Here is a 55,572-nt window from a genome sequence, read left to right on the forward strand (position 1 = left end):
TAGCCGAGGGCGTCGAGCAGCTCGCACGTCATGCGCACGGCATCCTCGAGCGTGAACTCGAGGTGGAAGTCCTGGGTCATGTCGAAATAGGCCGCCAGCTCTTCGCCGCGCACCAGTTCCATCACCATGTAGGCGACGCCGTCTTCCTCGCCGAAATCGTACAGGCCGACGATGTGCGGATGGTTCAGCCGCGCCACGGCCTGCGCCTCGCGGATGAAGCGGGCCGAATAGGACGCGTGCAGCTCCGGATCGGCATCGCAGGCGGTGGAGATGACCTTGATCGCGACGCTGCGGTCCAGGCGCGGATCGAGGCCTTCGTAGACCTCGCCCATGGCGCCGCGTCCGAGCACGCGCACGATCCGGTATCTGCCTAACTGCGTCGGTTGGTTCATGGGCGCAAGTGTAAATCAAATTGGTTTGCAGACAATGAAAATCGGCGCCACAGGTTTATACTTGATGTATGAACGACACCCGCTGCACCTGGGCCAACATGGCCAACCCACGCTACATCGCTTATCACGACCATGAGTGGGGCGTACCCTGCCACGACGAGACGACGCTGTTCGAAATGCTGAACCTCGAAGGCGCGCAGGCCGGACTGTCGTGGGAAACGATCCTGAACAAACGCGACAACTACCGCCTCGCCTTCGACGGCTGGGACGCGGACAAGATCGCCCGCTACGACGATGCCAAGGTCGCGGAACTGCTGGCGAATCCCGGCATCGTGCGCAACCGCCTGAAGGTCGCGGCCGCCATCAACAATGCGCAAGCTTACCTGCGCCTGCGCGAACAGGGATCGACGTTGAGCGACTACCTGTGGGCCTTCGTGGACGGCAAGCCCATCGTCAACGACTGGCCCGACGGCAGCCGCCCGGCGCGCACGGAACTGTCCGACCGCATCTCGAAAGACCTGGCCAAGCGCGGCTTCAAGTTCGTCGGCTCGACCATCGTGTATGCCTACATGCAGGGCATCGGCATGGTCGACGATCACGACCGCGCCTGCCTGTGCCGCCGCCGGAGGTGATGTCATGGACTATCGCGCCTGCTGGTGCACCCGGGCCCGCTATACCGTCTTCGATTCGCATTACGGCGACGGCGCCGCGGTTCGCGTCCTGACGGACGTCTGGCGCACCGATCCGCACCGTTCTCCCAATCTTCACATCATCGCCCTGTGCGACCACCTGATGCCGGGCTTCCACCGCATGCTGCAGGCGGAGCCGGGCGTCACGCTGGACCTGATCAGCGCACCGCTGACGGACGCGCTGGCCCAGCTGACGGCGCGCGTCGACATGTTCCGCCTGCACGACATCGAACACGCAGGCACGGACTTCGCGCGCCACGTCGCGCGCGTGGCCGCGCAGGACGCCTGCCTGCAGGCGCAAGGCCTCACGCAAGACCAGGCCGCCGCGTTGACGGCGCAAGGCTTTGTATTCGACGCGGACGGCCGCCATGCCCGTTTCGCCAGCCGCAAACCGCGTCCGCCCGCACCGCCGGCGCCCGAACGCCGCGCCATCGTGCTCGGTGCCGGCATCGCCGGTTCCGCGGCGGCCGAGCGCCTGTGCGCGCGCGGCTGGCAGGTGACGGTCGTCGACCGCCAGCCGCAGCCCGCGATGGAAGCGTCGGGCAACCGCGCCGGCATCTTCATGCCGCTGCTGTCGAAGGACGACAACGTACCCACGCGCCTGACGCGCGCCGCCTACCTGTACGCGCTGCGCCACTGGGAGCGCCTGGGCGGCATCGGCCGCGCGATCGAGGGCGACAAGTGCGGCGTGCTGCAGCTGGCGCGCGACGCCGGCCACGCGGACGTGCAGCGCGCCATCGCCGCCGATACGTCGCTGCCGCCCGATTTCGCCGAGTGGCTGGAACGCCCGGAGGCGGAAGCGCTGCTCGGCGGCCTGCCGGCGCCGGACGGCGGCTGGCTGTTCCGCGGCGCCGGCTGGGCGCGGCCCGGCAGCGTGTGCGCGGCGATGCTGGATGCGTGCGGCGGGCGCCTGGAGCGCAAATTCGGCGTGGGCGACGTGCGCATCGAACGCGACGGCGAGCAGTGGCACCTGACGAACGAGCACGGCATCGTGGTCGCACGGGCGCCGAACCTGATCCTCGCCAACGGCGCCGGCGCCGCGCAGGTGCCGCAGGCCGCGCCGCTGCCATTGACGATGCTGCGCGGGCAGGTGTCGCACGTGCCGGCCGACATGGTGCCGAAACTGCCCGTCGTGTTGTGCCGCGAGGCGTATCTGACGCCGCCGTCCGGGGGCGTGTGCAGCGCGGGCGCGACCTACGACGCCGATCCGAATCCCGCGCTGTCGCCCGCGAGCCACGCGGAAAACCTGGAACGCCTGCGCGGCCTGTTGTCGGATCCCCATGCGGCGGAGGATGCGCCGCTGGCGGGGCGCGTGGGCTTTCGCTGCGTGGCGCCGGACCGCCTGCCGCTCGTCGGCCGCCTGCCGGATTTCGACGCCGCCGGCACCACCGAGCGCCTGCGCGACGTGCCGCGCCATCCGGGGCTGTATGGACTGCTCGGCTATGCGTCGCGCGGCCTGATCTGGGCCGGTTTTGCGGCCGAGCTGTTGGCCGCCCAGATCGAAGGCGAGCCGCTGCCATTGGAGTCCAGCCTGGTCGACGCCCTCGATCCGGCCCGCTTCGTGTTGCGCGCACGCCGCGCCCCGCGGGGTCCGCAGCCAGAAAATTGATTTCTTTCGGGCAACCGAAAGTTTCAAAGGTATAATGTGTGCCAAGCAACATTTCACACATGATCCAGCCATGGACGACACCCCCGACGCGCCCGAGCTCTCGCTGTTTCTCGCCTCGACCGCGCATGACATGAAGAATTCGATCAGCGTCCTGTCCGGGACGCTGGAGCGGCTTCTTGTCGACGCATCTCCGCAGACGGAATCGGCGTACCCGCAGATGGCGCACATGCTGTACCAGACGAAGCGCCTGAACGACAACCTGATGCAGCTACTCGCGCTGTACAAGCAGGTGGGCACGCCCGCGTACCCGTTCGACGTGCAGCCGCTCGAGCTGGGTCAGCTGGTCGACCAGGTGGTGGCGCTGGAGCGCGTGCTGCTGAAGTCGCGCGGCCTGAAGCTGGAACTCGATTACGACGCGGACCTCGTCTGGCATTTCGACGAAGACCTGATCGTGGGCGTGCTGTCGCATGCGATCAACAACGCCATCCACTACACGTGCGACACGGTGCGGCTCGCGATTCGCGTCACCGACGACAACTGGCTCGAACTGCGCGTGGAAGACAACGGTCCCGGTTATCCGCCGGCGCTGCTGAAGGCCGGCGCGATCGCCACCCGTGAAACGGCGGGCGGCATGAACTTCCTGACCAACAGCGCGGGCCTGGGCCTGTATTTTTCCAGCGAAGTCGCGCGCATGCACCAGCACCGCGAGCGGCGCGGCCTGCTCCGCCTGGAAAACGGCGGCCGCTACGGCGGCGGCTGCTTCATCCTGAACCTGCCATGAACGCTTCCGCCAAGGCCGTCAACGAGATCGACTGGGCCGACAAGAACTACCTCGTCGTCGACGACTTCGTCGGCGTGCGCCAGCTGCTGCGCGAAGCCCTGCGCAGCCTGGGCGCGAAGAACATCGACCAGGCGTCGTCCGGCGGCGAGGCGATGGGCCTGCTGGCGCGCATCCGCTACGACGTCGTCCTGTGCGACTACAACCTGGGCGACGGCAAGAACGGCCAGCAGGTGCTGGAGGAAGCGCGCGTGCGCAACCTCGTCAATCCGAGCACCGTGTGGCTGATGGTGTCGGCCGAAAAGAGCGTGGAGTCCGTGATGGGCGCGGCCGAGCACCAGCCGGACGCCTACCTGATCAAGCCGATCACGGAAGGCGTGCTGCTCACGCGCCTGAACCGCGTGTGGCACAAGAAGCAGATCTTCCGCCTCATCGACCAGGCCTATGCCGAGAAGGACTACCTGCGCGCGGCGCGCCTGTGCGATGCCGCCATCGAAGGCCACAAGGCGCACGAGATCGACCTGCTGCGCATGAAGGCCAAGCTGATGGAAAAGAGCGGCGAACCGGTGAAGGCGCGCGAGGTGTACGAGCGCGTGCTGGAGCAGCGCGAATACCAGTGGGCGCGCGCCGGCATCGCCAAGATCCGCATGGCCAACGGCGAATTCGAACAGGCGCGGCAGGCGTTCCAGAGCGTGATCGCGGAGAACCGCTATTACATCGACGCGTACGACCAGCTCGCGCTGACTTATCAGAACCTGGGCAAGCTGGACGAGGCGTGCGCGATCCTCGAGCGGGCAGCGAAACTGTCGCCGAATTCCGTGCCGCGCCAGCGCAATCTCGGCAACGTGGCGCTCAAGGTGGGCAACGTGCAGATGGCCGAGCAGGCCTTCCGCAAGTGCATCCTGATCGGCGAATACTCCATCATGAAGACGCCCGACGCCTACCTCGGCCTCGCACGCGTGTGCGGCCAGAAGAACGATGCGAAGGAAGCGCTGCGGCTGCTGCTGCAGGTCCAGCGCGAGTTCGCCGCCGACCATCCGGACATCGCGCTGCGCTCCAAGATCACCGAAGGCCTCGTCTACCACGAGAGCGGCGACTACCGGCGCGCGCGCAAGGCCGGCGACGAGCTGGAAGCCCTGCTCAATGCGACCGAGGCCCGGCCCGACATCCCGACCTGCCTGGAACTGGCCACGCTGCTGTTCGCGGTGGGCGTGAAGGATGCGCCGGTGGAGCTGCTGTGCTACGTCATCCGCAACAACCACGACAACCCGCTGCTGCTCGACGAGGTGCAGAAAATCTTCGACAAGGCGCGCCTCGGCGACGAGGGCCTGGAGTTCATCCGCGTCTCCAAGAAGGAAGCGACGGACCTGATGAATCAGGGCGTGCTGCTGTGGAAGACGGGCAAGCTGAAGGATGCCGTCGAGTGGATGCGCCAGGCACGAAAAAAGGTGCCGAACAACCAGCGTATCCTGTTCAACGCGGCCCAGATCCTCGTCTCGCACATGCAGCAGCATGGCTACGACACCGCGTTATCGAGCGAGGCGTACGAGGTGCTGCACCACGTCGACCGCCTGCTGCCGGGGCAGCAGCGCTTCGCGCAGTTGATGGAGCAGTTGGCGCAGCTGCAGCCGGTGGCGGAGAGTGGCGTGGTCGACGAGGTGGTGTAGTTGTCGGGTGCGCGCTCCGTTACCAGCGAATGGACGCCGAAGATTCGTGCCGAATTGAGTCAGTTGGCACGTTTCTGTTGGCGTCCAACACGTCGGCACCCTGCCGACGTCGGCATGTCCGGCCTGATCTGGCGCCTGGCGGTCATATTGCTTGCATATCTGGTGTCGTTTGCGATCGTGCTTTCACCGATACTGCTTGGGCTGACCAAGCTGCTCGGCGTGACATCGACGCTGGATTGGTCGGGCGCCCGCATGGCGTTTGCGTCGGTGGTGGTCGCCCCGCTGCTCGAGGAACTGGTCTTTCGGGCTGGCCTGCGCAGTGCGACCGCGACACTCGCGGTGCAGCCTGTGCTGATACCCCTCTTCATCGGGAACTGGCAGGTCTCGCTCGTCCTGCTTGGCGTTGTTGCGGCTGTGATGTTCGTCGATCACGTTCGCCGGCGACACCTCGATGATGCGAGAAAATTTTCTCTACGCATGGCGCGAGGACGTGCCTTCCTGACTCGATATCGCCTGATCGTGTGGGGGAATGCGGTTGCGTTTGGCCTTGCTCACCTTGGCAATTTTACGATTGCGACCACCAATGGTTGGCTTGGGTGCCTGACAGTGTTCGTCGTCTCTTCGCAGATCATTACGGGAGTTGTCCTGAGTTACTTCCGCCTGCGTTATGGATTGTTCTCTGCAATGGGCTTCCACGCAATTTTCAATTCTAGTTGGTTGTTGTTTGACTGACGTGGCGTAATTCGCTACACGGTCTAGTGAAAATCATAATCCCGGCGGCACTGCCCGCCGTGTGAAAATTTGCCTTTGATTACAGCGGAGAGCGACGTGCGCATCGAACGGACCACCCACGCGGCGGTGACCCGCCGCGGCTTCCTCAAGTCCGCCGGCGGGCTCGTGCTCGGCTTTATGCTGCCTGTCCCCGGCCGCGCAGCCGCACCGGCACCGAACGCCTTCCTGCACATCGCGCCCGACGACACCGTCACCGTGATGGTCGACCGGCTCGAATTCGGCCAGGGCGTCCACACGGCGCTGCCGATGCTGGTCGCCGAGGAGCTCGACGCCGACTGGTCGCGCGTGCGCGCCGAACTGGCACCGGCGGGCGACGCCTACAAGGATCCGCTGTTCGGCATCCAGATGACCGGCAGTTCGATCTCGGTGGCGCATTCGTTCACGCATTACCGCGAGATCGGCGCGCGCGCCCGCGCGATGCTGGTCGCCGCCGCGGCCGAGCGGTGGCAGGTCGCGCCGGCGTCGTGCACCACGTCGGCGGGCACGGTCATCGGCCCCGGCGGCCGCAAGGCGCGCTACGGCGCGCTGGCCGATGCGGCCATGAAGCTGCCGGTGCCGGCGACCGTCCAACTGAAGGACGCGAACGATTTCCAGCGCATCGGTAAGCCGACCGGACGCCTGGATGCGCGCGCGAAATCGAGCGGCAAGCAGCAGTTCGGCATCGACTTTTCCCTGCCCGGCATGAAGGTGGCCGTGGTCGCGCGTCCGCCCGTGTTCGGCGCCCGGGTGCGCAGCCTCGATGCCGCCAGGGCCAGGGCCATCAAGGGCGTGGTGGACGTGGTCGAGGTGGCGGCCGGCAGCGGCGGGCGCGGCGTGGCCGTGATCGCGGACGGTTACTGGCAGGCGAAGCAGGGGCGCGATGCGCTCGTGATCGACTGGGACACCGGTGCGGTCGACAAGCTTGATTCGGGCCGCCAATTGCGCGATTACCGCGCGCTTGCCGCCACGCCGGCGCTGGCGGCTACGTCGATCTCGGCCGTCTACGAATTTCCTTACCTGGCACATGCGCCGATGGAACCGGTCAACTGCGTGGTCGACCTCCACGCAGATCGCTGCTCGGTGTGGGCGGGTGTGCAGTTCCAGACGTTCGACCAGACCGCCGTCGCCGCCGCCGCGGGGCTCAAGCTCACGCAGGTCTCGTTGCACACGATGATGTCGGGCGGCGGTTTCGGCCGCCGCGGCGTGACCACGTCGGACGACCTGGTCGAAGCGGTGAACGTCGCGAAGGCGTACGGACGCGGCCCCGTGAAAATCATCTGGAGCCGCGAGGACGACATCAAGGGCGGCTACTATCGCCCCGCGCACGTGCACAAGGTCGACATCGGGCTCGATGGGAACGGCGACGTCGTGGCGTGGAACCACGTCATCGTCGGCCAGGCGATCAGCACGGGCACGCCGTTCGAATCGGTGCTCATCAAGAACGGCGTGGATTCCACGACGACCGAGGGCATCGCCGAGGCGTATGCATTGCCGGTCAAGCTGACGGTGCATCATCCGAAGGCGAACGTGCCGGTGCTGTGGTGGCGCGGGTCGGCATCGAACCACACGGCGTTCGTCATGGAGACCCTGGTGGACGAAGTGGCGCACGCGGCCGGCGCCGATCCGGTCGCGTACCGGCGCAAGCTGCTGGGTGATAAACGCCCGCGCCACGTGGCGGCGCTCGACCTGGCCGTGCAGAAGTCCGGCTACGGCAAGAAGCAGTTGGCCGAGGGCCGTGCCTGGGGCGTGGCCGTGCACGGCATGTCCGGCAGTGTGGTGGCCTACGTGGTCGAGGCGTCGGTCGAGCAGGGCGTGCCGAAGCTGCACAAGGTCACGGCCGGGGTGCATTGCAACCTGGCCGTCAATCCGCTGTCGATCGAGGCGCAGGTGCAGGGCGCCGTGCTGGCAGCCCTCGGCACCACGTTGCCCGGCGCCGCCATCACGTTCAGGGACGGCGTCGTCGAGCAGGGGAATTTCAACGACTACACGGTGGCGCGCCTGCCCGACATGCCGCATGTGGACGTGTTCATCGTGCCGTCCACCGAGCCGCCCACCGGCATGGGCGAGCCGGGCTTGCCGCCGCTGGCGCCGGCCTTCGCCAACGCCATCTTCCAGCTCACGGGCAAGCGCTTGCGCAAGCTGCCGTTCGAGCTCGGCTGACGGCCGGGCAGGACGTCAGGTCTTGTCGGTCTTCGACCGGCTGGTCCGCGCCTTGCCGTTGCCGCCATTGCCGCCGTTCGGCGCAGGCGGCTGCACCTTCGGCGCGTCCTTGGGCGCTTCCGCTTTCGGCGCCCGGCCTGCCTCCTTCGCGGGCGCTGCCGGCGCTGCGGCGCTCGGCGTCATCGCGTTGGCGACCGCCTGCGTAAATTGTTCCTGCAACATGTTCCACCATGCGACGGCAGCCGGCATCGCCGCCGCCGCCGGGTTGCCCGGTGCGTCCGTCGCGCCGGCGGCCTGAGGCGCGGCCGTGCCCGGCTGAGCCGTGCCGCCGCTGCCCGCCGCGGCGGCATCCGGCGCCCTGGGAGCATCCGTCTTCGCGGCCGGCGTTGCCGGCTTGGCAGCGGCGCCCGACTGGCCCTGCGCACCGAAGAAGGGCGGGAACGGCATCGACGCCATTTTTTCCGCGCTGACGCCGGACTGGCGCATCGCTTCGGCCATCGAGGCGCCCATCGTCTTCAGCGTCATCAGCGTGCCGCGCTGCACTTCGAGGGCCTGGATGGTCCCGCGCAGCATGGACAGGTTCAGGTTCAGCCAGGACTCGACCGCCTTGAGGTCGGCGATGCGCTTGTCCAGGTCCTCGGTCGACATCGGCGGTGCGGCGATGCCAGCCATCCCCGACATGCCGGGTATGCCGGGCATACCGGTGCCGGGGATCTGCATGGATCCCCACAGGTTCTTGACGAATTCCAGCGTGTCCGTCACGCCAGGCATGGCGGGTGCGGAGGGTTTCAGCATGGTGGTCTCCCTGGTTGGTGGCCGCTAGCGTAACAGATAAATAAGAGCCGACATAGACATCGTTGGAAGCGCAGGCGGGCAGTGCGCGGGCGGACCGGCTACACTAGGCGGATGAGCCCTGCATACGCCACGACCCGACGCCGCCGGCAACTCGTGCTGGGCGCGCTCACGGTCCTGTTGCATGTGCTCGTGTTCGTCTGGTTCGCGCGCCAGATGGGCCACGTGCCCGACCCGTCCGCCCGCACGGGCTCCGCGTCCCTGACGGCCGAGCTGGTCGAGGCGCCGCAGCCGCGCCCACTGCCGCCCGTGCCGCCACCGCAGCCGGCGCTGGAGCAGCCGCCGTTGCCCGAGATCGATCCGGAGCCCGTGGTGCCCGCGGCGCCACCGCCCGGTCGGCCCGATGCGGCGTTGACGCCGGAATCGGACGGTCTCGCCGCTGCCGACGCCGCGGGACAGCAAACGGGGCAGGGTGGCGCCGCCGCCGGCGCGGACCCCGTACAATCCCCGGCACAGGACGCGGCACCCCAGGCGCCGGTCCGGCAGGAAGCGGCACCGAAGCCCCAGCCGGCCGCGCCGGAAGCGCGCCGTTACAAGGTCGACGTGCCGCCTTCGGCCGACATCACGCTCGACGTCGCGCGCACGGATGCGAACGGCACGAAGTGGAGCGGCGACGCGCAGCTGTCGTGGCGGGTGACGCCGTCCAGCTACCGCGTGAAGATCGAGGCCGGCATCCGCGTCGTGTTCGCGCACGTGAACCTGCTCACCCTCACGAGCGAGGGCACGGTTGGAGACGAAGGATTCGTCCCCACCTTGATGACGGAGAAGCGGCGCGGACGCGCCATGACGGCGACACATTTCAATCGCCAGGAGGGCACGCTGACGTTTTCGGCATCCGGCGCGAAGTATCCGCTCGTGCCGGGCGCGCAGGATAAAGCCAGCGTGCCGCTGCAGTTGGCGGCCATCGCGCGCGGTGATTCGAAACAATTGTCGGGAAATATAGACATCCTTGTCGGCGAAGACCGCGACGCAAGCGTTTTCACCTTTACGGTGGCCGGACAGGAACAGCTCGACACGCCGCTGGGGCGCATCGCCACATGGCATTTCGTGCGTCCACCGAAACCCGGCTCGTACAATTCGCGCCTGGAACTCTGGCTGGCGCCGGCCTATGGCTGGTATCCGGTACAGATCCGCAATGTCGAGGCGAGTGGGGCGGTGACGACCCAGACCGCGAGCAAAATCGTGATTCAACAAGCAGGAAGCTGATAATGAAAAATGTTTTGAAGATGGCAGGCGCAGGGGCAGTATTGATGACCGTGCTGGGCGGCCCTGCGGTCGCGGCGGAAGAACATCCCGCCATCAAGCGCCCGTTTGACCTGCCGCCGTCGGCCGACCTGACCTATTCCATCGGCGCGCGCCAGCGCGGCTTCAACCTGAGCGGCGATGCGACGCTCACCTGGCGCGTCAACGACAGCAAATACGCCATCAGCGCCGAGTCGCGCGTGGCGCTGTTGGGCAAGCTGACGGAAAACCGCAGCACGGGCATCGTCGACAACTGGGGCCTCGCACCGACGGAGTACTTCGACAAGCGCTTCCGCAAGGACCCGACGACGGCCACCTTCGACCGCGACGGCAAGACCATCACGTTCAGCGACGGCGACAAGACGTATCCGATCAAGGGCGGCGAGCAGGACCGCGTGTCCGTCTCGTGGCAGCTGGTGGCGGTCGCGCGCGCCGCGAAGGACAAATTCAAGCCGGGGTCGGAATGGCAGTTCTTCGTCATCGGCCCGCGCGACGCGGACCCGTGGACGTTCCGCGTCGTGGGCCGCGAGAAGGTGCAGGCCGGCGCGTCGCTGGGCGAAGTGGATGCCGTGCACGTGATGCGCGCGCCGCCGCCGGGTTCCAGAGACCAGTCGCTCGACATCTGGCTGGCGCCCGGCCACGAGTGGTATCCGGTCAAGCTGCGCTTCACCGACAACGATCGCGACTACGTCGAGCAGACGCTCGAACGCATCGTCAAGAAGTAGCCCAGTCCTTCACATAGGCCGGCGCCGGCTGGGCGCAGTACGCGTCCGGGACAGGCGTCCCGCGCGCCGCGCCGAGCGGCAGCACGCCGGCCCACGCGGCGATGTGCATGTCTTCCGCGTCGTCGTCGGGCGGGCCGGTGCGCACCTTGCACGCGGCCTCGGCGAGCGCGATGCGCATCACGGTCGTCGCCGCGAATTCCTTGTCGTTCCCCGGGCGGATCTCCGCCTGCCGGCCCGGCGCGAGGTGCTCCATGAAGTCGACCAGGGTCTGGCGCTTGGCGTCTTCCGCGACGATCTCGAAGCGGCCGTAGACCATCGCGCTGCGGTAGTTCATCGAATGATTGAACGCGGAGCGTGCCAGCACGAGGCCGTCCACGTGCGTGATCGTCACGCAGCAATCCTGCTCCGTCAGGCGCTGCAGCATGCGGCTGCCGTTCGACCCGTGGATGTACAGGTAGTCGCCGCTGCGCCAGCAGGCGGTGGGGATGCAATGCGTGCCGTGTGCGTCGGCGAAGGCGACGTGGCAAACATACGCGGCGTCGACGATGGCATGCAGCAGGGCGGGATCGTAGGACGCCTTGGATGCGCCGCGCTTGACCTGGGTGCGGGAGGAAGGAGCAGTGTTCATTGGCCTCGATAATGTGGGTGGAAGCCGCACTATAATGGCCGGGATGGCTCCAGCAACAGATCCAGGGCCGTGCAATTTCATGGAGCCACGATGGATTATTCCCTGCTGCTGGACGCCTTCGGCCGCGACCACGCCCGACATGCCTGGCCGCGCCAGCGCCTGCTGCACGAATGCCTGCGCGCCGCGATCCGCGACGGCACCCTGGCGGCCGGCACGCGCTTGCTCGCCACGCGAGCGCTCGCGCAGGAACTGGGCATCGCCCGCAACACGGTGCTGTACGCGTACGAGCAGCTGGCGTGCGAAGGCTTCGTCATCCCGGACCGGCGCGGCACCGTGGTCGCCGGCATCGCCCCCGCGCCGCGCCGGCGCAGCGCCGACGTGCCGCAGGCGGGCCTCGCGCGCCGCGCGCAGAACCTGCGCACCGTGAACGGCACCGCCAGTGTCGCGCTGCCGTTCACGCCCGGCGTGCCCGATTTGCGCGCCTTCCCGCTGGCGCAGTGGCGCCGCCTGCTGGACCGCGCCTGGCGCGGCCTGTCCTTTGATCAGCTGAACTACGGCGACCCGGCCGGCGAGTCCGCGCTGCGCACCGCGATCGCGGACTACCTGCGCGCGTCGCGCGGCGTCGTGTGCGAGCCGGGCCAGGTCTTCATCACGGACGGCACGCAGGCGAGCCTCGACCTGTGCGCCCACGCCTGTGCGGACGCAGGCGACATCGCCTGGATCGAGAATCCCGGCTACGGCGGCGCACTGGCCGCGTTCCGGGGTGCCGGTCTCGTCGTCGAGGGCATCGCCGTGGATGGGGAGGGCATGGCGCCGTCTCTTCACGACTGGAGCGTGCGCCGCCCGAAGCTGATCTACACGACGCCGTCGCACCAGTACCCCATCGGCGTGGTGACGTCGGCGGCGCGGCGCCTGGCGCTGATCGATGGCGCGCGTGCGGCCGGCGCGCTGATCGTCGAGGACGACTACGACAGCGAGTTCCGCCACGAAGGCCCGCCGCTGGCGGCGATGCAGGGTCTCGTGCCGGATGCGCCCGTGCTGTACTGCGGCACGTTCAGCAAGACGATGTTTCCGGCGCTGCGCATCGGGTTCGTCGTCGTGCCGGCCGGGCTGGCGCCGCAACTGGCCGTCATGCGCGCGCAGTCGGCAGCAGCGGGGCGGACGGCGGAGCAGCTGGCGCTGGCGGAATTTTTACGCAGCGGCGAGTTCGCGCTGCATTTGCGGCGGATGCGGCGGCTGTATCGGCAGCGGCGGGATGCGCTGGTCGAGGCGCTCGGGCGGCACGTGGGCAGTCACGCTGTCGTCGAAGGGGCTTCGGCCGGGATGCATCTGGCGCTGCGCCTGCCCGCCGATGGCATTGCGGACGTGGAGATCGTGCGGCGCGCGCGGGCGCAGGGAATCGTCGTGAATGCGTTGTCGGCGCATGCGGTGCCCGGTGGGGCGCCGGTCAACGGGCTGCTGCTCGGGTATGCGCAGGTGCCGGTGGAGCGGATGGATGCGCTGGTCGAGCGGCTGGCGGGCGTGATGCTGGACCGGCCTTAAGTCTCCATCCGACCCAAATCAGCCCTTCAATGAGCCTGTCAGACTTTTTGTGTGGCTGGATGTACTGACACTAACCAACGTTGTTGGTAAGAAGACGAGCAAGAATGCATCACTTGTTCAATCAACAACGGAGGCATCATGGCAGTGGACGCTTATCTTCAGATCGATGGTATCAAGGGCGAATCCCAAGACTCAGCCCACAAAGACTGGATTGCACCGAAGGCCGGGCATTTATGACCCAAGCGTCTCGGGCCGGAAATACGATAAGCTCTACGAGAATTTCAAATGAAAGACTCGCTGTTATTGCTCACTACAGGTGCCGGGGTCTCCCTGGTCGCCTGGGCGTTCTGGCACTACCTCGGGAATGATGCGCTCAGCACGTTAAACACCGTCGTTCTTGTTGGTGTCGTGGCAGATAACTTTCGACTTCGCCCTCAGTTGCGGGAAAGGGGGACGAAGGTTTGAGGATTCAGCCCGGATGCTGGTTCCGGGCTCGTTTTATAGAGAAAGCTTAGTCCTGCGGCCCCGGATCATCCGGATTGTCGTTTTCCCAATGCAGCACGATCTCCTTGGGCGCGCTGCCCACCTTGACGGTCCGTTTGAACGTCTTGCCCTCCGCCGCCGCGCTGATCCGATACGTGCCCGCCGGCAGTCTGGCAAAGAACATCGGCCCCGTATTCGCCGCGGTCACCAGGTTGGCGCCCTTGGCATCCGCGATATCGAGCTGGACGTCGGAGCGGTAGGCACCGCTCTGCTTGGTGGCGAAGGTCAGCAGCAGGTTGTAGTCGGTGCGCTGGGCCTTCATCGCGGCCTGCTCTTCATCGCCGACGCCGCCGTTGACGTAGGTGATGCCGTTCTGCTGCTTCGGGGTGAGGGGCGCCGCCAGGACGGCGGCCGGGGTCAGGCAGGCGGCCAGGAAGGTGGACACAACTACGGCCGCAAGTGTGCGTTGCATGGCATTCCTCCTCATGAAGATGATGTAAATATCACAACGTTCATTATCGCGCTGTCGGGATCAGAGGGGCGCGCGCCTGATGTTGTCATGTTCGCAAGTCAAGCGGCGCTTCGATTCCGTTGCATATTCACCAGTTGTGAACCGTACGCGGGCGTTCCGTATTAGTTGCCAAGCCTTAACTGTTATACTGACGCCCCCGTGCCCGTGGTCCAGAAGGCCGCGCGCGACAGCAGACTGGTAAGCCTTACGATGATCGACAACCTGGCAGCAACCGCCGCCGACTCCCAAATCCCAGCGCTCGATGAATCGGCAGCCGCCGCTGTCGATCCGCTGCAGACGCACTTCCAGGACGGAGTGGCGCCGGACGAGATCGAGCAGGTATATCACCTCAAGCGTGCGCAGCCCATGCTGCAGGCGTTCACCGCGCTGTTCCACGGCTCGCAGGACGGCGTCATCGTGCGCCTGCTCGTGCTGCGCGAGCTCGCGTCCGACGCGATGGACTCCGCCTTCTCGCGCGCCGACATCAACACGAAGTTCGCCTACCTGATCCCGGAAAGCCTGGAAACGGTGCTGGGCCGCCTGCGCACGCACGGCCTGCTCGCGTGGGACAACCCGGCCGCCGTCTACCGCATCACGCCGCTCGCGCGCAATGTGCTGGCCGCGCTCGACACCTTGCTCGCCCTCGGCAAGCCGGAAGAGGACGAGGCCGAGATGGGCTTCCTGCTGTCGCAGGTGGCGGGTGCGCAGGCCGTCGGTGGCATCACTGTCGACCAGTTGAAGCATTTGCTGGGCCGTCTCGTCGAACTGCACGAGGAATTCCGCGATGCGATCGCGTCCGGCTCCGAATTCCGCCTGCGCGCGTCGCAGGCGAAGTGGCACATGGCGTGCGACTGGGTCGAGAAGGGCTCCGTGATCCTGCGCGCCATCACGTCCGACGAGCGCGCCGACTCCGCCACGCACCGCGCCGCGCAGGCGATCGGCCGCGCCCAGTCGCAGCTCCTGAACATGCAGGGGATGTTCTCGCGCGCGCTGAACCAGATTGAGCGCCAGCGCGTGCACCTGGGCCAATCGGGCCTGTCGACGACCGACATCAAGCGCTGGCTGCTCGCGCACGACGACCTCGCGAGCCTGGCCGAGGACGCGATCGACCGCCCGGTCGTCCCGCTGTTCGCGACGCCGGCCGAGATGATCGACGTGGCCGAGACGGAACTCATGATGGAACGCGTCGCGCCCATGGCGCCGGGCGGCCTGCCGAACGGCGAGGACGCGGCCATGACGATCAACGACAACCCGGCGATGCAGGCGGAACTGGACGACTGGATCCGCCGCCTCGCCGATTTCGCCAACCTGGACAACTTCCCCATCATGGCGGAGGGGGCACCGAAGAGCGTGCCGATCCAGGAATCGCTGCTGCCGGCCAGCTTTGCCGTCGCATCGTACCGCGCCTCGCTGCTGCCGCTGCTGGGCGATCCGGCCGAGGCCAACCTGCAGGGCCCGACCGCCGAACTGGCGCGCCTGCCGGTGCGCTTCGATTCGGCCGACGAAATGATCGCGCTGGACGACCCGCATATCGCGGCCATCTCGCGCGCGACCCTCTCACTGAATCTCGATCTACCGAGCACCCCGGAAAGCAAGACGCAAGATGAATGACGACGCCCAAATCCTGATCGCGCGACTGCTCACGCACCAGACCCTGCGCCGCGACGACAAGATGGTCAAGCGCGCGCTGTCCGACGACCAGTTCCGCGCGGAGATCGACAAGCGCCTGCTCGAATGCGGCCTGAAGCTCCTCGACAACGTGTACGCCGACCACGTCACGCTGGCCCTGCACCGCAACGTCGAACCGAAGATCTTCGGCGCCAAGGACATCTGGCAGAACAATAACTTCGGCCTCACGCGCGACGGCGTGGCCCTGCTCGTGGTGCTGTGGGCGCAGATCATCCTGCCCAAGCGCCAGCGCCAGGAAACGCACCAGTCCATCGACGTCGACCAGTCCGACATGTTCGACAAGGACAACCCGATCCCGCGCGCGGAAGACACGTCGATCGGCATCTCGTACACGACGCTGCTCGCCGACTTCGGCGACAAGCTGGGCAAGAAGACCCGCATGGACATGAACCTGGGCCTGTTGTCGAAGCTCGGCTTCATCGAGCGCCGCGGCGACGTGATCCTGGAAGGTCCGCTGCTCGACCTCCTGATGGATACCGACGTGCTGAAGGAACGCATCATCAATGGCGCGCTGGCCGACGTGTTCAAGCGCGCGCCGGTGGCGGCCGCACCGCGCCGTCACGTCAGCGAAGCCGCGAACGACGAACCGGTCGACACCGAAACGCCACAAGCTTAAGAGACCCGCATGTTCCACATTAAATCCCTCGAGCTGGTCCACTGGGACTACTGGCAGCGCATCAAGAACATCCCGCTCGACGCCAAGATCATCACCATCGCCGGCCAGAACGGCTCCGGCAAGACGACGCTGCTCGATGCCCTGCGCACGCTGTTCGGCCTCGATTGCTCGATGGGCCGGACCTATAAACACTACGCGCGCCATTCGGGCCAGCAGAGTGCCTGGCTGCGCGCCGTCGTCGACAACAAGCCGTCCGGCCGCCAGCTGTCGAACCGCCCGTTCCGGCATAGCGGCTTCTTCAGCGACGACGAAGTCACGCTGTTCTGCCAGGTGCAGAAGAACGGCGGCGACTGGAAGCGCCAGTACCTCATGCGGCCGGGGAACATCCAGATCGAGGAAGTGACGGAAGCCACCGACTGGCTCGGCGTCGAGAACTACCGCAAGCGCCTCGCGTCGGCCGGCCTGTCGCCCGCGATGTCGAAGGTGCTCGCGCTGGAGCAGGGCGAGACCGATAAACTGTGCGAATACGCGCCGCGCCAGCTGCTGGACCTCGTGTTCCAGGTGTTCGGCGACAAGGAAGTGCTGGACGCGTACGACGAGGCGAAGCGCCACCAGCGCGACACCGAATCGGAGCTGAAGCGCTTCGAGGCCGAGCTGGAGACGTCGCGCATCAACCTCGAAGGCCTGCGCCTGCGCGTGGCGAACTACCACCAGTGGGAAGACCTGCAAAAGGAGCGCCGCGCCCTCGTCGAGGAAGTGCTGCCGAGCCTGGAATACCACGAGGCGCGCGAAAAGGCCGCGAACGTCAGCCGCGCGCTGCGCGAGGCGAAGAAGCCGCTGATGCAGGCCGACAGCCTGCTGACGGAGAAGCGCAACGCGCTCGCCGCGCAGCAGCGCGCGCTGACCGAAGCGCAGCAGCAGGAGGTGAAGCTCGAACAGGAAGCGAACGAGTTGGCCACCCGCCTGACGCAGGTGAACGCGAAATTGAAGCCGCTGGAAAGCCTGCTCGAACAGAAGGAACGCTTGAACAAGCTGGCGGCCGACGCCGGTGCCGACATCGCGGAAGTGGCGACGCAGCTGGAAGCGAAGGAAGCGGAACTCGCGAAGAAGAAGGCCGAACGCGAAGCGCTGGCCACGAAGATCGCGGGCGAGATGGCGACGATCAGCGCGCTGCAGGGCAAGACGACGATGCCGGAACCGGAAGCCCAGCGCCAGATGCGCCGCGCGCTGCGCGATGCGGGCATCCCGCACGCCATGCTGTCGGACATCGTCGAAGTGACGGATCCGAAGTGGCAGGGCGCCGTCGAGGGCGTGCTCGGTGGCTACGCATCCGTCGTGCTGCTGGAGCGTGCCAAGGATGCGCCGGCCGCCTATAAACTCGCGGAGAAGGAGCGCTATCGCCACTTCATCGTGCCGGACTGCGTCGACGCGCCGGTCGTCAAGGACGATACGCTGCTGTCCGTCGTGCGTTTCTCGTCGAAGGCGCCGTCCTGGCTGATCGACCAGCTGGAACGCATCGAGCGCGTGGATTCCGTCGACGACGGTTTCAAGAGCGACGCGGACGAGTGGATCACGCCGGAAGCCTACCACCGCGAACGCCGCGGCGGCCGCTCGCTGTTCGTCGAGCCGTCGCGCTACCGCTTCGGTGCGGCCGGCAAGACGCAGCGCCTGGAAGCCATCCAGAAATCCCTGCCGTCCCTGGAAGCGCAGGAAGACACGTTGACGCTCGCGATCAGCAAGCTGGCGGCGGAAGTGTCCGCGCTGCGAGTGCGCATCGCCGGCGTGGACGCCGCGAAGGAACTGTCGGCGCGCCAGGCCGAATTCGAGGAAGCCACGCGCGCGCTGGAACCGCTGAAGGCCGAGCGCCTGCAGGTCGGTGCGCGCCTGGGCGAGCTGCAGGTCCTGATCAAGAACGCGACCGTCACGCGCACGCGCGCCGACACCGTCTGGCAGAACGCCCGCATGGCGCTGTCGGAAGCGGAAGCGGGCATGCGCCTGAACAACCGCCGCGTGATCGAGCAGCGCAGCGAGCATGCGCGCGAGCTGCTGACGTTGCGCCGGTCGTGGCGCCACGTGCCGAAGTCGTGGCGCAGCGCGCAGCAGCGTGCCGCGCTCGTCGCGACGCACCAGAACGCGCACCAGGTCAAGCTGCGCATGAATTCCCTCGACGCGTCGCTCGCGCGCGCTGACTGGGAACAGGACCCGACCGTCATCGACCAGTACGCACGCCTGAACGACCAGCTGTCCGGCCGCCAGGTGGAGACGGAGGAACGCCGCTACCAGAACAACCGCGCGATCGAGGCGACGGACAATGCGCGCGGCGCTTACATCGAACGCCTGCGCTACACGATCAAGACCTATTCGAAGAACATCCGCGAACTGGGCGAGCTGGCGAACATCGACGTGTCGGTCGATCCGGTCCGGCTGGAGAACGACGACGTGCAACTGGCGCAAGCCGGCCTGCACGTGCGCTTCAAGTTCGACGGCAAGGGCCAGATCGGCATGAACGACGGCGAGGCGTCGGGCGGCCAGCAGGTCATGAAATCGCTCGTGCTGCTGATCGGCCTGCTGAAATCGGAAGAGGGTTCCGGCGGCTTCGTGTTCATCGACGAACCGTTCGCCCACCTGGACATCCGCAACATCCAGCTGGTCGGCGAGTTCCTGAAAAACACCGACGCGCAATACCTGATGACGACGCCGCTCACGCACAACACGGATGTCTACGATCCGTCCGACCTCACGCTCATCACGAGCAAGAAGAAGAAGGACACGCAGTGGGCGCAGCCGATCTTCGTGCTGCAGAGGCGGCGCGAGGGCGAAGAGGCGCAGGCGGCCTGAGCGCATTGTCATGATGGCTGCAGCGGCCGGCGTTCCTGGGGACGCCGGCCGTTTTTTCTAAGCCCCCGGCATCTGACTTGCGTCATCCAATGGTGAATCGCTGCATTTATTCAGGTCAGCGCGTTTTTTCTCCCGTAATCCAGAGGATTTTGTCAAAGACCCGATCACTAAACCAATCGTTCTTGGAATCCACCAGCGCCGATTTGCGGCTCGCCTCGGGAACCGTGGACCAGTGGACAACCTGAGGTAGATCTTTGATGGCGCCCTTGATCTGAGCCCGCAGCCTTTTGTATTCCGTATCCCACTCGGTGGCGAATAGCTTGTAGTCGCCGTCCACTTTCCTGGCTTTGCCCTCGTCTCGAAGCTTGATTAATGCGTTCAGCGCTACGACCGCGCGCTTGTCATAAATTCGGATATTTGTGTGGCCCCTAAACCAGAGAAACTTGGTCGCGGCGGAAAGCAGGACGGGTTGTGATTTTGTGGCGTCATCCGCCAGCGGGAAAATTCCCCCTAACTTTTGGGCCAGTAGATTAATCTCTTCGGAAGGCGATGCTTCATCATTGAGCTCCACTTTGCAAACAGAGTCCGCGACCTTTCTCCATAATCGCTCCACCTGTTTGGGGCCATGCTTTCGCGCCTCTTTGGTGGAAAAGTTGCGTATGACATTATATTTCGTCGCCAACTCACGGAACGCGATGGCTAGATCCTTTGGTCCCACGTCACTTCTCAGGATCGTGGCAAGGGGCTTGTCGGTTCTCTCCCATTGGTTGAGGTAAGCAAGGGAGGCTGGGCGGGGCAAGTTTCTATGCATACTCATCCGTTTAAAGTTGTCTGGTGTCAACATTATGCTCTAATGTTTTGATGGCTGGGCGGTACGTTGCTGCGACGTCGCGGCCCTTGTTTTGCTACCGGGACCGTAGCGTCATTGCGCTGCAGATTCAACCATCGGAGCCATCCATCGCGCCGTCGCGTTGCGACCGCCGCCAAGAAGTTCGCGTCTGGCATGCTCCGTGCCATTCCGAAAATTGGTGTGCTCCGCTTCCAGCGTGTCTACACGGAGAATATGGGCGAGTGAAGTGTTATTGAGACCTTGCGGTTCGGTCGCCATTTCCATACTCATCAGCGCCGTCGCACTCGTTAGTAGGTAGACGATGTCGATATCGAAAAGGCAGTGGCAGCGCTCACGCGAATGTCCTCAGGTCGAAGACGGAGAGCGCGAACCTGCACCGTTGTCCGACTGCACAAGGACGCGAAACAGCTCTTCGGCTGTGTGGGCTCGCGGCCCCGTGTGAACAATGTGCGAACGCAAAGATAGGCAGGCCCCTTCCGCAATGATTCGCCAGTATTCACGCCGCCGCGCCGCGCGCTTGCGGTGCCTGGAGGGTATCGCCGCCAGCGGCTTGGCCTCGAACGGCAGGGCGATGCACCACGCGCGGCCCGGCATATCGGTGCCGCCGAGGCTGCGCCAGAAGCCGTCGTAGGCGGTCGCGAAATGCCTGGCATCGGACGGCAACCAGGCGCAGTGCCAGGCCGACTTGACGGCCACCACGTGGTCCATGCCCAGCGCTTGCGCGATGCCCTGCAGGGCGGCGCAGCAGAAAAAGCCGGGCGTCGTGACCAGCGGGGAGTCTGGTGGGAAGGCGCGCCGGAACGCATCGACGGCGTCGGCCTCGTCGGCACGGTGCCCCTGGTTGCGGGCGATGAACGGCAGGATGCCGGCCGCGCCGAGCCCGGCCAGGCCGGCGAAGTGCTCGTCGACCCAGCTGAACGACAGGCGGTGGACACGTCTGCCGTTCGCCAGCAAGGTCAGGGTGAGATCGCCTTCCGCGTTCAGGCGCTGCGCCATGCCGAGGCGGATCTCGACCTTGCTGCCGTCCGCCTCGTGCTGCCACAGTACGAGGCCGCCGTCGCGGTAGACGGCGTGCTTGTAGGCGGCGTCGAACGTGGCCTCCTCGAAGCGGTAATGCGTCAGCACGCAACGCACGCGCTGGCGCAGCGACAATCCCCTGGCGAGATAGTTGCGGTGACTCAGGTGGTGGAAGACGTCGTCGTGCACCTGCGTCACGTAGTTGCGGTAGACGTCCATCGCCAGCAATTCCACGTGGGCACGGCGGAACAGCAGCACACGCAGGCTGCGCATGATGCAGGCTGCCCAGGACGCGAACGGGTAATGGCGCCGGGCCAGCCAGTGGCGGGTGAGGAGGGCGAAGACCATGTGTGCTCCAGGCAAACGACTGGAGCCATGACACGGTCGTCAATACATTAAGTGGCCCCTGCGGCCATTCTCCGCAGGGCTATGCATGACGCATTGGGCTGCATCAAGCGAATCAAGTGCCGCCGATTTCCTTGCGCATGCGCTGGCGCCAGCGCATCAGTGCCGCGGAGAACGTGGCGAAATAGGCGGCCGTCAAGCCCAGGCACAGCATCGTGATGGGGCTGTCCGTGAAGCGCGGATTCGGGCGGTTGCTGCCCTGGTTCATGTAGATCTCGATGCCGAGGTAGACCACGCGCGCCACCAGCACCATGGCGACGAGGATGCCCATGCGCGACGGCGGCGTGAAGAAATAGCCTTCGGGCGTGTCTTCGAAGCGGGTGCGGCGCAGGCCGTAGCTGCCCAGCGCGATGCCGCCGATGGCGCCGGCGGCCAGCGCGGCCAGCTGGAACGGGCGGTCGCCGAGTTCCGATGCCGGGATGAGGATCATGACGACGAAGACGAACAGGCCCGTGTAGTGGCGCGACAGGATCGAGCGCTGCCGGGTCATCTGGTGTTTCAGGCGCGAATGGATGCGCCAGATCAGCAGGGGAACGAGGGCGATGAGGGCGAGGGTGGTAAGACTCATGCGTTAAAGCTCAAGGTGAGACGGGGGCGGTGCGCTTGCGCCAGGACAGCAGGCCGAACGCGTAGCTCATGTAATAGCCGGCCAGCACGCCGAAGATGACGAGGGTCAGCGGGCTCGACACGAACTCGTGGTGGGCAAGCGAGCCCAGCGCGAAAAACTCGTACGCGCGCCAGACCATGCGGGCCATGAACAGCAGGGCCACCGCGAGGCCGATCGGCGCGTGCGGGGTGAAAAAGAAATCGTCGCCGACCTGTTCGAAGCGCGTCCTGCCGATCGCGATGCGGCCCAGCACGGCGCCGACCGGCAGCCCGGCCGCGAGGCCCGCGAGGGCGAACGGGTTCGTCTTGATGCTGACGGCGGTCAGGATCAGCAGCAGGATCGGGAAGAACACGAGCGTCGTGCGGTGACGCCACGTCTTCGAACGCTGGCGGGTCGTCAGGCGCTTGATGCGGCTGACCATGCGCCACAGCACGAAGGGCGCGAGCACGGCGGCAACGACGGGAGTCGGCAACATGGGATTCCTCGGAATTTTCTGTCGAATCCGCCATTGTAATCCAGGCGCGCGTCGGCAAACCGCTGCCCATGGTAATGTTTTGGCATCGTTAGCAGGAGCCAGACATGATTCCAGACCTGAGCGCGCCGCGTCGTACCGTCCCGCACCACGGGCAGCACGCGCACCGGGCGCCCGATCCCGCACCCATAGAGGAACCGCCGCCCGACCCGTTCGAGCCCGCCGACCCGCACCAGCCGCCCATCCGCACGCCGCAGAACGACGAGCCGCCGGTCGACCCCAACCCGAGCGTGACCCTGCACTAGGCCAGCAGCGCCGCGTGTTCCTGCAGCAGGTCGGCCAGCAGGTCCGCCATCAACGTCACGCGCGGCGAGCGGCGCACGTCCGGATGTACCGCCAGCCACAGCGGTCGGCTCAGCACGTGGCCGTGGTCGGGGTGCAAGAGCAGCAGCGGGTCGTCGCGGCCGAGGAAATGCGGCAGCACGGCGACGCCGAGGCCGGCGCGGCATGCGGCCACCATCGCGGCCGCATCGTTGGTCCAGAACGAGTACGCGCGTCCGGCCGCGAATTTCGCGAGCCAGGCCTGCTGCGGCGTATCCTTCATCGCTTCGCCGTACCCAATGAACTCCCATTCCTCGTGCGGACGCTCGAACCAGCCGGGCGCCGCATACAGCCCATAGCCCATCTGCGCCAGCGGCCGCGCGGCCAGTCCCGGCTGCTCCGGACGCGCCATGCGCAGCGCGAGGTCGGCCTCTCTCCGGTACAGGTCGGCCTGGCGGATCTCGCCGATGATTTCCAGCGTGAGCGCGGGCCAGCGCGCGCGCAACGCACCCAGGTGCGGCACGAGGAAGCTGCTCGCGAACGTGGGCGGCGCGGACAGCCGCACGACGCCGCGCAGGGCGGACGCACCCGCGCCGGCGCGCGCGAACGCCATCGCCTCGTCTTCCACCCGGCGCGCCTGCGCCAATAATTCCTCGCCTTCCACGGTCAGCGCCCAGTGCTTCGGCAACCGGTCGAACAGGCGCACTCCCAGGCGCGCCTCGAGCATGCCGATGCGGCGCGCGACGGTCGAATGCTCGACGTCCAGCACGCGCGCGGTCGCGCTCAGCTTGCCCTGGCGGGCCAGTTCCACGAAATAGCGGATGTCGTCCCAGTCGAGGGGCTGACTTATCGATTTTTGCACGGTCAAAGGCGATTTTTTGGGATTTCGGACGATTTTTGATCAATCTACCATGGGGCTCTCATCAACAGGAGAATGACATGGACGAATTGATCGAACACGTGAGCATCCACCGCCAGGGCGGCGCGGACCAACTGGAAACCGGGCGGCTCGCCGTCGCGCCGCCGGCGGCCGGCGAGGTGCGGGTGCGCCAGCTCGCCATCGGCGTGAACTTCCTCGACGTGTATCACCGCAACGGCACGTATCCGCTGCCGCAACTGCCGGCCACGCCCGGTGTCGAAGGTGCCGGCGTCGTCGAGGCGCTCGGCCCCGGCGTGACCGGCTTCGCGCCGGGCCAGCGCGTCGCGTACACGGGGTTGCTCGGTGCCTACGCGGCGGTGCGCAACGTGCCGGCCGATCGCCTCGTCGCGGTGCCGGACGCCGTCTCCCTGGATGCCGTCGCCGGCGGCCTGCTGCGCGGCCTGACGGCGCACATGCTGTTCGCGCACGTGCGCCCGCTCTGTCCCGGCGATACGGTCCTCGTGCACGCGGCCGCCGGCGGTCTCGGACTTGTGCTGACGCAGTGGGCAAGTGCGCTCGGCGCCCGCGTCATCGGCACGGCCGGCAACCGCGACAAGGCCGCGCTGGCGCTCGCGCACGGCGCCGAGCGCGTCGTCCTGTACCGCGAGGAGGACTTCGTCGCGGCCGCGCGCGAGTTCAGTGGCGGGCGCGGCGTCGACTTCGCCATCGACGGCATCGGCGGCGCGACCCTGCTGCGCACCTTCGACGCCGTGCGCCCGTACGGCATGGCGGCCAGCGTCGGCCAGGCCGGCGGCAGCATGGAACCGGTCGACCTGCTGCAGATCGGGAAACCGCGCGGCATCGCGTTTGCGCGACCGAGCGTGATGCAGTTCATGACGATTCCCGGCCTGTACCAGGAAGGCGCGCAGGCGACGCTGGCGCGGCTGGCGGCGGGCCTGCGCGTGCCGGTCGGGCTGGACCTGCCGCTGGCGCGCGCGGCCGAGGCGCATGCGGCGCTGGAAGCGGGGCAGACGAGCGGCGCGGTGCTGCTGCGGCCCCGATAAAAAAGTGCTTGACCAACCAATAACCGCTTGGTTATGATTTAATTCATAGCCAGACGGTTATTAATTGCCATGACAGACACCCACGATATTCTTTTCCGGACACTCGGCGACCCGACGCGGCGTGCCATCTTCGAATCGCTGTGCCGCGACGGCGAGCAGACGGTCGGGGCCCTCACGGCCCGGGCCGGCATCTCGCAGCCGGCCGTGTCCAAGCACCTGGGGCTGTTGAAGCAGGCGGGGCTCGTGCGCGACCGGCATGAAGGACGCCAGACGCACTACACCGCCCAGCTGCAGGCATTGGCGCCGCTGGCCGACTGGACGAACCAAATGGCCCGGTTCTGGGAGAGCCGGTTCGATGACCTGGAAGACCTCTTGAAAAGGATGGACCAATGAACGATACCTCGCTCCACACGCGCACCGTCACCGTCGAACGCGAATTCGCGCATCCGCCGGAAAAGCTCTGGCGCGCACTCACGCAGCCGCACCTGATCGAAGCGTGGCTCATGAAGAACGATTTCGTGCCCGCCCTGCATCACCGCTTCAAGCTCAGCGCCGACTGGGGCGCCGTCGACTGCGAGGTGCTGGAGATCGAACCGAACCGTTCGCTGTCGTACACGTGGGCCGCGATGGGCCTGGACAGCGTCGTCACCTGGACCCTGACCCCGGCCGGCGCGGGCACGCACCTGAAAATGGAGCAGACCGGCTTCCAGCCCGGCCAGGATGCGGCCTACAATGGTGCGAAGTACGGCTGGAACAAATTCACGGCCGCCCTCGACGAGGTGCTGGCGAAGCTCGACGACTAAACCAAAGGAGGCGACATGAAGCAGGAGAATGCATCCACGGAGCTGCCGGCGTCCGCACTGATCGACCGCCGCATCGCCGACCTGGGCGACTGGCGCGGCGCGGCGCTGGCACGGGTGCGCGCGCTGATCCACGAAGCGGTGCCCGGCGTCGTGGAAGAGTGGAAGTGGATGGGCACGCCCGTGTGGTCCAGCGGCGGCATTCTCTGCACGGGCGAGTCGTACAAGTCGCACGTGAAGCTGACCTTCCTGAAGGGCGCGTCGCTGGAGGACCCGTCCGGCCTGTTCAACTCCAGCCTGGACGGCAACGCCCGGCGCGCGATCGACATCCACGAAGGCGAGGCGCTGGACCCGGCCGCGTTCCGCGCCCTGATCCGCGCCGCGGCGGCGCTCAACGCAGCCAAAGCCAAGCCGAAGCGCGCAAAAGTTGCTTGAAACCGGGGTCAGAGCCCGTTTTTTGGAAATGTCGTCTTGGACATTGCTTAAATTCGGGCTCTGACCCCGGTTTTAGTCGAACGCCCAGGAGTACAGCACGTCCAGCGCCGTGTTCGTGCCTGTCTGCAGCTGCAGGGTGATGCGCGGGTTGATCTTGTAGCGCACTCGCACGACGCTCGATGCGGTCGCGGCGCCCTGTTCGAAGCTCAGGTACAGGCGCGACGAGATGCGCTTGCCGACCGTGACCACCGTGTTTTCCAGGCCGGACGCCTGGCCCGCGCCCTGGCGCACACCCAGTTCGTCCACGCCCAGCGAGTTCGCCAGCTTGCTCGTGATGCCGCCCGTGCCGCCTTTGCCGCCCAGCAGGGCGCCGGCGGCGGCGCTCAGCACGTCGGCTTCGTTGCCCGTCGTCGCTTCCATGCCGTGGCCCAGCACGAGCCATGACAGTTTGTCGCTGTCGGACACGTTCGGCGTCGACACGAGCTTCGCCGTCGGCGACAGCGCCGTGCCGCGCACCTGCACGCCCGCTTCCACGTTCGTCTCGCTCAGCTGCTCGCCGTCGGGACGCTTGCGCACGGCGAGGATGTCCAGCGACGGGTTGTCGTACGGGCCGCTGAAGGTGATCACGCCGCGCTCGATCGCCAGGCGCTGGCCGTAAGCGGCATACGTGCCGTTGGCGGTGCGCACGGTGCCGTTGATGCGGGGCGGGCGGTCGCCCACCTTCAGCATGTGCACGCTGCCGGCCAGGTAGGCGTCGGCGCCCATGCCGCGCAGGTGGAAGTCGTCGCCCAGGTCGGCCGTGAGGTCGATCGTCAGCGGTACCGCCGCTTCCTTCTTCGCCGGCGAGGCTGCGGTGCCGCGGCCCAGGACAATGACGTCGTCCGAAATCGTCGGCCGGTCCTGCGGCGCCAGTTCGACGAGCGCGCGGTCGGCCTTGAAGTTGCCCTCGACGCGGAACTGGCGCGCGTCGCGCACGACGCTGGCCTGGCCGCTCAGGACGACGGTGCGGTCCGGACGCGACAGCGCTTCCAGCTTGTCCGCGACGAGTTTCAGGTTCATCGTCGCTTCTCCGCCGGCAAAGCGCACGAAGCCGTCCGCCGTCGCGCGGCCGCTGTTGCCTTCCAGGGTCAGGCGCTGCAGCTGCAGCTGGTCGCCCGCGAGTTGCGCGCGCAGCTGGCCGTTGCGCAGGCGGACGCCCTGGTCAGGCCAGCGCACGGCGAGGCCGTCGCCTTCGATGCTGCCGTTCAGCGTCGGCGCGCCGACGGTGCCGGTGCCGTTGACCGCGAGGCGCAGCGCGCCGTCCACTTCCAGGCCCGGCTGGCCGAGCAGCGGCGATACCCACGACAGCGACGCGAGGTTCGCATTGGCCGTCAGTTTCAACGGGCTGTCGTTGTCGACGCGGCCCTGCAGCAGCTGGGCGGTGGCGTCCACGTTGGCCGTGCCGATGCGCGTGCCGTCCAGCGCGAGCTGGCTGCGCAGCGCGCCGCCGGCGACGTCCGCGCGCAGGTCCAGTTGGCGCAAGCCCAGCGCGATCGGCGAGATGTCGCCCGCGATCAAATCTCCCTTTTCGCGGAACACGTGCACGCTGCCCGCGAGCTGCGGCACGGCGCCGGCCGCGGTGGGCGCGCGCAGGTCGATCGCCCATTGCGCGCCGAGCGTCAAATCGCCGCGCACGTTCTGGCGCATCGCGTCCGACGCCTGCGCCAGATAATTCATCGGCACGCCGGTGGCGCTGCCGCGCGTGTTCCAGCGCGGACCGATTTTCACGAGCGAGTCGATCGTGACGGAACCGGCCGGCAACCGGATCGTCGCGCCGTTGAACGCGATCTGCTCCGGTTTCGCAAGGCCCGCGAGACCGCTGCCAGGCGCGCCCGCGATGCGCAGCGGCGTCGGCGCCGCGAGCGTCATCGCGTAGCGCCCGCTGTTCTTCAGCGCGTCGACCGTGCCGTTCCACGTATTGCCCGTCAGGCCGCCGTGCACGGCCAGCGCCGCATCGAAGCTGTCGCCGCGTGCCGCTGCCTGGATCGTGTGCGCGCCGCGCGTGCCGGTCGACGTGAGGCGCGCGGACGCGATCTTCGTTTCGCTGACGTTGCCCTGCTTGTCGGTCGTCGTGCTCGCGTAATCCGTCACCGACACGTCCAGCGCGAGCGGATCGGCGGCGCCGCGGCCCGAGCCCAGGTTCGCGGTGGCCTTCAACGCCTTCACCGACTGCGTGCCCATCGCGCGGATGTTCTGGCCCTCGATGGCGGCCGTCAGCGACGGCGTGTCCATCGTGCCGGACAAGGTGCCGGACCCGCGCAGCGCGCCGCCGAAGTCCGGGCCCAGCGCGGCCAGTTGCGGTGCGTCGATGCGCCAGTCCAGCGTATCGCGCCCGCTGCCGAACGCGCCCTTCGCGGCGACGACGTTGCCGCCCAGGTGCAGGTCGACGTCGGCGTTCGACACGTGGCGCTTGTCCGCCGCAAGCTTGGCGTGGCCCCACAGCGGCGATTTCGACAAGGTGGAATCCTGCAGCGCCAGGTCGATGGCGCCGCCCATGTTCGCGCCCGTGCGGCCGCTGGCGGTAAAGCCGCCGTTGATGCTGCCGGCCAGCGGCGAGCCGAAGGCGGCCGGGTTCAGGCGCTGCATGTCGCCCTTGGCCGTGACTTCGACGATGCGCGCGCCTTCTTTACCAGAGAGCCAGGCCTCGCCGCTTGCGTGCACGGAGCCATTGTCGTTCTTCCGTTCGCGCGGCACCCAGCCGAGGTTGCGGGCATCGATCTCGAACGTCGTGCGCGGCGCTTCCATCGTCCCGGTGACGACGCCGCTCGCGAGCACGGCGCCATACAGGTCGCTGCGCAGCGCCGAAAGCTGCTTGCCGTCGACTTTCCACGCCAGCTTTTCGCCCGGCTTGCCGAACGCGCCGCGCAGGTCGACCGTGTTCTGGCCCAGTGCCAGCGTCGCATCGACGTCATGCACGTGCGTGGCATCCGCATCGAGCTTGCCGCGGCCGGACAGCGGCTGGTCGAACAGCCGGCTCGGACGCACGGCGAAATCGGCCGCGACCTTCCATTGCGGGGCGAGCGCGCCGGCCGCGTTGATCTCGGCATTGATGTCGGCCTGCGGGAACTTGCCGAAGTCGGCCGGGTTGAAGCGGCTCACCACCGCATTCGCCTTGAACGGCTTGTTGTCCTTGAGGTTCGCATTGCCCGTGATCCGCACGCTGCTCTTGCCTGCGGACAGGCGCGCGTCGCGCACGGTGAGCACGTCGCCGGCCAGCGCGGCCTGCGCGGCGAGGCGCAGGCCCGCGTCCGCCAGGTTGACGTCCAGCGTCTGCGTGTCCTTCGTGTTGGCGACCTTGATGTCGCCCGCGATCTTCGTCGGCTTCATGCTGCCGTAGACGTCGTGCAGGTCGAAGCGGTCCGTGTGCAGCGCGAATTCGGCCGTGCCGAGGCCTTGTTCGTCCGGACCGCGCTGCACGCTGCCGCTGCCCGTGAAGCGGCCGGCGCTGCCCACGTCGATCAGCACGTCGGTGATGCGCATGGCCGTCAGGCTGCCGCCCAGCTGGCCGCGCATCGCGCGCAGCGGCAGGCGTTGCTGGTCGAGCGTGCCGACGGCGCCGTCGTTCGTCAGGTTGACGGTGCCGGCGATGTTGCGGTTCGGGTCGAGCCGGACCGCCACGGCCAGGTTCAGGTCCGCGCTCGGCAGCGTCGGGCTGAAGAACCCGGGATCGATGTTGTGCGCGTCGAGCGTGAACGCCTGCAGCGGGATGTCGGCGAACGGCGACATCACGATCTGCGCCTTGCCCTGTGCGCGCGCGGCCTGGCCGCTGGCGTCGATGACGGTCTTCTGCAGATCGCCCGACGCGTGCAGTTTCAGCTGCGCGCCCAGGCTCGGCGGCGCCTCGGTCTGCGCCGGCGCCGCCGGCTGCGACTGCGCCAGGCTCGCGTCCGCATCGAGTTTGTACGGCAGCGTGTTGGCGATGCTGCCCTTGGCCGCGACCTGGCCCCAGGGCGTGTTCGCGGATGCGTAGTCGAGCTTCCACTGCGCCTTGTCGCCGTGCACGCGCGCGCGGATGTCGTCGATTTCCGTCGTCGCGCCCTTGTTCACGAAGATGGCTTGCGCCAGGCGCGCATCCTCGACCGCGATCTTGAAGGGCGGCGCGAGGCGCGTGGGCATCGTCGTCGGTTCCGTCGATTCCTTCAGCGTCTCCACGCGCACCACGCGGGCGTACAGCTTGTCGATTTCGACGCCGCGCGACAGGTATTGCCAGGGCTTCCAGTCGATGTCGATGTCGTCCGCGGTCGTCACGGACGTCTCGCTGCGGAACACGACGTGGCCGATGTGCATGTGGCCGTACAGCGAGCCGGAGACGCCGGACAGGGTCAGCTTGCCGCCGCTCGCGTTGGCGACGCGCTGGGCGATCATCTGCAACGTGGTCTCGCGGCCGAGGTACCAGACGGCGCCGCCCAGCACGACGCCGACGACGACCACGCCGATGCCGACGCGGCGCGGCCAGCGGCGCACTGGCGCCGGAGTTTGGGGCGTTTGTTGATCGGCTTCCATCAGAACGTGAATCCCAGTGAGAAGTGCAGGCGGACCTTATGGACCGCCTTGCCGTAGGCGACGTCGACGTTGATCGGGCCCACGGGACTGCGCCAGCGCGCGCCGACGCCGTAGCCGACTTTCGGTTTCAGGTCGTGGAAATTGTCGCCCGCGTTGCCGACGTCGTAGAACACGGCCGCGCCCCACGGCGGCTTGAACCAGTAATCGTATTCGGCGCTGCCGGTGAGCAGGTAACGGCCGCCCGTGATGGCGGAACCGACCGGCACACCCAGCTGCTGGTAGCCGTAGCCGCGCACGGACTGGTCGCCGCCGGCGCGGAACAGGAACGTCGACGGCACGCCGTTCTTGTCCCTCGAGCCGACCGCGCCGAATTCGCCGCGCACGATCAGCGTGCCGGACTCGCCGACCGGCTTGTAGACGAGGCCGCGTGTGTAGAGGCGCACGAATTTCTCGTCCGTCAGCACGGGCAGGAAGGCGCCGCCGATCTGCGCGTTGACGATGTAGCCGCGCGACGGCTGCACGAGGCTGTCCAGCTTGCGCCTCGTGATCGAGAACGTCAGCGGCACGCTCTTTACACGCGTGGTCGGCAGGTCGTCGATGGTCACCTGTTCGGTCAGCGCTTCCAGGGTGAGTGTCTTTTCCAGCAGCGGCGAGCCCCACGCGCGCTTGGCGTGGATGCTCGTCGTGCGCGTGATCTGCCCGTTGGCGTCGAGGCGGTCGTAGCCGGCGCCGAAGCTGTTGTTGTAGCCGCCCGTCGTCGTGGGCAGGTAGAACTCGGCCTTCGCGGCCTGGTGCTTCTGTTCGTACAGCACGTTGCTCTTCATGCGCTTGCCGAACACGTTCAGGTCGTCGTACTCGGCCTGCGTGCGGGCGCCCGTGTTGGTCGAGAAACCGACACCGAGCGCCACGTTCTTGCGCTTGTTCTCGGTGACGCGCACGAGCACGGGCAAGGTCGCGGGGCCGCTCGGCGGCTGCGGCGTCGCGCCCTCGTTTTCCTTCAGGTCCTGCACCTGCGACGCGATCACGGACGACATGTCGGCGCTCACTTCCACGCTGGCGAAATAACCCGTGTCCTGCAGGCGGCCCTGCAGCGCCTGCAGCGCGGCCTCGTTGTATTCGTCGCCGGGGCGGATCGTGTTCAGGTTCGTGATCACGCTGGCCGGATAGCGCTGCAGGCCCTCGATCTTGAGACCGCCGAAGCGCGCGTCCGGGCCACTGTCGATGACGACCTTCAGCAGTGCGCGGTGCGTGTCCGGATCGACGGTGGCGGAAGAATCGAGCAGCTGCGCGCGCGGGAAGCGCGCTTGCGCCACCTGGCGCACGAGGCCGCGCTTGGCCGCTTCCCAGTCCGCCGTACGGAAGCGCGCACCGACGGGCAGGGTCCAGCGGTTGCGCAGGGCGGCCGCGTCGATCGGGGCGCTGCCCTTGTCGAACGGGACGAAGCCGCGCAACTCGATGTCGACGTCGCCCACGACGACCGGCTCGCCGGGTTCGACGTCGACGAGCGCGCGCGGCTTGGCGCCCGACGTGTCGAGGTCGGCGGACACCTTCGGCGTGTAATAGCCTTCGGTGGCGACGAGGGTCTTGACCTGCTCGGGCGTCGTGCGCACGAGGCGCAGCAGCTGTTCCATGTCGAGGCGCGGGTTGCCGCGCCAGCGCATCAGGTCGAGATTGCTTTCCAACAGGTCGCGCAACTGGCGCGGCGCGTCGATGCGCACGTCGTAATCGATGGCTCTCGAAGGCGCTTCCGGCGCCGGTTGATCCTGCGCGGCCGCGACCGGGACGAGGCATAGCGCGTTCACGGCCAGCACGATTTGTGCCAAAATTCGTGATCGCGCCGGCGCCATCGCCGTGCATGGGTCGGGTCGTGCGGAAATCATGTCGCTCCATTCGTCAATATGCCGGCCACATCTTAACTGATTGTCAAATCGAATGGCGGACGACTCGGCGCCGACGTCAATACAGGAATTCATCATGCACCAACCCGATACCGCCCTCGTCCTGTTCAGCGGAGGACAGGATTCCACCACCTGCCTCGCGTGGGCGCTGGAACGCTACGAGCACGTGGAAACCATCGGCTTCGATTACGGCCAGCGTCACGCGATCGAGCTCGACGTGCGCGCCCCCGTGCTCGCCAGGATGCGCGCGCTGTCCGCGACTTGGGACCAGCGCCTGGGCGAGGATCATTTGATCGACCTGTCGCTGATCTCGCGCATTTCCGACACGGCGCTCACCAGCAACGTCGAGATCCAGATGCAGGCCAACGGCTTGCCGAACACCTTCGTTCCCGGCCGCAACCTGCTGTTCATGACGGTGGCGGCGACCGTGGCGTACCGCCGCGGCCTGACTGTGCTCGTGGGCGGGATGTGCGAGACGGATTTCTCCGGCTATCCGGACTGCCGCGACGACACGATGAAGGCGCTGCAGGTCGCGCTGAACCTGGGCATGGCGACGCGCCTGAAGGTCGAGACACCGCTGATGTGGATCGACAAGAAGCAGACCTGGCAGCTGGCGGAGCAGTGCGGCGGCGAGGCGCTCGTCGACCTGATCCGCTTCGACACCCACACCTGCTACCTGGGCGAACGCGGTGCGCCGCACGCGTGGGGCCATGGCTGCGGCAAGTGCCCGGCGTGCGAGCTGCGTGCACGTGGTTATGAACAATATGCGCGGGAGCGCCTGGGTAGCTGACATGCGCCTCGCGCTGCTGACCGACCTGCACGCGAACCGTGAAGCCGTCGAGGCCTGCCTCGCGCACGCGGAGCGCCAGCATATCGACCAGTACGCGTTCACGGGCGACTTCGTCGGCTACGGCGCCGACCCGGCCTGGGTCGTGCGTACGGTGATGGCGTACGTGGCGCGGGGCGCCGTCGCGGTGCAGGGCAATCATGACTACGCCGTCACGCGGCCGCCATCCGCGCGCATGCATGCGGAAGCGCGCGAAGTCATCGCCTGGACCGGTGGCCAGCTCGATGCGGAACAACTGGCCTTCCTGGCCGCGCTGCCCCTCATCCAACGACACGGCCACGCGTGCTTCGTGCACGCGAGCGCGCATGCGCCAGAGCGGTGGGAATACGTGACAGGGATAGCCGAGGCCGAGCGCAGCATCCGCGCCAGCGGCAGCCGCATCGTGTTTTCCGGCCACGTGCATGCGCCCGCACTGTACCGCCGGGCCGACGACGGCCGCATGGGCCGGCACGTGCCGCAGGCGGGAGAAGCTGTCCCGCTGCAGCCGCAGCACCAGTACCTCGTGCTGCCCGGCGCCGTGGGCCAGCCGCGCGACCAGAACAACGCGGCGTGCTATGCAGTGTTCGACGATGCCGCGCGGGAGATCCAGTATTTCAGGGTGCCGTATGACCACGGCGTGGCCGCGCGGAAGGTGATCGCGGCCGGGTTGCCGATCGTGTTCGCGATGCGGCTCGTGGAAGGCATTTAGACGGCTTGCTGCATGTAGCGGTGCTTGCGCGAGCGGCTCACGAAGAACCAGATGATGGCCAACGGCACCAGCAGCGGCAGCAGCAGCGGCGAAATCAGCAGGGCCAGCACGCAGGCGCCTAAAGCCAGGCCGCCGATGACCAGGACGCCCACGCCGGCGAACACCACCGCGAGCACGGCGCCCACGAACAGCATGATCAATCCGGCCAGCAGCATGCCGCCGCCCGCGAAGATGGTCGCCAGCACGGCGCCCAGCGGCCCGCCGATGTCTTCGTCGCCGATCGTGACGACGCTGTCGCCGAACGTGAAGACGTTCCAGACGAGCAGGGCGAACAGGAACAGGATGATGATGGCGGCAGTCTTTTTCATGATGGGTCCTCGGGTTTTTCGTTGATCGGATGGTCGTACTGTATCCATACGTCCCGATGCGCTCCATCTGACTGCGACAAACTGCATTTTTCGAGGGTCGGAGCGTTACAACGAACGACGAACGGCGGACGAACCGCGCTGGCCCAACCAGCGTCGGCTATCCCTCGTCCGCGTCGAACCGGCTGCGCACGTAGTCGATGTGCGTCTGCATCGCCGTGCGCGCTTCTTCCGGGCGCCGCGCGCAGATCGCGTCGCAGACCGTGCGGTGCTGCCACGCCAGGATTTCCGACACCGACTGGTTCAGCTCGCGCAAGCCGTCGACGTTGCGGATGATGTGCTCGCGCATCATCTTCGTGACGCTGCTGTGCAGGTGCAGGAACATGCTGTTGCCCGAGGCCTGGGCGATCGCCTCGTGCAATTCGACGTCGATGCGCGATTCGGCGGCATGGTTGCTGTCCCGGCGCGCCTGGTCCAGCCGCGCCATCGCGCTGCGGATGCGCTCCAGGTCGTCGTCCGTGCCGCGCAGGGCGGCGAAATAGGCGGTGGCGCCTTCCAGCACGCGCCGGAATTCCAGGATGTCTTCGCGCCTCGCGGGGCTGTCGGCGATCAGCTGGCCCCACGGCGACGTCGCGCCCGTGCGCAGCTGGTCCGACACGAACACGCCGCTACGCGGGCGGATGCGCACGAGCCCGCGCGCGCCGAGCTGCTGGATCGCCTCGCGTACCGTGTTGCGCGATACGCCGTAACGCTCGGCCAGCTCGCGCTCCGACGGCAGCTTCGAATTGGCTGGGAAAGTGCCCTCAAGCAATGCCTCTTCAAGTTTGCTGGTGACCGACTTGACCTGTCCCACGACTTCTCCTTCTCTGGCCCAACCAGTTTGTGATGTCCTGAGAATACTGGAAAGATCTGACAACTAAAAGAAAAAAGCCAATCCCTTTTGGAGACATTGCATGACTCGCAACGTGTATCTGTTCGGTACGTGTATGATCGACCTGTTCATGCCGCAGGCCGGGCTCGACGCCGTGCGCGTGCTGGAAGCGGCCGGCGTCACCGTCCACTACCCGCGCGGCCAGAGCTGCTGCGGACAGCCCGCGTGGAGCAGTGGTAATCCGGACGAGGCGCGGGCCGTCGCCCGCGCCCAGCTGGACCTGTTTCCCGAACCCTGGCCCATCATCGTCCCCTCCGGCTCGTGCGCGGGCATGATGCGCAAGCACTGGCACGAACTGTTCCGCGACGATCCCGTCCTCGGCGCACAGGCGCAGGCCGTGGCGGAGCGCGTCTACGAATTTGGCGCGTTCCTGCTGCACGTGCTGGAGTGGACCATGCCGGCCGGAGCACCCATCGTGTCCGAGGACGTCGTCCTGCACACCTCCTGTTCCGCGCGCCGCGAGATGGGTACGCGGGCCCACGGCGTGGCGCTGGTCGACGCGGTGCCCGGCGTGACGCGCGTGGAGCACGAGCGCGAATCCGAATGCTGCGGCTTCGGCGGCTCGTTCTCGATCAAGCATGCGGACATTTCCGGCGCCATGGTCACGGACAAGGTCGCATCCATGCGCGCGACGGGCTGCCGCCGCGTCGTGTCGGCCGATTGCGCCTGCCTGCTCAACATCGGCCACGCCGCGCAGCACCAGGGCGCGCCGCTCGCCGTCGAACATCTGGCCAGCTTCCTGTGGCGCCGAATCGGCGGCGCGGGAGAACAGGCATGAACGCGCGCGACCGCATCCTGGGCCGCCTGCGTGCCGCCGCTCCGCACGGTGCCGACACCCACGATCTCGAACACCGCATCGACGCCCATTTCGACGCGCGCCGCGACGAAGAGTCGCCCCACGTTCTCGCGCAGCGCATGCAGGCCGCGCTGGAGGCCGTGCGCGCGCAGGCGTGGTGCGCGCGGGCCGACGAATGGCCCGCGCTGCTGGCGCAACGCATCGTCGACGCCGGCGTGCGCCGCATCCTCGTCGACAGCGCGAGCGCCGAAGGCCGCGCGCTGCGTGCCGCGCTGCCCCCGACCGTCGAACCGCTCGCCTTCGACCGTCCGCTGGAAGACTGGAAAGGAGAACTGTTCGGCACCGTCGATGCCGGCTTCACGGTCGCCCGTTCCGGCATCGCCGCCACCGGCACGCTGGTGCTGGCGCCGGATACGGATTGTCCCCGCACCGTGTCGCTGGTGCCGCCGCTGCACATCGCGCTCGTCCACGCGCACACCCTGCATGCCGACCTGCACCAGGCGCTGCACGCGGAGCGCTGGCAGGACGGCATGCCGACCAACCTCGTGCTGGCGACCGGACCATCCCGCACGTCCGACATCCAGCAGACCCTGGCCTTCGGCGCGCACGGTCCGCGCTGGACGTGGGTCGTCATCGTCACCGGGGAGCCGGCATGACCACGTCCCCCTTGCAGTTCGTCCCGCCCCAGGACTTCCACGCGCGCAGCCGCGCGGCGCTGGACGACGTCCAGCTGCGCCAGAGTTTCAAGGGCGCGATGACCTTTTTGCAGGACAAGCGCCGCAGCCAGTTCGGCGACGACGACGAACTCCAGCGCCTGCGCGACCTCGGCGAAGCGGTGCGCAAGAACGCGCTCGCCAAACTGCCCGCGCTGCTGGAACGGCTGGAAGCGAAGCTGACGGCGGCCGGCGCCACGGTCCACTGGGCGGCATCGCCCGAGGAAGCGAATGCGATCATCCACGGCATCGCCACCGCGCGCGGCGCGCACAGCATCGTCAAGGGCAAGTCGATGGCGAGCGAGGAGATCGAGCTCAATCACTACCTCGAAGCGCGCGGCGTCAAGTGCCTGGAGTCCGACATGGGCGAGTACATCGTCCAGCTGGCGGGCGAAAAGCCGTCGCACATCGTGATGCCGGCGATTCACAAGACCCGCGCGGACATCGGCGCGCTGTTCGCCGAGCACATTCCGGACACGGAATACACGGAAGACGTCGACCGCCTGATCCAGACCGGGCGGCACACGTTGCGCAACGCGTTCGTCGAGGCCGACATCGGCCTGTCGGGCGTGAACTTCGCCGCCGCCGACACGGGCACGCTATGGCTCGTCGAGAACGAGGGCAACGGCCGCCTGTCGACCACCGTGCCGGACGTGCACATCGCCATCATGGGCATCGAGAAGGTCGTGGAGAAGCTGGAACACATCGTGCCGCTCGCGAGCCTGCTGACGCGGTCGGCGACGGGGCAGGCCGTCACCACGTACTTCAACCTGATCTCGGGCCCGCGCCGCGCGAATGAACTGGACGGGCCGCGCGAGCTGCACCTCGTCCTGCTCGACAACGGCCGCACGCAAGCCTACGCCGACGAGGAGCTGCGGGCCACGCTGCAATGCATCCGCTGCGGCGCGTGCATGAACCATTGCCCCGTCTACGGCCGCATCGGCGGCCATGCGTACGGCACGACGTATCCCGGGCCGATCGGCGCGATCCTGTCGCCGCACCTGCTGGGCCTCGAGTCCACGGCGGACCTGGCCACGGCGTCGAGCCTGTGCGGCGCGTGCGGCGATGTCTGCCCCGTGCGCATCCCGATCCCGCAACTGCTCGTGCGCCTGCGCACGGAAGCGAACCGCGATCCCGACGCCGAGGTCGAACATCCGCTGCGCGGGCAGGGCGCCAAGTACAGCCGCGGCGAGCGCCTCGTCTGGCGCTTCTGGTGCGGCGCGTTCGGCCGGCCCGGCGTCTACCGCATGTTCCGCTGGGCGGCCACGCGCCTGCGTGTGTTGGCGCCGACGCAGCAACTGGGCTGGACAAAATACAGAACCCCCCTCAAGCCCGCACCGCGCAGCCTGGCCGACCTGCTGCGCGACAAGAATCAGGCCCAATAAGAATTCAATCAATCAAGGAGACTTAGATGGTATGGCAACAGGTTTATGATCCGTTCGGCAGCATGGTCCTATCGACCCTGCTGGCCGCGATCCCCGTGGTGGTGATGCTCGCCGCGCTCGGCTTCTTCCACATCAAGGCACATATCGCGGCCGCGCTCGGCCTGGCCGCGGCCTTTTGCGTGGCCGTCTTCGCTTACTCCATGCCGGCCGCGATGGCGGGCAAGGCCGCGCTGCTGGGCGGCTTCACCGGCCTGCTGCCCATCGGCTGGATCGTCCTGAACATCATCTTCCTGCAGCAGCTGTGCGAACAGAACGGCAGCTTCAAGGTGCTGCAGGCATCGCTGTCCGGCATCACGAACGACCGCCGCCTGCAACTGCTGCTGATCGCGTTCTGCTTCGGCGCGTTCTTCGAGGGCGCGGCGGGCTTCGGCACGCCGGTCGCGGTCACGGCCGGCATCCTGATCGGCCTGGGGTTCTCGCCGCTGGCCGCGTCCGGCCTGTCGCTGATCGCGAACACGGCACCCGTCGCATTCGGCGCGCTCGGCTCGCCCGTGATCACGCTGGCGAAAGTGCACGGCTACGACCTGATGGAAGTGACCGCGATGATCGGCCGCCAGCTGCCGTTCTTCTCGCTGCTCGTGCCGTTCTGGCTGATCTGGGCGTTCGCCGGCCGCAAGGCGATGTGGGACATCTGGCCCGCGATCCTCGTGACGGGCCTGTCGTTCGCGATCCCGCAATTCCTCGTGTCGAACTTCATCGGTCCGGAACTGGTGGACATCATCGCGGCCCTCGTGTCGATGGCGTCGCTGATCCTGTTCCTGCGCGTGTGGCAGCCGAAGACCGTGTGGACGTCGGCCAGCCTGAAGGGCCGCGAGGCGGAGACCGCCCGGCCCGCGGACAGCGTCGGGAAGTACACGCGCGCGGAACTCGTGCGCGCCTGGACGCCGTGGCTCATCCTGACCGTGTTCGTCTTCATCTGGGGCCTGCCGCCGGTGAAAGCATATTTCAACACGCTGTTCGCGCCGAAATTCCCGATGGATGGCCTGCATAACCTGGTGATGCGCGTGCCGCCGGTGGTGCCGCACGCCGAGCCGGAAGCGGCCGTCTACGTGTTCAACCTGCTGTCGGCGACGGGCACCGGCATCCTGCTGTCGGCCATCGTCGGCGCGCTGTTCATGCACTACAGCCTGGGTGCGATCGTGCGCACGTTCGTCCGCACGCTGTGGCTCGTGCGCTACTCGCTGCTGACCATCGTGCTGATGCTGGCCCTGGGCACGCTCACGCGCTACTCCGGCACCGACACAACGCTGGGTCTCGCTTTCGCCAACACGGGCGCGCTGTACCCGTTCTTCGGCACCCTCATGGGCTGGCTCGGCGTGGCGATGACGGGTTCCGACACCGCGTCGAACGTGCTGTTCGGCGGCATGCAGAAGGTGGCGGCGGAGCAGCTCGGCCTGGCCCCGAACCTGATGGGCGCCGCGAACAGTTCCGGTGGCGTCATGGGCAAGATGATCGATGCGCAATCCATCGTCGTCGCCTCCACGGCCACGCGCTGGATCAACCATGAAGGCGACATCCTGCGCTTCGTCTTCTTCCATTCCTTCGCACTGGCCGTGCTGGTCGGTGTCATGGTCACGCTGCAGGCGTATGTGTGGCCGTTCACGTTGCTGGTGATCCGATGAATTCTGCTGTCGCCGCGCTGCGCGCCGTGCTGCCCGACCGCTGTATCCTTGCCAACGACGAGGAAACGCGCCCCTACGAATGCGACGGCCTCGCCGCCTACCGCCAGATCCCGATGATCGTGCTGCTGCCGGAGAACGAGGCGCAGATCATGGCCGCCATCGCCGTGTGCCGGCAATTGAACCTGCCGATCGTGCCGCGCGGCGCCGGCACCGGCCTGTCCGGCGGCGCGATGCCGATCGCGGGCGGCGTCGTGCTGTCGACGGCGCGCCTGAACCGGATCGTGAAACTCGATCCGACCGCCCGCACGGCCGTCGTGCAGCCCGGCGTGCGCAATCTCGCGATCTCGGAAGCGGCCGCGCCGCACGGGCTGTATTACGCGCCCGACCCGTCGTCGCAGATCGCGTGCACGATCGGCGGCAACGTCGCCGAGAACTCCGGCGGCGTGCACTGCCTGAAATACGGCCTCACCGTGCACAACGTGCTGCGCGTGCGGATGGTGACGACGGAGGGCGAGATCGTCGAATTGGGCAGCGAGGCGCTGGACGCGCCGGGCCTCGACCTGCTGGCCGTCGCCATCGGGTCGGAAGGCATGCTCGGCGTCGTGACCGAGGTGACGGTGAAACTGGTGCCGAAGCCGCGCGTGGCGCGCGTCGTGATGGCGTCGTTCGACGACATCGTGAAGGCCGGCGATGCCGTCGCCAACGTGATCGCGGCCGGCATCATCCCGGCCGGCCTGGAAATGATGGACCGGCTGTCGACGCAGGTCGCGGAGGAATTCGTGCACGCGGGTTACGACACGCAGGCCGCCGCCGTGCTGCTGTGCGAATCCGACGGCATCCCCGAGGAAGTCGAGGAAGAGATCGCGCGCATGAGCGAGGTGCTGAGCGAGTGCGGCGCGACGGCGCTGGCCGTGTCGCGGGACGAGGCGGAGCGCCTGCGCTTCTGGTCCGGCCGCAAGAACGCGTTCCCGGCCGTCGGCCGCATCTCGCCGGACTATTACTGCATGGACGGCACGATCCCGCGCAAGCACCTCGCCCATGTGCTGCAGCGGATCGAGGCGATGGAACAGAAGTATGGCCTGCGCTGCGCGAACGTGTTCCACGCCGGCGACGGCAACCTGCACCCGCTCATCATGTTCGATGCGAACGTGCCGGGCGAATTCCACCGCGCGGAGCAGTTCGGCGCCGACATCCTCGAGCTGTGCGTCGAAGTGGGCGGCACGATCACGGGCGAACACGGCGTCGGCATCGAGAAGATCAATTCGATGTGCGTGCAGTTCTCGCGCGCCGAGCTGGATGCGTTCCTCGCGGTGAAGCGCGCCTTCGATCCGGCCGGCATCCTCAATCCCGACAAGGCGATTCCGACCCTGCACCGCTGCGCCGAATACGGCCGCATGCACGTGCGCCACGGGCGGATGCCGTTTTCCAACCTGCCGCGCTTTTGAAGATGGATACGACCTTACAAGACTTCGCCGACCGGATCGGCCATGCCACCGCCACCAGGTCCCCGCTGCGCATCCGCGGCGGCGGCAGCAAGGACTGGTACGGGCAGGACGTGCAGGGCACGGTGCTCGATACGACGCCGTATCGCGGCATCACCGACTACGAGCCGACCGAACTCGTGATCACGGCCCGCTGCGGCACGCCGCTGGCCGAGATCGAGGCGCACCTGGCGCGGCACGGCCAGATGCTCGCGTTCGAGCCGCCGCACTTCGGTCCTGGCGCGACGATCGGCGGCACCGTGGCCGCCGGGCTGTCCGGACCGCGCCGCCAGGCCGCCGGCGCCGTGCGCGATTTCGTGCTCGGGGCCGTGCTGCTGGACGGGAAGGGAGAGACGCTGCACTTCGGCGGCAAGGTGATGAAGAACGTGGCGGGCTACGACGTGTCGCGCCTGCTGGCCGGATCGCTGGGCGTGTTCGGCCTGATCGCCGAGGTGTCGCTGAAGGTGCTGCCGCAGCCCGTCGCCGAATGCACGGTGCGGCTGCACATGAACGAGGACGAGGCGCTGCGCCGGCTGAACGAATGGGGCGGCCAGCCGTTGCCCGTCTCCGCCTCCAGCTGGCACGACGGCGTGCTGGCGGTGCGCCTGTCGGGCGCGCGGTCGGCCGTCGATGCGGCGCGCAAGCGCATCGGTGGCGAGCTGCTGGACGATGCCGACGGCTGGTGGCGCGCGCTGCGCGAGCATGACGGCGCGTTCTTCGCGGACGCCGGCAGCCTGTGGCGCCTGTCCCTGCCGACGATTGCGCCACCGCTGGCGCTGCAAGGTACGCAACTGATCGAATGGGGCGGCGCGCAGCGCTGGCTCCGGACGGATGCCGATGCGGCCACCGTGCGCGCGGCCGCGGGCCAGGCCGGCGGCCACGCGACGCTGTTCCGCGGTGGCGACCGTCAAGCGGGGGTCTTCCAGCCGCTGGCGCCCGCCGTCCTCGCGATCCACCGCCAACTCAAGACTGTGTTCGACCCGGCCGGGGTGTTCAACCGCGGCCGCATGTACAAGGATTTCTAGCCGTGCAAACCAATCTCGCCGATTTCATCCGGGGCACGCGCGACGGCGACGAGGCCGACGCGATCCTGCGCAAATGCGTGCATTGCGGCTTCTGTACCGCCACGTGCCCGACCTATCAACTGTCCGGCGACGAGCTGGAAGGCCCGCGCGGCCGCATCTACCTGATCAAGCAGGTGCTCGAAGGCCGGCCCGCCACCGATAAGACCCAGGCGCACCTGGACCACTGCCTCACGTGCCGCAATTGCGAATCGACCTGTCCGTCCGGCGTGCAGTACGGACGGCTGGCCGACATCGGCCGGCGCGTCGTCGAGCAGCAGGTCGCGCGGCCCGCGCGCCAGCGCATGCTGCGCACGCTGCTGAAGGAGACCCTGCCGCGCCGCTGGCTGTTCACGCCGGCGCTGAAGGTGGGGCAGGCGGTGCGGCCGCTGCTGCCGCAGGCATTGAAGGACAAGGTGCCGGCGCGGCAAAGCGCGGGCGTGTGGCCGCGCACCGAGCACGCGCACAAGATGCTGTTCCTGGAAGGCTGCGTGCAGCCGGCGATGTCGCCGAACATCAATGCGGCGACGGCGCGCGTGTTCGATGCCGTCGGCGTGCAGATCGTCGCGGCCAGCCGGGCCGGCTGCTGCGGCGCCATCCGCTGGCACATGAACGATGCGGACGGCGGCCGCGCCGACATGCGCCGCAATATCGACGCGTGGTGGCCGTACCTGGAGCAGGGGATAACGACCATCCTGATCAACGCCTCCGGCTGCGGCGCGATGATCAAGGAATACGGTCATGCGCTGGCCGACGACCCGGCCTACGCGGCGAAGGCGGCGCGCGTCTCGGCCGCGGCGAAGGACGTCAGCGAAGTGCTGCCCGAGTTCGAGGCCAGGTTGCGGGCGAAGCTGCGCAAACGGGAGACCGGCGAGCGCGTTGCGTATCACCCGCCGTGCACACTGCAGCACGGCCAGAAGATCCGCGGCAAGGTCGAGGACCTGCTGCGCGCGGCCGGCGTCGACGTGCGGCTGTGCGCGGACAGCCACCTGTGCTGCGGCTCGGCCGGCACGTATTCTGTGCTGCACAAGGAGGTGTCGCTGCGCCTGCGCGACGACAAGCTGGCGCGGCTGGAAGCGACGGCACCGGAGCGCATCGTGTCCGCCAACATCGGTTGCATCACGCACCTGCAGTCGGGGACGGACGTGCCGGTGGAGCACTGGGTCGAACTGCTCGATCGCGCGCTGCAGTAAGGAAAAAAGTGGCCGGAAATCAAGCCTTGCAATGCTGGACTCGAGGTCTATACTGACAGCCTGCTCTGTTTGCAGGAGGCATTCCATGCAGTGTATCCAGTACGCCGCCGGCCACAAGAACCCGCCATCGGCACCGCCGGCGATTCCACCGATCATCATCAACCCGTTCAAGAGCCAGATCCCATCGCCGGCGATCGACCCGCGCAACACGCCGCCCGGCCCACCCATCGTGCCGCCCCGCGGCCCCGACCTGCGCATCATCTAGCGGTACGGAAGCGGCGCTTGTCCAGTGCGCCGTGAACGCCTATGATCTTGCTTCTGGGCGCATGCCCGCACGACCGAGAAAGCAAGAATGAACGACGACATCCCAGACCACGACGATGATGCTCCCGTGCAGGAGCCCCGTCTGTGGCAGGGCAACGGCTGGACCGCACGCGTCATCAAGAACGAAGACGACGACGGCTGGGCCGTGGCCATGTACAAGGACGGTGAATCCGAGCCTGCCCTCGTCGGCCCCTGGACCATGGGCCGCGACAAGAAAAACCCGAAGCCGCTCGATACGCCGGCGTTCCACACGCTCGTCAAGACGGCGTCCGAAGTGATCCGCCGCCACGAGCAGCAGTTGCACGCGCAATTGCACAAGAGCACCGTCGTCTCGACCGCCGACGGGGAACTGAAGGTGACGCTGGACATCGTCCCGGACGAGGACAATCCGTATGCGCTGCTGAGCGCGTTCGACGAGATGGGCGAGCGCGTGGCGCAGGTGCGCGTGCGTCCCGATTTCAAGTTGTCGCCGTCGTCCGCGTCCACCTGGGTCGAGAACGAGTTTCGCGCGCCCCGGTAAGGCATTTTCGCGACACAACCCCCGCAGAGACGGCCTGAACTGATAAGATTTCCCGAGCGTAACTTTTTGTTCGATAAGGGGAATCGATGGAAGACCGCCTCGCCCGCCTGGAAACGGTCCAGGCCATGCTGCTGGGCATCGGGCACCTGTCCGCCAGCTGTACCGACGTCACCGAGTTCATCGGCGCCGTGCACCGCGCGCTGGGCCGCATCATGTATGCGGAGAACTTCTACGTCACGTTGGCCGAGCGGGAAGACGACACGGTCCGGTTCGTCTATTTCGTCGACTCGCGCGACGCGGGGCCGGGCCCCGACGAGCGCGTGACGCTCGCGTCGCCCGACGAATCGCCGACGGCCTGGGTCATGCTCAACAAGCAACCGCTCGTGGTGACGGGCGAGGAAATGCGGGCGCGCGAGAATGGCGGCGTCTGGGGCACGGGGAGCATCGCCGAGCACTGGATGGGTTGCCCGCTGCTCGACCAGCAGCACGAGGTCGTGGGCGCCATCGTCATCCAGAGCTACCTGCCCGAGTACACGTACAGCGAGGAAGATCAGGCGCTGTTCGCGCTGATCGCCAACCACGTGTCGAACGCGCTGCAGGGCCTGCAGAGCATGGACCGCCTCGAGCGCGCCGTGCAGGAGCGCACGCGCGCGCTGGCGCGCGAGGTGGCCGAGCGCCGCCGCGCGGAACAGGTGCAGCATGCGCTGTACCAGATCGCGGACCTGTCGGCCTCCGCCATCGAGACCGACGTGCTGGCGGCCAGTCTGCACGCCATCATCGGCGAACTGATGATGGCGAAGAACTTCATCATCGCGCTCACGCATCCGGACACGGGCGAGATCAGCATCCCGTATTTTGCCGACGAAAAGGACGACGCGCCGCCGCAGCAGCGCTTCCCGTTCGGGATGGGCATGGTGTCGTACGTGCTGCAGACCAAGCAGGCGCAGCTCCACGACGCCGGCAGCTTCGCGCGCCTGCACGCGGCGGGCAAGGTGAAGCACCCGCTGGGGAACACGGACATCGCGAGCTGGATCGGCGCGCCGATGCTCGTCAACGACAAGGCGTACGGCGTGCTGGTCGTGCAGAGCTATGACCCGACCATCGTCTACACGAAGGCGGACCTGGACCTGATGGCCTTCATCTCCAGCCACGTGGCGGTGGCGATCGCGCGCATGCAGGCCGACCGCGCCATCCGCAAGGCCAAGGAACGCCTGGAACAGCAGAACGCCGCGCTCGAACAGGCGCTGCACCAGTTGCAGGAAGCGCAGACGGAACTGGTGCGCAAGGAAAAGCTCGCGTCGCTGGGCCAGATGGTGGCCGGCGTCGCGCACGAGATCAACACGCCGCTGGGCATCTGCGTGACGGCCACGAGCCACCTGGTGCAGGAACTCAAGCTCACGCGTGAGGAGCTGGCGGCGGGGGAGATGACCCAGGACAGCCTGGAGGCGTTCTTCGACATCGTCGACCAGTCCCTGCGCATCATGACCACCAACACGCAGCGCGCCGCGGCGCTCGTGCGCAGTTTCAAGCAGGTCGCGGTGGACCAGTCTTCGGACGACGTCCGCACGTTCAATTTCGGCACGTATTTGAACGAGGTGCTGCTGTCGCTGCAGCCGAAGCTGAAGGGCCGGCCGCTGGAAGTCGCGGTCGACTGCCCGAAAGACCTGATGCTGGAGAGTTTTCCGGGCGCGGTGTCGCAAATCGTCACCAACATGGTCGTCAACTCGCTGATGCACGGCTTCGAGCGCGACCAGCCCGGCCACATCACGCTCCACGCGGCGCTCGACGGCGACCACGTCGTGTTCGACTACGCCGACGACGGCGTGGGCATGGATGCGGAGACGCTGGCCAAGCTGTTCGACCCGTTCTTCACGACGAAGCGCGGCAGCGGCGGCAGCGGCCTCGGTGGCCACATCCTGTACAACCTCGCGACGAATGTGCTGCAAGGCTCGCTGCGCGTGGAGAGCAGCCCGGGGCAGGGCCTGCGCTACCACCTGCGCTTTCCGCGCAAGACTTCCCGGCCCGAGTTGAAGCTGGCCTGACTAGCCGAGGATATCGGCGATCGCCGCGCACACGCGGTCCACGTCCGCTTCGTTCATCCCGCAGTGCAGGGGGATCGTGACGGTCTCCCGGCCGATCCGTTCCGCGTTCGGGAACTGGCCCTCGCGCCAGCCGAGGCTGCGGCCGAGCGTCGTCAGGTGCGACGGTTCGTACGACAGCCCCGTCGCGATCTCCCGTTCGCGCAGCGCGGCGCGGAAGCGTTGCCGCGTCGTCCCGAGCGCTTCGTACGGCAGCAGCACGCAGAACATGTTCCAGCTCTGGCCCGGCACGCCGCGCGGCGGCAGCACGGCGCCGTCGATGGCCGGGAACACGTCGAAATAGCGCTCGGCCAGGCGCTGGCGCTGCGCCAGGAAGGCGGGCAGTTGCGCGAGCTGGGCGAGGCCGATCGCGGCCGACACGTCCGACATGTTGTACTTGCCGCTCGCGACCGCGACGTCGCGCGTGTCGTCCGCCAGGCGCTCGATGCCGTGGAAGCGCAGCACCTCGATGTGCTTGGCCGTCGCGTCGTCGGGCACGACGATGGCGCCGCCCTCGATCGTCGTCATGTTTTTATTCGGGTGGAACGAGAACGTGGCGATGTCGCCGAAGCTGCCGATGGGCTGGCCCTTCCACGTCGAGCCCTGCACGAGGGCGGCATCCTCGATCACCCGCAGGCCGTGGCGCCGCGCCAGCGCGTACAGCGCGTCCATGTCGCCCATGGCGCCGGGGAAGTGCGTGGGCACGATCGCCTTCGTGCGCGGCGTGATGGCGGCTGCCACCTGGTCGAGGTCGATCGCGCGCGTGACGAGGTCGCAGTCGACGAACACGGGCCGGGCGCCGACCTTGACGATCATGTTCATCGTCGAGAAGAAGCTTTGCGTGGACGTGATCACCTCGTCGCCGGGCTTGACGCCGCACGCCAGCAGCGCCAGTTCCATCGCCCCCGTGGCCGACGTCAGCGTGCGCGTCGGACGGCCGCCAAAGGTCCCGGACAGCGCGCGCTCGAACGCCAGGACGCGCGGGCCGCTGGCGATCCAGCCGCTCTTCATCGTGTCGGTCACGGCGGCGAGGGTGGCGTCGTCGAGCGCCGGTTGGGAAAAGTTCAGCAGGGCCATGGGCGTCCTTCGGGTGCGTTGTCGGACGGATATTCTAGTCTGCGCGGCGGAGCACCGTCATGGGTAGCCCAGGTCCAGGCCGAGCACCCTGGCAAGGGCGAAGGTAACGATCCCCAGGCCCACGAGGATCACCACGAAGAGTACGGCCACCTTGGCGCTCGTGCGCAGCACCGCGCGACTCTCCTGGGCTTTTCCCTTCTTTCCCTGGTCGTAATGCCACTTGATGGCGAAGAACATCCCCGTGGCTAGCACGAGAAACTTGAATATAACGAAGACTACAGGGATCCATTCCATGATTTTTGTGTTTGAACCATCGTCGAATACCCACATACTACGCAAAAGCAATCTCCATACATCGAGACAAAATGTCCCAGTTGAAATCCATACAAGATGACGATTTTCCCATCTGGTTGCCGCGCCTGTCCGTGCATGGCGGGCCGCGTTTCCTGCAGATTGCGGAGGCGTTGCAGGCGGCGGTGGCGGACGGATCGCTGAAACCGGGCGACCGGCTGCCTCCGCAGCGCCGGCTGGCGGCACAGCTGGACGTCGACCTGACGACGGTCACGCGTGCCTACGACGAAGCCAGGCGCCGCAACCTGCTGGAGGGCCGCGGCGCCCGCGGCACGTATGTCGCGGCGCCGAAAGTCGAATTGACGGCGATCCTCGACCTGAGCATGAACACCCCGCCGCCGCCGGACGGCGTGGACTTCGACGACATGTTGAAACAGGGTCTGTCGCAAGTGCTGATGCGGTCCGATAACGCAGCGCTGATGAATTACCACCTGGGCGGGGGCAGCGACTCCGACCGCAAGGCCGGCGCCGCGTGGCTCGCACCGATGTTCGGCCAGCCGGATGCACGCCAGGTCGTCGTCTGTCCGGGTGCGCAAGCCGCGATCGCCGCGCTGATCCTTGCGCTGACGGCGCCCGGCGATGTCATCCTGGCGGAGCCGACGACGTATCCCGGCCTGCTGGCCGCGGCCACCCAGTTCGGCCGGCAGGTCATCGCGGTGGAAGCGGACAGGCACGGGATGGTCCCGGAGATGCTCGAGGAAGCGTGCCGCCGGCACAAGCCCGGGCTGGTGTACCTCAATCCGACCTTGCAGAACCCGACCGCCGTCACCATGCCGGAACGTCGGCGCAAGGCGCTCGCCGGGATCGCGCAGCGCTGCCAGGCAAGCATCGTCGAGGACGATCCCTACTGGCGCCTTGCCGCGGCTCCGCCGCCGCCCGTCGCCACGTTTGCGCCGGACCAGGTGGTCTACATCTCGACCCTGTCGAAATGCCTGACGCCCGGCTTGCGGGTCGCCTTCGTGCTCGTACGCGACCCGCACGTACGTGAACGGTTCCTGGCCGCGCTCAGGTCATTCGCGCTGATGGTCGCGCCGCTGACGGCCGCGCTGGCCACGCAGTGGATCCTCGACGGTTCGGCGGACCGGTTGATGGAAGGCGTACGCAACGAGGCGCGCCTGCGGCACCGGATGGCCCGGGATATCCTGGCGGGGCGGTACAGCGGGGCCGGGGACGGCCTGCATGTCTGGCTCGAGTTGCCGGCGTACTGGACCGCCTCGCAACTTGCGCGCGCGGCCGACCGCGAGGGCATCGCCGTCACGCCGGCGGAGGCGTTCGCAACCGGCGGCGGGTCCGCGAATGCCATCCGGATCTCCCTGGGCAGCATCAAGGACCGCGGACGCTTGCAGGCGGGGCTTCAACGGCTCTCTCACCTGCTTGCGCGGCGGCCCGAGCCGTTCGGCGCTGCCGTGGTGTGACGTCTAGCCGGCGAACGTCGCGACGGCCGCCGGCCGCACCGGTGCCGGCCCGGTGTCGGCCACGGGTTTGTCGAACTCGAATCCGCCGGCTTCGCTGACTTCCCACGTCCCGTCGCCCGTCAGCTTCAGCACGTGCGTGTGGTGACGCAGCACGGCTTCGCGGTGGGCGATGCTCACGAGGGTCGCGCCGCTGGCGCGCAGGCGCGCGTACAGCGCGGTTTCATTGGCGCTGTCGAGCGCGCTTGTCGCCTCGTCCAGGATGACGATCCGCGGCGCGTGCACCAGCACGCGGCCGAAGGCGAGACGCTGCTGCTCGCCGACCGACAGCAACTTGCCCCAGTCGTGCACGGCGTCCAGGCCGCCCACGCGGTCGGCCAGTGCGGGCAGGTGCACCTGTTGCAGGATGTCGAGCAGCTGCTCGTCGCCCAGGTCGCGGTGCACGCTGGGATAGATGAGCTGGCTGCGCAGGGTGCCGGGCTGCAGATACGGCTGCTGCGGCAGGAAGAACACGTCTTCCAGCGGCGGATGCTGGATCGTGCCGCTGCCCGTGTGCCACAGCCCCGCGATCGCGCGCAGCAGCGAGCTCTTGCCGCAGCCGCTGGCGCCGGTGATCAACAGCGCGTCGCCGGGCTTCAGCACGAGGCTCAGTTCCTTGATGAGGACGCGGTCCGATTGCGGCGGATGCAAGGTCACGGCTTCCAGCGCGAAGTGCGTGCCGGGCCGCATCGCGATGCGCGGCTGTCGATCATCGGCGGCAGGCTGCGCACCGGGCAGCACGAGGTTGGACAGGGCTTGCAGGCGGCCGATGCCCGCCACGAAACGGCTGAGGCTCTCGAAGTTGTCGACGATGACGCCCACCGCGCCGAGCACGGCCGTAAAGGCGCCGGCGGCGCGCGTCGCGGCGCCCACTTCCAGTTCGCCCGACAGCACGCCTCCGGCCAGCAGCACGTAGGGCAGCACGACGGTGAGCTGGCTGAACGTGCGCTGGAAGAAATTCAGCGCGCGCTGTTTCCTGATCAGCCGCGCAAAGTTGCGGATGACCTTGTCGAAGCGGCTGTCGATGTGCGTGCGCTCCTGCGCTTCGCCCCGGTAGAACGCGATCGACTCGGCATTCTCGCGCAGGCGCATCAGGCTGAAGCGGAAGTCGGCCTCGCGCCGCAACTGCCAAAAATTCAGCTGGATCAACGGACTGCCGAAGAAGTACAGGGCGACGATATTGCCCATCACCGCATAGGCCACGAGCACGGCGACGAGCAGGTGCGAGATCGACCACAGCACGGTGCTGAACGCGACCAGTTGCATGAGCGAGCCGAGGAAGATCAGCAGGAAATTGATCGACCGGCCCGTGAACGTGTTGATGTCCTCGCTGATGCGCTGGTCCGGATTGTCGATCTCGTTGCCGGCGCCCAGCGCGTAGTATTTGCGGTCCTGCAGGTAGCCGTCGAGGAAGCGGCCGGTGAGCCAGCGCCGCCACTGGTTCGCGAACACGTCGCGCATGTAGTAATAAAAGGCGTAGGTCGGCACCGCGAACGCGAGGATGAACAGGCAGGCGCGCACCGCGGTCCAGAAGCGGTCGGCCTCCTTGCCCGCCAGTGCCGACGTCAATTCTCCAGTCTGGTTGTTCAGCATGACCGCAAGCTTGGTATCGACCAGCATCAGCACGATCAACAGCAGCAGCAGGGTCCAGGCCCTGCCTTTCTCATCGCCCAGCCAGTAGGGCCTGGCGACGTTGACGAAGTGCTTCCACGCGGCGAGCGACAGGGGGGCGGGCTTGGGCTGGGTCGGACCTTCGTCCGGAACGTGCGTGGTCATGATCGGTCTCTGCGGAAGTATTTACCGCCAGACTACGGCCACGCACCGGATCGTTCAGTGCGGAAACGGACATTAGGCCTTCACGAACAACTCGTCGAACCCCGTGGCCGGATCGAATTCGCGGCGGAAGCGGTGGCGCGGCAGCAGCGCCACCAGCACCTCGGCCGTCGTGCGCACGATGCAGCCGGGGCCGAGGTGGCCGCCGATGACGCGGCCGCCGTCGTCGGCCACGCTCGCGTGCAGGTGCGGGCCGTCCGGCGACAACGATCCGCCCAGCGTGAGGATTTCCAGGTCGCCGCGCAGTTCCGTGAATTCCGGCCGGCCCGCGAAGCGCAACCGGGCGACCGACAGGCTGCCGATGCCTTGCAGGACGAACGCGGCGTCCACATGGTGTTCCGCCACGAGGGCGTCGAGCACGGCGCGCAGGTCCTGGCCGGCGCCGATCCGTAGGGGCAGAGTCTGCATGGTGGTCTCCTTGATGCGGTCCATTCTACGCCAGCCTGGCTGCAACCAATAGTTTCCATATGGAAACTGCAATACGAGTGGAAACATCCAGTTTGCATTGCAAAAAAAGAATGGTTATTGCAATTTTTGAATATTAATTTCTCAGTAAATACGGTTATGATTTCAAGGTTTCCTGAAGAGAACCGCGCAGATAAGCGGAGATTACACAAAGATGTCAACCAAGTTCATGATCGCGGCCGTGCTGGCCGTCACAATGTCCGGCTGCGCGGCGCTGTCGCCGGTAACCGGAAATCACTACACGAGCCGCGACGGCAAGCTGGATATCCAAGGCGCGCTGATCGACTGCTCCGGCGTGCGCATCTTCGTCAACGGCGACAAGGTCATCGACGACCACGTGTCGCTGTTGCACGGCGACGGCAAGTTCGACGGCACCTGGCAGGGCAAGCAGGTCAGCGCCGACTGCAGCACGGCACCGGGCCGTACGGCGGGCGCGACCAGGTGCACGGTCGCCGTGGCCGGCGAGCACGTCACGCTGACGCTGTAAAGGTTCAGCGGTTGCCGGAGAGGTTGGCCAGCAATTCGACCAGCTGGTCGATCTCGTAGGGTTTGGCGAGGACCTGCACGCCCGGGATGACGGCGCGCTGGTCGGTGTAGCCCGTGGCGAGGACGACCGGCAGGCCGGGACGGCGCTCGTGCAGGATGCCGGCCAGGTCGATGCCGCTGACCTTGCCGGGCATGACGATGTCGGAAAACACGACGTCGGCGTCGAGGCCGGCGTCGAGCATGGCGAGCGCCTTGTCGCCGTCCGCCGCCACCATCACGTCGAAGCCGCAGTCTTCCAGGCCGCGCACGACCGCTTCGCGCACGAACGGATCGTCTTCGACGAACAGCACGCGCCCGCTGCCGTGCCCCGGCGCCTGGCCGTCGGTGCGCGCCGCCGTGGCCGACAGCGGTTGCAGCGAGCGCGGCAGGTAGATCTCGATGGTGGTGCCGGCGCCGACCGTGCTCGCCAGGGTCAGCCAGCCGCGCGACTGCGTGGCGAATGCGTAGGCCTGGGGCAGCCCGAGGCCGGAGCCCTGGCCCGGCGGTTTCGTCGTGAAGAACGGGTCGAGCGCGCGCGCCTGCACGTCGGGCGGCATGCCGATGCCCGTGTCCGTCACGCTCACGCACACGTAGTCGCCGCCCGTGCGTTCCATGGTCGGTTCGAGGATGCAGTTGCGCACGTCGACGGCGAGCCGGCCGCCGTCCGGCATGGCGTCGCGCGCATTGATCGCCAGGTTCAACAGGGCCAGGTCGAATTGCACGGGGTCGACGGTGACGGGCCACAGGTCGTTCCCGCAATGCACTTCCATGCGCGTGCCCTGGCGCAGCACGCCGCGCAGCAGCTGGACGGAGCCGCGCACCTGCTCGCCCGGGTCGACCGTCAGCAAACGCGCATCCTGCACGCGGCCGAACGACCCCAGGCGGGTCGTCAGCGCGGTGGCGCGGCTGACGGTGCGCTTGCACGTGTCGATCAGGCTCAGCACCTTGGGCTGGTTCGCCGTCAGGGACGCGAGCTGCAGCGCGGTCGTCAGCGTCTGCAGCAGGTTGTTGAATTCGTGCGCGATGCCGCCCGTGAGGCGGCCGAGGGCTTCCAGCTTCTGGCCGCGCACGAGGGCGCTCTGGGCGCGCTCGCTGGCCGCCACGGCTTCGGCCACGCGCTGCTCCAGGACGGCTTGCGCGGTCAGGATCTGGCGGCTCGCGTCGGCCATGCGCTGCGCCACGGCGTCGATCTCGACGATGCCCTGCGGCCGGTAGTGCACTTCGCGGCCGGCGCCCAGGTCCGCGGCGCTGCGGCCCAGGTATTCGATCGGGATGGCGGCGCGGCGCGCGAACCAGCGCGCGGCCACCGATGCCAGCACGAGCATGACGGCCATGATGGCCGCCAGGAAGGCCGCCGCATGCAGCGGCACGCGGCGCAGGTCTTCCGTCGGAATGCTGACGAGGACTTTCCAGTTCGACGAGGGCACGGTGCTGAAGAAGGCCTGCACGGGGATGCCGGCCAGGTTCCTGTTCGAGAACACGCCTTCGCGGTGGGCGGCGAACTGGGCCAGCGCCACGTCGCTGACCGAGCGGCCCCGGTACTGGTCCGGGTCGATCGAGCGCGCGATCAGCCGGCCGGTGCGGTCGACGATGGCGGCCTGCCAGTCGGGCGGGAAGCGCTGTTCACCCAGCAGCGCCTGTAGCTGGGCGGCGTTCATGCTCATGGCGAGGAAGTAGCGCAAGGTGCCGTCCACGTGCACCGGCACCTGGATGGCGACCGCATGGCGCTGGCTGAGCGAGGAGACGAACAGGTCGGAGACGAGGGTGCGGTCGGCGCCGTCCCGTTGCATCAGCGCGTCGAGGTTCGACGCGCGGCCGGGCGGCAGCGGCGCGCCCGGCGCGACCCGCGTGTTGAGCAGCTGGCGGCCGTCCCGGTCGAGCAGCAGGATCGCCGTCTCGCCGCGCGGCGCCACCGAATGGGCGTGGTGATAGAAGGTGTCGAGATCGCCGCGGGCCAGCGCGGGGGAATTCGCCAGCGTGCGCAGGATGCCTTCCCTGATCTCCAGTTCGTTGTCGACGAGGAGGGTGAAGGCGCGCACGGCTTCCTTGACGCTCGTTTCCTGCGCGCGCCGCTCTTCCTGATAGACATACCAGACGGCCAGTACCGCCGCGAGGAGGGCAGGGACCAGAATGGCCAGGATCAGGAGCAGCAGTCGGGTTCGGATACGCATGGGCCGGATGGCAGTCGGGACAGTATTGCCTCGAAGCTCTGCATACTACCTGACTCCGCCGGGATTGTCCCAGCGATGACATCGATTTCAGTCCGGCCAGCGCGCGTTGATCTCGGCGGCCTTGTCGAGGTTCTTGATGAGGATGTCGACGTAGTGCGGATCGAGGTGCTGGCCCGCCACGTCGCGCAGGTAGTCGCGCACTTGGTCGATCGGCCACGCCTTCTTGTACACGCGCTCGTGCGTGAGGGCGTCGAACACGTCGGCCACGGCCACGATGCGGGCATACGGGTGGATGTCCGCGCCCTTCAGTCCCTGCGGATAACCGCTGCCGTCCCATTTCTCGTGGTGCTGGTGGGCGATCACGGCGGCCGCCTTCAGGATCGGGCGCTGCGAGCCGTCGAGGATCTGCAGGCCGATGGTCGGGTGCTGCTTCATGATGTCCCATTCCTCGGGCGTGAGGCGCCCCGGCTTGAGCAGCACGGCGTCCGGCGTCGCGATCTTGCCCACGTCGTGCATCGGCGCCGCATGCATCAGCACGGCCGTCTCGTCGTCGGACATGCCCGATTCCTGGGCCAGCAGGTGGCACACCTGGGCCATGCGGCGCACGTGGTTGCCGGCTTCGTTCGAACGCGATTCGACGACGTCGCCCAGGCGCAGGATCAGCTCGGCCTGGGTATCGGTGATCTCCTGGTTCAGCAGGATGTTGTCGAAGGCGATGGCGACGCCCGAGCAAAAGACGTCGAGCAATTGAACATCGATCTCGTCGATTTCTTCCACGCCCTTGAGCACGAGCAGGGACGCCTTGCCGCTGCTGTTCGGGAAGTAGCCGACATAGGTGTCGCCATGCAGCTTGGAAATGCGGTTGTGGCGTGCCTCGTCCAGCTGGGCGATCAGTTCCGGGCCGATGTCCTGGTCGCCGACGTCGCCGATGCGCGCGAGGATCTCGTACTGGCTCTCGCCCGTGATCACGCTGGCGCCGGCCACGCGCAGCAGCATGCTCTGCTCCAGGCGCAGCAGGGCGACGACCTGTTGCAGCAGGCCGCTGGCGAAATCTTTCAAATTGCGCTGCCTGAACAGATGCGTGGACGCGGAGATCACGCGCTCCAGGCCTTCGCGGTAATTCTGCTGGACGCGGCGGGCGTCTTCCACCTTCATGATGTCGCGGTAGGCGCG

Annotated in this window: 51 protein-coding genes and 1 pseudogene (2 of these 52 only partly in view); 33 read left to right on the top strand and 19 right to left on the bottom strand. The window is 67.3% G+C overall.

Annotation, left to right across the window (positions count from 1 at the left end):
- Positions 1-392, bottom strand: partial view of a serine/threonine-protein kinase gene (locus tag ASD28_RS09915; protein ID WP_082577573.1) — the start only. The gene continues 607 nt to the left of window position 1, outside the view; 392 of the gene's 999 nt are visible here — the first part of the coding sequence; its start codon is at positions 390-392; its stop codon lies beyond the left edge, outside the window.
- A 68-nt stretch (positions 393-460) separates the two neighbouring features.
- Between ASD28_RS09915 and ASD28_RS09920 the strand changes: the two genes are divergently transcribed.
- The 6 genes from ASD28_RS09920 to ASD28_RS09945 all read left to right on the top strand — a co-directional run bounded on the left by ASD28_RS09920 (position 461) and on the right by ASD28_RS09945 (position 8,066).
- Positions 461-1,024 carry a DNA-3-methyladenine glycosylase I gene (locus ASD28_RS09920; RefSeq protein WP_056126780.1) on the top strand — a complete coding sequence of 188 codons (564 nt, stop codon included), beginning with the start codon at positions 461-463 and terminating at the stop codon, positions 1,022-1,024.
- Between the two features lie 4 nt (positions 1,025-1,028).
- The gene (mnmC, locus tag ASD28_RS09925) at positions 1,029-2,690 is read left to right on the top strand and encodes an FAD-dependent 5-carboxymethylaminomethyl-2-thiouridine(34) oxidoreductase MnmC (RefSeq protein ID WP_056126781.1); all 1,662 of its coding nucleotides are present in this window, start codon (positions 1,029-1,031) and stop codon (positions 2,688-2,690) included.
- 70 nt (positions 2,691-2,760) lie between these two features.
- Positions 2,761-3,471 carry a sensor histidine kinase KdpD gene (locus ASD28_RS09930; RefSeq protein WP_056126782.1) on the top strand — a complete coding sequence of 237 codons (711 nt, stop codon included), beginning with the start codon at positions 2,761-2,763 and terminating at the stop codon, positions 3,469-3,471.
- Positions 3,468-5,135: a tetratricopeptide repeat-containing response regulator gene (locus tag ASD28_RS09935; RefSeq protein WP_056126783.1), complete on the top strand. Its 1,668-nt coding sequence runs from the start codon at positions 3,468-3,470 to the stop codon at positions 5,133-5,135. The genes ASD28_RS09930 and ASD28_RS09935 overlap by 4 nt, the downstream gene beginning before the upstream one ends.
- Before the next feature lie 114 nt (positions 5,136-5,249).
- Positions 5,250-5,867: a type II CAAX prenyl endopeptidase Rce1 family protein gene (locus ASD28_RS09940; RefSeq protein WP_056126784.1), complete on the top strand. Its 618-nt coding sequence runs from the start codon at positions 5,250-5,252 to the stop codon at positions 5,865-5,867.
- 96 nt (positions 5,868-5,963) lie between these two features.
- Complete coding sequence (locus ASD28_RS09945; RefSeq protein ID WP_373994811.1) at positions 5,964-8,066, top strand: molybdopterin cofactor-binding domain-containing protein; 2,103 nt, start codon at positions 5,964-5,966, stop codon at positions 8,064-8,066.
- Between the two features lie 15 nt (positions 8,067-8,081).
- Here the strand turns inward: ASD28_RS09945 and ASD28_RS09950 are convergent, their stop codons facing one another.
- Positions 8,082-8,861 (bottom strand): PhaM family polyhydroxyalkanoate granule multifunctional regulatory protein, encoded by a 780-nt coding sequence (locus ASD28_RS09950; RefSeq protein WP_056126786.1) that lies wholly within the window; start codon positions 8,859-8,861, stop codon positions 8,082-8,084.
- A 111-nt stretch (positions 8,862-8,972) separates the two neighbouring features.
- On the opposite strand from ASD28_RS09950, the gene ASD28_RS09955 reads away from it, so the two are divergent.
- Together ASD28_RS09955 and ASD28_RS09960 are read left to right on the top strand one after the other, a co-directional pair.
- A complete protein-coding gene (locus ASD28_RS09955) occupies positions 8,973-10,124 on the top strand; it encodes a DUF3108 domain-containing protein (RefSeq protein WP_056126787.1) in 1,152 nt (383 codons plus the stop codon).
- A 2-nt stretch (positions 10,125-10,126) separates the two neighbouring features.
- Positions 10,127-10,885: a DUF3108 domain-containing protein gene (locus ASD28_RS09960; RefSeq protein ID WP_056126788.1), complete on the top strand. Its 759-nt coding sequence runs from the start codon at positions 10,127-10,129 to the stop codon at positions 10,883-10,885.
- Here the strand turns inward: ASD28_RS09960 and ASD28_RS09965 are convergent.
- Positions 10,875-11,513 (bottom strand): pyridoxamine 5'-phosphate oxidase family protein, encoded by a 639-nt coding sequence (locus ASD28_RS09965; RefSeq protein ID WP_056126789.1) that lies wholly within the window; start codon positions 11,511-11,513, stop codon positions 10,875-10,877. The genes ASD28_RS09960 and ASD28_RS09965 overlap by 11 nt on opposite strands.
- Positions 11,514-11,603: 90 nt before the next feature.
- On the opposite strand from ASD28_RS09965, the gene ASD28_RS09970 reads away from it, so the two are divergent.
- From ASD28_RS09970 to ASD28_RS09975, 3 genes and pseudogenes are all read left to right on the top strand, one after another.
- Positions 11,604-13,055, top strand: coding sequence for a PLP-dependent aminotransferase family protein (locus tag ASD28_RS09970; RefSeq protein WP_056126790.1), 1,452 nt, complete (start codon positions 11,604-11,606; stop codon positions 13,053-13,055).
- Positions 13,056-13,193: 138 nt separating this feature from the next.
- Positions 13,194-13,280: pseudogene (locus ASD28_RS30965) on the top strand (type VI secretion system tube protein Hcp); the annotation flags it as partial.
- A 60-nt stretch (positions 13,281-13,340) separates the two neighbouring features.
- On the top strand, positions 13,341-13,520 hold the full coding sequence (locus ASD28_RS09975; RefSeq protein WP_056126791.1) for a hypothetical protein: 180 nt from the start codon (positions 13,341-13,343) through the stop codon (positions 13,518-13,520).
- Between the two features lie 46 nt (positions 13,521-13,566).
- Here the strand turns inward: ASD28_RS09975 and ASD28_RS09980 are convergent, their stop codons facing one another.
- Entirely contained in the window at positions 13,567-14,010 is a 444-nt protein-coding gene (locus ASD28_RS09980; protein WP_156403947.1) for a hypothetical protein, read from the bottom strand.
- Between the two features lie 249 nt (positions 14,011-14,259).
- Here ASD28_RS09980 and ASD28_RS09985 point away from each other — a divergent pair, with 249 nt between their 5' ends.
- Genes ASD28_RS09985 through ASD28_RS09995 form a run of 3 tightly spaced genes read left to right on the top strand, consistent with a single transcriptional unit; the run spans position 14,260 to position 19,192 of the window.
- Positions 14,260-15,660 carry a hypothetical protein gene (locus ASD28_RS09985; protein WP_200949005.1) on the top strand — a complete coding sequence of 467 codons (1,401 nt, stop codon included), beginning with the start codon at positions 14,260-14,262 and terminating at the stop codon, positions 15,658-15,660.
- Positions 15,653-16,354, top strand: a complete 702-nt coding sequence (locus ASD28_RS09990; protein ID WP_056126793.1) for a hypothetical protein — start codon at positions 15,653-15,655, stop codon at positions 16,352-16,354. The genes ASD28_RS09985 and ASD28_RS09990 overlap by 8 nt, the downstream gene beginning before the upstream one ends.
- A 9-nt stretch (positions 16,355-16,363) precedes the next feature.
- The gene (locus ASD28_RS09995) at positions 16,364-19,192 is read left to right on the top strand and encodes an ATP-binding protein (RefSeq protein WP_056126794.1); all 2,829 of its coding nucleotides are present in this window, start codon (positions 16,364-16,366) and stop codon (positions 19,190-19,192) included.
- Between the two features lie 115 nt (positions 19,193-19,307).
- On the opposite strand, the gene ASD28_RS10000 is transcribed toward ASD28_RS09995, so the two are convergent.
- The 4 genes from ASD28_RS10000 to ASD28_RS10015 form a co-directional block, all read right to left on the bottom strand.
- On the bottom strand, positions 19,308-20,036 hold the full coding sequence (locus ASD28_RS10000) for a hypothetical protein (RefSeq protein ID WP_156403948.1): 729 nt from the start codon (positions 20,034-20,036) through the stop codon (positions 19,308-19,310).
- 351 nt (positions 20,037-20,387) lie between these two features.
- On the bottom strand, positions 20,388-21,407 hold the full coding sequence (locus tag ASD28_RS10005) for a DUF535 family protein (protein ID WP_056126796.1): 1,020 nt from the start codon (positions 21,405-21,407) through the stop codon (positions 20,388-20,390).
- Between the two features lie 112 nt (positions 21,408-21,519).
- Positions 21,520-22,032 (bottom strand): hypothetical protein, encoded by a 513-nt coding sequence (locus tag ASD28_RS10010; RefSeq protein WP_056126797.1) that lies wholly within the window; start codon positions 22,030-22,032, stop codon positions 21,520-21,522.
- 10 nt (positions 22,033-22,042) lie between these two features.
- The gene (locus ASD28_RS10015) at positions 22,043-22,546 is read right to left on the bottom strand and encodes a hypothetical protein (RefSeq protein WP_056126798.1); all 504 of its coding nucleotides are present in this window, start codon (positions 22,544-22,546) and stop codon (positions 22,043-22,045) included.
- A 104-nt stretch (positions 22,547-22,650) separates the two neighbouring features.
- Here ASD28_RS10015 and ASD28_RS10020 point away from each other — a divergent pair, with 104 nt between their 5' ends.
- Entirely contained in the window at positions 22,651-22,848 is a 198-nt protein-coding gene (locus tag ASD28_RS10020; RefSeq protein WP_056126799.1) for a hypothetical protein, read from the top strand.
- Here ASD28_RS10020 and ASD28_RS10025 read toward each other — a convergent pair.
- Positions 22,845-23,726: a LysR family transcriptional regulator gene (locus ASD28_RS10025; RefSeq protein ID WP_229412268.1), complete on the bottom strand. Its 882-nt coding sequence runs from the start codon at positions 23,724-23,726 to the stop codon at positions 22,845-22,847. The genes ASD28_RS10020 and ASD28_RS10025 overlap by 4 nt on opposite strands.
- Positions 23,727-23,803: 77 nt before the next feature.
- On the opposite strand from ASD28_RS10025, the gene ASD28_RS10030 reads away from it, so the two are divergent.
- From ASD28_RS10030 to ASD28_RS10045, 4 genes are all read left to right on the top strand, one after another.
- Entirely contained in the window at positions 23,804-24,787 is a 984-nt protein-coding gene (locus ASD28_RS10030; protein WP_056126801.1) for a quinone oxidoreductase, read from the top strand.
- A gap of 69 nt (positions 24,788-24,856) precedes the next feature.
- Complete coding sequence (locus ASD28_RS10035; protein WP_025511203.1) at positions 24,857-25,180, top strand: helix-turn-helix transcriptional regulator; 324 nt, start codon at positions 24,857-24,859, stop codon at positions 25,178-25,180.
- Positions 25,177-25,590 carry an SRPBCC domain-containing protein gene (locus tag ASD28_RS10040; protein ID WP_056126802.1) on the top strand — a complete coding sequence of 138 codons (414 nt, stop codon included), beginning with the start codon at positions 25,177-25,179 and terminating at the stop codon, positions 25,588-25,590. Before ASD28_RS10035 ends, ASD28_RS10040 begins: the two co-directional genes overlap by 4 nt.
- A gap of 15 nt (positions 25,591-25,605) precedes the next feature.
- Positions 25,606-26,022 (top strand): DUF1801 domain-containing protein, encoded by a 417-nt coding sequence (locus ASD28_RS10045; RefSeq protein ID WP_056126803.1) that lies wholly within the window; start codon positions 25,606-25,608, stop codon positions 26,020-26,022.
- Between the two features lie 72 nt (positions 26,023-26,094).
- Here ASD28_RS10045 and ASD28_RS10050 read toward each other — a convergent pair whose 3' ends face one another.
- Positions 26,095-30,564, bottom strand: a complete 4,470-nt coding sequence (locus ASD28_RS10050; RefSeq protein ID WP_056126804.1) for a translocation/assembly module TamB domain-containing protein — start codon at positions 30,562-30,564, stop codon at positions 26,095-26,097.
- Positions 30,564-32,444 carry an autotransporter assembly complex family protein gene (locus ASD28_RS10055; protein ID WP_056126805.1) on the bottom strand — a complete coding sequence of 627 codons (1,881 nt, stop codon included), beginning with the start codon at positions 32,442-32,444 and terminating at the stop codon, positions 30,564-30,566. Before ASD28_RS10055 ends, ASD28_RS10050 begins: the two co-directional genes overlap by 1 nt.
- Positions 32,445-32,538: 94 nt before the next feature.
- Here ASD28_RS10055 and queC point away from each other — a divergent pair, with 94 nt between their 5' ends.
- Together queC and ASD28_RS10065 are read left to right on the top strand one after the other, a co-directional pair.
- Complete coding sequence (queC, locus tag ASD28_RS10060) at positions 32,539-33,252, top strand: 7-cyano-7-deazaguanine synthase QueC (RefSeq protein WP_056126847.1); 714 nt, start codon at positions 32,539-32,541, stop codon at positions 33,250-33,252.
- Position 33,253: 1 nt separating this feature from the next.
- Positions 33,254-33,997 carry a metallophosphoesterase gene (locus tag ASD28_RS10065; protein ID WP_056126806.1) on the top strand — a complete coding sequence of 248 codons (744 nt, stop codon included), beginning with the start codon at positions 33,254-33,256 and terminating at the stop codon, positions 33,995-33,997.
- Here ASD28_RS10065 and ASD28_RS10070 read toward each other — a convergent pair.
- Positions 33,994-34,365: a hypothetical protein gene (locus tag ASD28_RS10070; RefSeq protein ID WP_056126807.1), complete on the bottom strand. Its 372-nt coding sequence runs from the start codon at positions 34,363-34,365 to the stop codon at positions 33,994-33,996. The two genes, ASD28_RS10065 and ASD28_RS10070, sit on opposite strands and share 4 nt — an antisense overlap.
- 157 nt (positions 34,366-34,522) lie before the next feature.
- The gene (locus tag ASD28_RS10075) at positions 34,523-35,215 is read right to left on the bottom strand and encodes a FadR/GntR family transcriptional regulator (protein ID WP_056126808.1); all 693 of its coding nucleotides are present in this window, start codon (positions 35,213-35,215) and stop codon (positions 34,523-34,525) included.
- A gap of 100 nt (positions 35,216-35,315) precedes the next feature.
- On the opposite strand from ASD28_RS10075, the gene ASD28_RS10080 reads away from it, so the two are divergent.
- The 10 genes from ASD28_RS10080 to ASD28_RS10125 all read left to right on the top strand — a co-directional run bounded on the left by ASD28_RS10080 (position 35,316) and on the right by ASD28_RS10125 (position 46,490).
- Complete coding sequence (locus ASD28_RS10080) at positions 35,316-36,071, top strand: (Fe-S)-binding protein (protein ID WP_056126809.1); 756 nt, start codon at positions 35,316-35,318, stop codon at positions 36,069-36,071.
- The gene (locus tag ASD28_RS10085; RefSeq protein ID WP_056126810.1) at positions 36,068-36,745 is read left to right on the top strand and encodes a lactate utilization protein; all 678 of its coding nucleotides are present in this window, start codon (positions 36,068-36,070) and stop codon (positions 36,743-36,745) included. Before ASD28_RS10080 ends, ASD28_RS10085 begins: the two co-directional genes overlap by 4 nt.
- Complete coding sequence (locus ASD28_RS10090; protein WP_056126811.1) at positions 36,742-38,187, top strand: LutB/LldF family L-lactate oxidation iron-sulfur protein; 1,446 nt, start codon at positions 36,742-36,744, stop codon at positions 38,185-38,187. Before ASD28_RS10085 ends, ASD28_RS10090 begins: the two co-directional genes overlap by 4 nt.
- Before the next feature lie 26 nt (positions 38,188-38,213).
- Entirely contained in the window at positions 38,214-39,869 is a 1,656-nt protein-coding gene (locus tag ASD28_RS10095) for an L-lactate permease (RefSeq protein ID WP_056126812.1), read from the top strand.
- The gene (locus ASD28_RS10100; RefSeq protein WP_056126813.1) at positions 39,866-41,314 is read left to right on the top strand and encodes an FAD-linked oxidase C-terminal domain-containing protein; all 1,449 of its coding nucleotides are present in this window, start codon (positions 39,866-39,868) and stop codon (positions 41,312-41,314) included. Before ASD28_RS10095 ends, ASD28_RS10100 begins: the two co-directional genes overlap by 4 nt.
- Before the next feature lie 2 nt (positions 41,315-41,316).
- Positions 41,317-42,375, top strand: a complete 1,059-nt coding sequence (glcE, locus tag ASD28_RS10105; protein ID WP_056126814.1) for a glycolate oxidase subunit GlcE — start codon at positions 41,317-41,319, stop codon at positions 42,373-42,375.
- Positions 42,376-42,377: 2 nt separating this feature from the next.
- On the top strand, positions 42,378-43,604 hold the full coding sequence (gene glcF / locus ASD28_RS10110) for a glycolate oxidase subunit GlcF (protein ID WP_056126815.1): 1,227 nt from the start codon (positions 42,378-42,380) through the stop codon (positions 43,602-43,604).
- An 85-nt stretch (positions 43,605-43,689) separates the two neighbouring features.
- A complete protein-coding gene (locus ASD28_RS10115) occupies positions 43,690-43,869 on the top strand; it encodes a hypothetical protein (protein WP_056126816.1) in 180 nt (59 codons plus the stop codon).
- Between the two features lie 87 nt (positions 43,870-43,956).
- Positions 43,957-44,448: a hypothetical protein gene (locus ASD28_RS10120; protein WP_056126817.1), complete on the top strand. Its 492-nt coding sequence runs from the start codon at positions 43,957-43,959 to the stop codon at positions 44,446-44,448.
- A gap of 86 nt (positions 44,449-44,534) precedes the next feature.
- Positions 44,535-46,490 carry a GAF domain-containing sensor histidine kinase gene (locus ASD28_RS10125; protein ID WP_056126818.1) on the top strand — a complete coding sequence of 652 codons (1,956 nt, stop codon included), beginning with the start codon at positions 44,535-44,537 and terminating at the stop codon, positions 46,488-46,490.
- Here the strand turns inward: ASD28_RS10125 and ASD28_RS10130 are convergent, their stop codons facing one another.
- Positions 46,491-47,603, bottom strand: a complete 1,113-nt coding sequence (locus ASD28_RS10130) for a DegT/DnrJ/EryC1/StrS aminotransferase family protein (protein WP_056126819.1) — start codon at positions 47,601-47,603, stop codon at positions 46,491-46,493.
- Between the two features lie 57 nt (positions 47,604-47,660).
- On the bottom strand, positions 47,661-47,897 hold the full coding sequence (locus ASD28_RS10135) for a hypothetical protein (protein WP_056126848.1): 237 nt from the start codon (positions 47,895-47,897) through the stop codon (positions 47,661-47,663).
- A 71-nt stretch (positions 47,898-47,968) separates the two neighbouring features.
- Between ASD28_RS10135 and ASD28_RS10140 the strand changes: the two genes are divergently transcribed.
- Positions 47,969-49,369 carry a PLP-dependent aminotransferase family protein gene (locus ASD28_RS10140; protein WP_200949007.1) on the top strand — a complete coding sequence of 467 codons (1,401 nt, stop codon included), beginning with the start codon at positions 47,969-47,971 and terminating at the stop codon, positions 49,367-49,369.
- 3 nt (positions 49,370-49,372) lie between these two features.
- Here the strand turns inward: ASD28_RS10140 and ASD28_RS10145 are convergent, their stop codons facing one another.
- Positions 49,373-51,181 carry an ABC transporter ATP-binding protein/permease gene (locus ASD28_RS10145; RefSeq protein ID WP_082577575.1) on the bottom strand — a complete coding sequence of 603 codons (1,809 nt, stop codon included), beginning with the start codon at positions 51,179-51,181 and terminating at the stop codon, positions 49,373-49,375.
- A gap of 72 nt (positions 51,182-51,253) precedes the next feature.
- Entirely contained in the window at positions 51,254-51,646 is a 393-nt protein-coding gene (locus ASD28_RS10150; RefSeq protein WP_056126851.1) for a PPC domain-containing DNA-binding protein, read from the bottom strand.
- Between the two features lie 211 nt (positions 51,647-51,857).
- Here ASD28_RS10150 and ASD28_RS10155 point away from each other — a divergent pair, with 211 nt between their 5' ends.
- A complete protein-coding gene (locus ASD28_RS10155) occupies positions 51,858-52,190 on the top strand; it encodes a hypothetical protein (protein WP_056126820.1) in 333 nt (110 codons plus the stop codon).
- Between the two features lie 4 nt (positions 52,191-52,194).
- On the opposite strand, the gene ASD28_RS10160 is transcribed toward ASD28_RS10155, so the two are convergent.
- Together ASD28_RS10160 and ASD28_RS10165 are read right to left on the bottom strand one after the other, a co-directional pair.
- Positions 52,195-54,399 carry an ATP-binding protein gene (locus ASD28_RS10160; RefSeq protein WP_056126821.1) on the bottom strand — a complete coding sequence of 735 codons (2,205 nt, stop codon included), beginning with the start codon at positions 54,397-54,399 and terminating at the stop codon, positions 52,195-52,197.
- A gap of 87 nt (positions 54,400-54,486) precedes the next feature.
- A protein-coding gene (locus tag ASD28_RS10165) for an HD domain-containing phosphohydrolase (RefSeq protein ID WP_056126822.1) crosses the window boundary here: on the bottom strand, positions 54,487-55,572 show its 3' portion. Its footprint extends 420 nt past the window's final position; only the last 1,086 of its 1,506 coding nucleotides appear in the window; its start codon lies off the right edge, out of view; its stop codon occupies positions 54,487-54,489.

This window comes from Massilia sp. Root133 (assembly GCF_001426525.1).
In the GTDB taxonomy this organism is placed as follows: Bacteria; Pseudomonadota; Gammaproteobacteria; order Burkholderiales; family Burkholderiaceae_D; genus Telluria; species Telluria orientalis.

Coding starts and splice junctions, on each gene's coding strand:
- ASD28_RS10070 (WP_056126807.1), bottom strand. CDS start 34,365: ATGAAAAAGACTGCCGCCATCATCATCCTGTTCCTGTTCGCCCTGCTC.
- ASD28_RS10130 (WP_056126819.1), bottom strand. CDS start 47,603: ATGGCCCTGCTGAACTTTTCCCAACCGGCGCTCGACGACGCCACCCTC.
- ASD28_RS10010 (WP_056126797.1), bottom strand. CDS start 22,032: ATGAGTCTTACCACCCTCGCCCTCATCGCCCTCGTTCCCCTGCTGATC.
- ASD28_RS10100 (WP_056126813.1), top strand. CDS start 39,866: ATGAATTCTGCTGTCGCCGCGCTGCGCGCCGTGCTGCCCGACCGCTGT.
- ASD28_RS09930 (WP_056126782.1), top strand. CDS start 2,761: ATGGACGACACCCCCGACGCGCCCGAGCTCTCGCTGTTTCTCGCCTCG.
- ASD28_RS10035 (WP_025511203.1), top strand. CDS start 24,857: ATGACAGACACCCACGATATTCTTTTCCGGACACTCGGCGACCCGACG.
- ASD28_RS10040 (WP_056126802.1), top strand. CDS start 25,177: ATGAACGATACCTCGCTCCACACGCGCACCGTCACCGTCGAACGCGAA.
- ASD28_RS10030 (WP_056126801.1), top strand. CDS start 23,804: ATGGACGAATTGATCGAACACGTGAGCATCCACCGCCAGGGCGGCGCG.
- mnmC (WP_056126781.1), top strand. CDS start 1,029: ATGGACTATCGCGCCTGCTGGTGCACCCGGGCCCGCTATACCGTCTTC.
- ASD28_RS10145 (WP_082577575.1), bottom strand. CDS start 51,181: ATGACCACGCACGTTCCGGACGAAGGTCCGACCCAGCCCAAGCCCGCC.
- ASD28_RS10065 (WP_056126806.1), top strand. CDS start 33,254: ATGCGCCTCGCGCTGCTGACCGACCTGCACGCGAACCGTGAAGCCGTC.
- ASD28_RS10155 (WP_056126820.1), top strand. CDS start 51,858: ATGTCAACCAAGTTCATGATCGCGGCCGTGCTGGCCGTCACAATGTCC.
- ASD28_RS09975 (WP_056126791.1), top strand. CDS start 13,341: ATGAAAGACTCGCTGTTATTGCTCACTACAGGTGCCGGGGTCTCCCTG.
- ASD28_RS09970 (WP_056126790.1), top strand. CDS start 11,604: ATGGATTATTCCCTGCTGCTGGACGCCTTCGGCCGCGACCACGCCCGA.
- ASD28_RS09950 (WP_056126786.1), bottom strand. CDS start 8,861: ATGCTGAAACCCTCCGCACCCGCCATGCCTGGCGTGACGGACACGCTG.
- ASD28_RS10135 (WP_056126848.1), bottom strand. CDS start 47,897: ATGGAATGGATCCCTGTAGTCTTCGTTATATTCAAGTTTCTCGTGCTA.
- ASD28_RS10020 (WP_056126799.1), top strand. CDS start 22,651: ATGATTCCAGACCTGAGCGCGCCGCGTCGTACCGTCCCGCACCACGGG.
- ASD28_RS09940 (WP_056126784.1), top strand. CDS start 5,250: ATGTCCGGCCTGATCTGGCGCCTGGCGGTCATATTGCTTGCATATCTG.
- ASD28_RS10150 (WP_056126851.1), bottom strand. CDS start 51,646: ATGCAGACTCTGCCCCTACGGATCGGCGCCGGCCAGGACCTGCGCGCC.
- ASD28_RS10045 (WP_056126803.1), top strand. CDS start 25,606: ATGAAGCAGGAGAATGCATCCACGGAGCTGCCGGCGTCCGCACTGATC.
- ASD28_RS10125 (WP_056126818.1), top strand. CDS start 44,535: ATGGAAGACCGCCTCGCCCGCCTGGAAACGGTCCAGGCCATGCTGCTG.
- glcE (WP_056126814.1), top strand. CDS start 41,317: ATGGATACGACCTTACAAGACTTCGCCGACCGGATCGGCCATGCCACC.
- ASD28_RS09985 (WP_200949005.1), top strand. CDS start 14,260: ATGATCGACAACCTGGCAGCAACCGCCGCCGACTCCCAAATCCCAGCG.
- ASD28_RS10095 (WP_056126812.1), top strand. CDS start 38,214: ATGGTATGGCAACAGGTTTATGATCCGTTCGGCAGCATGGTCCTATCG.
- ASD28_RS10160 (WP_056126821.1), bottom strand. CDS start 54,399: ATGCGTATCCGAACCCGACTGCTGCTCCTGATCCTGGCCATTCTGGTC.
- ASD28_RS10050 (WP_056126804.1), bottom strand. CDS start 30,564: ATGGAAGCCGATCAACAAACGCCCCAAACTCCGGCGCCAGTGCGCCGC.
- ASD28_RS10085 (WP_056126810.1), top strand. CDS start 36,068: ATGAACGCGCGCGACCGCATCCTGGGCCGCCTGCGTGCCGCCGCTCCG.
- ASD28_RS09980 (WP_156403947.1), bottom strand. CDS start 14,010: ATGCAACGCACACTTGCGGCCGTAGTTGTGTCCACCTTCCTGGCCGCC.
- ASD28_RS09995 (WP_056126794.1), top strand. CDS start 16,364: ATGTTCCACATTAAATCCCTCGAGCTGGTCCACTGGGACTACTGGCAG.
- ASD28_RS09935 (WP_056126783.1), top strand. CDS start 3,468: ATGAACGCTTCCGCCAAGGCCGTCAACGAGATCGACTGGGCCGACAAG.
- ASD28_RS10080 (WP_056126809.1), top strand. CDS start 35,316: ATGACTCGCAACGTGTATCTGTTCGGTACGTGTATGATCGACCTGTTC.
- ASD28_RS09920 (WP_056126780.1), top strand. CDS start 461: ATGAACGACACCCGCTGCACCTGGGCCAACATGGCCAACCCACGCTAC.
- ASD28_RS10055 (WP_056126805.1), bottom strand. CDS start 32,444: ATGATTTCCGCACGACCCGACCCATGCACGGCGATGGCGCCGGCGCGA.
- ASD28_RS10000 (WP_156403948.1), bottom strand. CDS start 20,036: ATGTTGACACCAGACAACTTTAAACGGATGAGTATGCATAGAAACTTG.
- ASD28_RS10140 (WP_200949007.1), top strand. CDS start 47,969: ATGTCCCAGTTGAAATCCATACAAGATGACGATTTTCCCATCTGGTTG.
- queC (WP_056126847.1), top strand. CDS start 32,539: ATGCACCAACCCGATACCGCCCTCGTCCTGTTCAGCGGAGGACAGGAT.
- ASD28_RS10015 (WP_056126798.1), bottom strand. CDS start 22,546: ATGTTGCCGACTCCCGTCGTTGCCGCCGTGCTCGCGCCCTTCGTGCTG.
- ASD28_RS10005 (WP_056126796.1), bottom strand. CDS start 21,407: ATGGTCTTCGCCCTCCTCACCCGCCACTGGCTGGCCCGGCGCCATTAC.
- ASD28_RS09955 (WP_056126787.1), top strand. CDS start 8,973: ATGAGCCCTGCATACGCCACGACCCGACGCCGCCGGCAACTCGTGCTG.
- ASD28_RS09990 (WP_056126793.1), top strand. CDS start 15,653: ATGAATGACGACGCCCAAATCCTGATCGCGCGACTGCTCACGCACCAG.
- ASD28_RS09960 (WP_056126788.1), top strand. CDS start 10,127: ATGAAAAATGTTTTGAAGATGGCAGGCGCAGGGGCAGTATTGATGACC.
- ASD28_RS10115 (WP_056126816.1), top strand. CDS start 43,690: ATGCAGTGTATCCAGTACGCCGCCGGCCACAAGAACCCGCCATCGGCA.
- ASD28_RS10090 (WP_056126811.1), top strand. CDS start 36,742: ATGACCACGTCCCCCTTGCAGTTCGTCCCGCCCCAGGACTTCCACGCG.
- ASD28_RS09965 (WP_056126789.1), bottom strand. CDS start 11,513: ATGAACACTGCTCCTTCCTCCCGCACCCAGGTCAAGCGCGGCGCATCC.
- ASD28_RS10120 (WP_056126817.1), top strand. CDS start 43,957: ATGAACGACGACATCCCAGACCACGACGATGATGCTCCCGTGCAGGAG.